The organism is Providencia sp. PROV197 (assembly GCF_028479625.1).
GTDB classification, from domain to species: Bacteria; Pseudomonadota; Gammaproteobacteria; order Enterobacterales; family Enterobacteriaceae; genus Providencia; species Providencia vermicola.
The window spans coordinates 1-57,488 of the sequence record NZ_JAMPNZ010000032.1 but is presented as its reverse complement, the minus strand read 5'-3'; the positions used below and the strand labels follow the sequence as shown (position 1 = coordinate 57,488).

Sequence of the window (57,488 nt, the reverse complement as noted above, 5' to 3'; positions counted from 1 at the left end):
TAGCACCATTAGGTTTAGTCACTGTTGAAAATTATTGGAATGAAAATATCAAAGAACTTGAATTAGTCATTAATACATCTGATTTTATGAAAACCTATAAAGTTTTTAATGATATAAAAGATAAACAAGTTTTAAAGGATGCCTATAGTTTTGTTTTTTCCTATGGAAAACAAATATCTTGGCGAGTCACTTTTATAACAGAAAGCGGTGAAACTTGGGGTAATGGTTCATTTCTTCCTTGTAACTTCGCTACCTCAGATAATGGGAAAGCAATCATAGGTGTTAATGGTGATTCCAAACGCTTGTATGTTGCCTTTCCTTCATCTAGTTCTTGCTCAATGGCTTTAACACGGATGTCATGAAGTTGTTTATGACTTATTCTTAGTAAATATTGATTATATTCTTGCTCATGCAAGATAAAATAATATGTGGAGATGTCTAATAATTATGTTTAGACACCTCCAACTGATTACTAGTTATACAACCACTAAATATTACTATTCAAATAATACGGTTTTTATCCAGTATTTTTTGGCGGGCTTCTTCACGAGCCATACGTTTTTTACGTGCATCGCAAGGCTCAGGGCAATCACACACCTTTTCAACACCAATACTGCTTAACCCGCCACAGCTACCTTGAATACTCTTACGTTTAATAATGTACCCAAGCGACATGCCTAAAAAGGCCAGTAAAAACAGTACAAAGGCAGCAATAAAAACATTCAGCATTCCTTTATCCTCCTGCAACTACTGTTTTTTGGTTAAAAACGGTTCGAATGCCTTAGTATAACGCTCTTCGAAACCTTTATCTGTCTTAACAATCATAAAAACAGGCACATTCATTTTCTCAGCTAAAGCAAAGCCCGCTTCTGGACCTAAAACATTTAGCCCAGTTGATAAGCCATCTGCACTCATACAATTGTCTGCGATCACAGTGATAGACACTAGGTTATGCGTAATTGGCTTCCCTGTTTTGGGATCAATGGTATGAGAGAAACGAATGCCATCTTGTTCAAAATAATTACGATAATCACCTGATGTAGCAATAGAACGGTCACCTGGTTCAATAATTTCTTGTGCTGTTTGGCTCAAACCATCCGTTGATGGTTTTTCAATAGCAATACGCCATGGCGCGTCTTTGCCATTTTTACCTTTCGTGCGCACTTCGCCACCGATATCGACCATATAGTTATTGATACCCTGTGACTCTAAATATTCAGCAACAACATCAACACCATACCCCTTAGCAATAGAAGACAAGTCAACATATAGCTCTGGAATGGTTTTAATCAAGTTGTTATCTTGTACTGAAAGTTTTTCAATCCCGACCCATGCACGGCGTTTGGCGAGTTCTTCATCTGAAGGTGTTTTCGTCACACGACCTTCTGGCCCAAAGCCCCATAAATTCACTAATGGCCCAACAGTCACATCCAAAGAACCATCCGTCAGTTTATTAATTTCAATGGCCTTACTTACCACTTTTGCTGTCGCCGCTGATACAGGAAAAGGGGTATTCACTTCCTTGAATTGGTTAAAACGACTTAATTCAGAATCTGGACGATAGGTTGACATCTGGTCGTTAACTTCCTCCAAACGCTTATCAACTTCAGCTTGAATCGCTTCAGGTTTTTGTTCTGAAGAATCAGTGACATATTTTACAGTATAATAAGTCCCCATTGTTTGCCCCTGCAAATTTTGTTGCTCTGGGCCACCACAAGCGGTCAAGAACAGCGCAGCAACAAACAACAAGACTGAGGTATAAATTTTTTTGTTCAGCATAATTTTCTCCGCGTCAATCATGAGCGCGTATTGTTAGATTCGCTCAGACTATTAACACACTTTACATCGTCACCCATGCAGAGAATGTTCAAGTCAAAATAACTCTCAACCTGTTAATAACCAATAAAATAATTAGCAACTAACGGTATTAATATAAATAATAAAGAGGGAAAATTTTTCCCTCTTTATTTGATTACTGTCCGTACTTTACTTGGTAAGTACAATAAAGCCAATAAAATTAGTTAACCACCGAAATCATCCAGTAAGATATTTTCATCTTCAACGCCCAAATCTTTCAGCATTTTGATCACTGCAGCATTCATCATTGGTGGTCCACACATATAGAACTCACAATCTTCAGGTGCAGGATGGTCTTTCAAATAATTCTCATACAGAACATTATGAATAAAGCCTGTATAGCCATTCCAGTTATCTTCTGGTAATGGATCTGAAAGTGCTACATTCCACGTAAAGTTTTCATGTTCTGCCGCCAACTCATCAAAGTCTTCTGTATAGAACATTTCACGAACAGAACGCGCACCATACCAGAAACTGATTTTACGTTTTGAATCCAAACGGCGTAATTGGTCGAAAATATGGGAACGCATTGGTGCCATACCTGCACCACCACCAATAAAGACCATTTCAGCGTCCGTTTCTTTCGCAAAAAACTCACCAAATGGACCTGAAATTGTCACTTTATCACCGGCTTTTAATGACCAAATATAAGATGACATGATCCCAGGTGGAACGTCAGGATTACGTGGTGGAGGTGTTGCAATACGTACGTTCAGCATAATAATACCGTGCTCTTCAGGGTAGTTAGCCATTGAATATGCACGCACCGTTGGCTCTTTAACCTCAGAGACATAACGGAACAAATTAAATTTATCCCAATCTTCTCGATACTCCTCAGGAACATCAAAATCTTCATATTTTACAATATGTTCTGGGCATTCAATCTGAATATAACCACCAGCACGGAAAGGAACGACTTCGCCTTCTGGAATTTTCAGTTTTAATTCTTTAATGAAAGTCGCTTTATTATCATTAGAGATAACTTCGCACTCCCATTTTTTCACACCAAAAATTTCTTCTGGAAGCTCAATTTTAAGGTCTTGCTTCACGTTAACTTGGCAGGCTAAACGACAGCCATCTTTGGCTTCACGTTTGTTTATGTGCGAAAGTTCAGTGGGTAAAATATCACCACCGCCCTCTTTGATTTTCACACGGCACTGACCACATGAACCACCACCACCACATGCAGAAGAAACAAAAATACCTTGGCTCGATAACATGCCAAGCAATTTGTCACCCGCAGGGGCTTCAAAGCTTTTATCAGGATCGCCATTAACTTCAACTTTGATGTTCCCTGTATTGACCAACTTGGATTTTGCAAACAAGATTAAACCTGTCAGCACCAAGACAATCAGGGTAAACATCACTACACCTAGAATAATAATTTCCATGAATTCTTCTCGCCTTTATAGCTGCACACCGGAGAAGGACATAAAGCCCAATGCCATCAAACCGGTCGTCACAAAGGTGATACCTAACCCTTTTAGACCTGCTGGGATATCAGAGTATTTCATCTTCTCACGGATAGCAGCCATCAATACGATAGCAAGCATCCAGCCGATTCCTGAACCAAACCCATAAACAATGGATTCACTAAAGTTATAATCACGCTGAGCCATGAAAGAAACGCCACCAAAAATTGCACAGTTAACGGTAATCAATGGCAAGAAGATACCTAATGCGTTATACAGCGATGGAAAATAACGGTCCAAAATCATCTCGAGGATCTGAACCAGCGCCGCTATCACCCCAATAAAGGTAATAAAATTTAGGAAGGATAAATCCACTCCTTCGGCTATCGCACCATCACGCAGCACAAGGTTGTACACTAAGTTATTGGCAGGAACAGAAATTCCAAGAACGACCGTAACGGCAATCCCTAAACCAAACGCGGTTTTCACATTCTTCGATACCGCAAGGAATGTACACATCCCCAAGAAGAAGGCTAACGCCATATTCTCAATAAAAATGGATTTAACAAATAGGCTTATATAATGTTCCATTTGATTAATCCTTCTCTACTTGAGCGGGTTTCAGGGTACGTAACCCCCAAATCAGCATGCCGATAATAAAGAATGCGCTTGGAGCCAGTAAGAACAGGCCATTTGGCATGTACCAACCACCGTTTTGCAGTGATTCAAATACGGTGATACCAAACAGTTTACCCGAACCAAAAAGCTCACGCAGGAAACCAACTAAAACAAGGATGACACCGTAGCCAAGGCCATTACCAATACCATCCATAAAGCTTTCAATCGGAGGTGATTTCATGGCATAAGCCTCTGCACGCCCCATGACAATACAGTTAGTAATGATTAAGCCAACAAATACTGAAAGCTGTTTTGATATCTCATAGGCATAAGCACGCAATATTTGGTCCACCACAATAACCAGTGAAGCAATGATGGCCATTTGCACGATAATACGCACACTGCTTGGGATGTAGTTTCGAATCAATGAGATAAAAAAGTTGGAAAATGCAGTAACCAGTGTCACCGCAATGGTCATCACCAACGCTGTTTCTAGTTTTGTCGTGACGGCTAATGCAGAACACACACCCAACACCTGTAAGGCGATTGGGTTATTATCGAATAGCGGCCCAAGTAGGACGCGTTTTACTTCTTTTGAATCAGCCATTATTCAGCGCTCCTTCACGTACTTTTTTCAGGAACGGACCAAAGCCGTTGTCACCTAACCAGAAATCAAACATGTGCTGAATACCGTTTGATGTCAGCGTCGCCCCCGAAAGTCCATCGATACCATAAGGGCTATCGGTTGCACCACTACGCACAATTTTAATTGCTGGGATACCTTGTTCATTAAACAGTTTTTTACCTGGCCATTGCGCTTTCCACTGCGGGTTATCCACTTCCCCACCCAACCCTGGTGTTTCACCATGTGCGTAGTAAGTGATACCTCGAGATGTCACACCATCAACATCAACCGCAATAAAAGCGTACATAACTGACCATAAGCCTGAACCGTAAACAGGTAAAATGATTTGCGAGACTTTGCCAGAATCATCTTTTACCAAGTAGATTTCAGCACTATTCGCACGACGACGAATTTTCGCAATATCTTCCTGCGGTGAAAGTGCAATACTCGTTTCATCACTACGCAGTTCATCATTTAACACAAAACGCCCAGTGCTATCAGATAACTCATTTGTTTTGAAGTTTAAAAGCTTAGGTTCGATACGCTCGCCATACACTTTCTGCACTTCTTCTGCGCTCATTTTCGGCGTTGAAAGCCCCGCAACACTCAAAATATTACGTTGAGTATCTAATTGGATTTGTTCCTGTTGCTGTGGTTTTAACCCAACCGCGGCCCCAGCAACAATAATTGAACACACGAGGCATAGAATAAACACAACAAGAAATGTTCTGCCGACGCCATCGTTATTGATTGTTTTTTCATTAGCCACGAGCTTTTCTCCGCTTAATATTTGCCTGAACGACCAGATAGTCAAACAGAGGAGCAAACAGATTGGCGAACAGGATAGCCAGCATCATCCCTTCTGGGTAAGCTGGGTTAACCACCCTGATAAGAACACACATTACGCCGATCAGAATACCGTAAGCCCATTTACCTTTATCTGTAAATGACGCGGATACAGGGTCTGTCGCCATAAAAATCATACCGAATGCAAAACCACCTAACACCATATGCCACCACCATGGCATCGCAAATAATGGGTTGGTGTCTGAACCGATAAGATTAAACACATAAGACATCGCGATCATGCCTAGCATCACGCCAGCCACAATACGCCATGATGCGATGCGAAAGAACATAATCAGCGCGCCACCGATAAACAGCATCAGTGTCGATACTTCACCGATAGACCCAGGCATGTTACCTAAAAACGCTTGCATCCATGTAATAGGTTCGCCACTCACGGTATTCATCAGTGCGTGCTCACCGCCCGTTGCCCATTGGGACAATGGCGTTGCACCTGAAAAACCATCCGCCGCAGTCCAAACTAAATCGCCCGAAATTTGTGCAGGGTAAGCAAAGAATAAGAATGCACGACCCGCTAATGCAGGGTTTAAGAAGTTACGCCCTGTTCCCCCAAAGATTTCCTTCGCAACAACCACACCAAAGGTAATCCCTAGTGCAGCCTGCCATAGTGGAATTGTAGGTGGAACAATCAATGCAAATAAGATGGATGTGATGAAAAAACCTTCGTTGATTTCATGGCCGCGGATCATGGCAAATAAAACTTCCCAGAACCCGCCAACCAAGAAAACAACTGCATAAATAGGAAGAAAATACACTGCACCTAGCAGCATTTTACTTCCCCATCCCGCGTCCATCGACAATGATGCGCCTAAGAACTGCGCTAAGCTGTAATGCCAATCACTCGCAATAATTTGTTGTAATTCAACACCACTATATAGTTGATGTAATGCAGGGATCGCTTGATTTCCCACATTATACATCCCCCAGAACATCGCTGGAAAAACGGCGAGCCACACCAAGATCATCATACGTTTAAGATCGATAGTATCTCGGACATGAGAACGACCTTTAGTGACTGTACCTGGCGTGTAGAAAACAGTCGAAACTGCTTCATACAGTGCATAGTATTTCGCTAACTTTCCACCGGGCTCAAAATGGTGCTCATATTTTTCAAATAAATGTTTCAGACCCATGGAATTACCCTTCTAGCTCTATCTTGGACAACACATCACGTAGCACCGGACCGTATTCATACTTCGCTGGGCAGACGTAGGTACACAACCCCAAATCTTCTTCATCCAGCTCTAAACAGCCTAGTTCTTGTGATGTATCGGTATCCCCCGCAAGGAGATCGCGCAACAAGTGCGTAATCATAATGTCCAGTGGCATCACACGTTCGTAGTTACCAATTGGTACCATTGAACGTTCACCACCATTCATCGTCGTCGTGAAGTTAAAGCGTTTATTTTTCAAAAAATGCCCAATCGTTGTGCGGGTAATAGTGAATTTATTTACCCCTGGCATAATCCATCCAAATAATTCTTTTTCACGACCTTCTGCGAGAACAGAAACTTGGTTATGAAAACGACCAAGATAGTGATGAGCTTCATCACAGGTAACCCCCCAAAGCACAGAACCCGAAATAATACGGTTTTCACCTGCTTTGAGTTGTCCTTGAGTCAATTCATATAAATCAGCCCCAAGGCGGGTGCGGAGTAAGCGCGGTTTTTCAACTTGAGGCCCTGCAAGGGAAACCACACGGTCAGTGTATAAGTGACCCGTAACAAATAGCTTCCCAATAGCGATAACATCTTGATAATTCAAGCTCCACACTTTTTTCTTGATGCTAACGGGCTCCAAGAAGTGAATGTGAGTACCAGCTAACCCCGCAGGGTGTGGCCCGCCAAACTGGGTATAAGTAATTTGTGATTGGCTGTTAACCTTTGGCAAATCTCCCTCTCCATGACATACATGGATTTTACCTTCCGTTAAGCGGCTAAGAACCAATAAGCCATCATTAAATGCTTGCTCATTTTCGCGAATAATACCAACAGGATCAGCAGCTAATGGGCTGGTATCCATTGCAGTCACAAAAATAGCAATCGGTGAAGAGCCTGGTTGCGGAGAACGGCTAAATGGACGCGTTCTTAAAGAGGTCCACATACCTGATTTAATTAGGTTATCTTCGACTTGCTCACGAGTTAATGCAGGTAGTTCATCACGGGTATATGCAGCAAAAGTGACTTGCTCATCCCCCTCAATTTCGATGACTACAGATTGAAGTACACGACGCTCACCACGATGAATAGCAACAATTTTTCCGCAGGCAGGACTCGTAAATACGACCCCTGGGTTCTTTTTGTCTTCAAAGAGAACCTGCCCTTTTATTACACGCTCACCTTCTTTAACCAGCATCGAAGGACGCATTCCGACATATTCCTCACCTAGCAATGCTACGTGTTGAATTTTCGGGCCGTCTTCTATCACTTGGGCTGGCTCACCTGCGATGGGAAGGTTGAGGCCTTTTTTAATTTTAATCATAAGATCTGCACAAGTTTATCAGTTAAACCCTAAGCTAACGATTCAGCAATGAATGATAGCGACTCAGTCATAAAAACTACTCAAGTCACCTTCGTGACTTGAGCGAGTATTCTCACAAAATTGTTACTAAATTCCTGTCTTCTGCCAGTCGTAATTTTATCAGTTTCAGCTCACGCTGTCCGTCTAGAGAAGTGATATAGTTCAAGCAAATTGCATTATTATTTAATTTTTTCCATTAACAATTCGATATTGCCGAGCAATAAACTCATGTTTATCGATGACTGTTTATTATTTAGCCAATAAAGATTCATTTAAAAACTATTAACAACCTATATTAATTTTTAAACAGCTCGTCTAAAATGTGTAAAATATGTGTTATTTTTAATCAACTCCACCTTCAATATTTGGCTTAAGCATGAAAAAAAGTAAACTACTTTGTGCCATATCTCCATTTGTACTCATGTATACATTGGTTGCTCAGGCAAATAACGCTTCATTTTTGCTAAAGAATGAATCACGAGCAAATCCAGATTCATCGATATTTATACAAATATTTAAGCAAGAAGGTGTACTTGAACTCTACCAAAAAACACCATCAGGCAAATATACCTTGTCGAAAACCTATCCCATTTGTAAGTTTTCTGGTGGGTTAGGGCCAAAGAAAATAGAGGGTGATCTTAAAAGCCCCGAAGGTTTCTATCAAATTACAGCAGAGCAACTCAACCCTAATAGTCGGTATTACCGATCTATCAATATAGGTTTCCCTAATGAGTTCGATAAAGCCCAAGGGTATAGCGGAAGTTACCTGATGATCCACGGCAGCTGCGTGTCGGTGGGTTGTTATGCGATGACCGATAAGTACATGGGCGAAATCTACCAAACGGTAGAAACTGCCTTGCTAAATGGCCAATCGACGATTAGCGTAAATATCTATCCGTTTAAAATGACGAAAGAAAATATGCTGCGCTACCGAAATTCAAGCCATTACACGTTTTGGCAGCAACTACAGCCTGCCTATGAGTATTTCAACCAAACAGGAAGACTCGCACAGGTCTCTGTAAATTCAGGAAAATATGCAGTCATGGGCCTACCTGATACCCCAACAAAATTGTTAGGGATGAAATCACAGTATGCGCTGACCAAGGTGGAATAACACAAAATTACCTGGCTCAATCTTTTGCCAGTCTTCATTGCCTGTCAAAGGTTGAGTTGCAATCACAGAGACGATATCTGTTGGTGTTGTGCACTGTGCAAAATCAATTTCAATATCTTGATCGAGCAACTTAGCCATGCCAAACGGCGCTTTACGCGTGATCCAATGTAATTTCGTTGAGCTAAACGCCATCAAATATTGCCCATCAGACAACAACATATTGAAGACACCTTTACTCCGCAATTGATCAGCTAAAGTTGCAATAAAACGAAAGACACTTTTCCAGTTTGACGGTTTTCGTGGATATTTTTCACTCAGCTGTTGCAAAATCCAACAAAATGCCCATTCACTGTCTGTTTCCCCAATAGGCCAATAACGCCCTGTGTTAAGGGAACGGTATCCCTTAAGTTGTCCATTATGAGCATAAGTCCAATTACGTCCCCATAGCTCTCTGGTGAAAGGGTGAGTGTTCACTAACGATACATCCCCTCGATTAGCTTGGCGGATATGCGCCACAATACTTTCAGACTTGATGGGGTATTCCTGCACAAAACGCGCAACGGGGGATGTAAAACTCGGTTGTGGATCTTTAAATGTGCGACACCCGAGACCTTCGTAAAACGTGATTCCCCAGCCATCTTTGTGTGGCCCAGTTTGACCACCACGAGAAATTAACCCACTCAAACTAAAGGTAATATCGGTTGGAACATTGGCACTCATGCCAAGTAACTCGCACATTTAAAAGCTCCTACAACGGCTAAATCGTTACTTCACCATCTCTTTTTCAATTAATTGAATAAGGATATGGATAACTTTGATATGAATTTCTTGAATACGATCCGCATAACCAAAATGAGGTACACGAATTTCAATATCTGCCGTGCCTGCCATTTTGCCACCATCTTTTCCTGTTAATGTGATGACTTTCATACCTTTTTCACGTGCAGCGGCAATCGCTTTGATAATATTTCCTGAGTTACCTGATGTTGAAATTCCCAGTAACACATCACCTTTCATGCCAACTGCTTCAATAAAACGAGAGAAAACAAACTCATAACCGAAGTCATTACTCACACAGGATAAATGGCTCACATCTGAGATCGCAATAGCAGGGTAACCTGGACGGTTTTCACGATAACGGCCTGTCAATTCTTCAGCAAAATGCATCGCATCGCAGTGAGATCCACCATTGCCACAAGATAAGACTTTGCCGCCGGCTTTAAAAGAATCCGCTAATAACACCGCCGCTTGTTGAATGGCTTCGATATTCGCTTCGTCACTTAGGAAATTTGATAACGTCTCGGCCGCTTCAGTTAATTCACTGCGGATCAAATCTTGGTACATGAGGTTTCCCCTTAATTAAGAATACGTTATTGAGAATATAGCCAACTTACATCCAAAATGATTTACAGTAAATCGATCTCACTAGGACACAAATTCAGATGGATATCAGTCATTAAGCTTTAATACTCAGATTGTTGCACAGGGGGCTTTTTGTTTCTACTTTTGATTGTGCTGTCTTGAGCTCGTCGACAAAAATAACGTTTTGTTATACTTAATAACCTTATTTTATTTAATGGTAATAATTTTAATTTCAACTATCCCCTCCATTATTTGATTTTTTTGTGAACTAAGTTGTAATTAAGATGTAAATATATTGCTAATTCTTTATTGCTAGGTATAGATTGAGTTATCAAACAGGTCAGACCTCTTACAAGTTGACAGGAGATCCACTATGATCCTTCTTAGCATTGTGTTATTTCTCGCCTTAATTGGCGTACTTAGTTATCACAGAACCTCCCTTGTACTCAGTACAGTACTGCTATTAGCCTATACTGTCGTCATGGGCATGTTAAATATTTGGAGTTACTGGATGTTGCTGCCAGTAGCTCTGGTCTTATTCCCATTTGTTTTTTCTCCTGTACGCCAGTCTCTTTTCTCATCACGAGCCATGAAAATGTTTCAAAAAGTCATGCCGCCAATGTCGAGAACTGAAAAAGAGGCTATTGACGCAGGAACAACATGGTGGGAAGGCGACCTTTTCCGTGGTGCACCAGATTGGAACAAACTGCATAATTATCCAAAACCACAGTTAACGGCGGAAGAACAAGCGTTTATTGATGGCCCAGTAGAAACTGTGTGTGGCATGGTAAATGATTTTGAAGTTAGCCATGAGCTTGCTGACTTAACGCCTGAAGTTTGGCAATACCTTCGCGATCACCGCTTTTTCGCCATGATCATCAAAAAAGAATATGGTGGTCTTGAGTTTTCAGCTTACGCGCAATCACAAGTATTACAAAAACTCGCAGGTGTATCAGGTATTTTAGCCATCACGGTGGGTGTACCAAACTCATTAGGCCCAGGTGAATTATTACAACATTATGGCACTGATGAGCAAAAACAACGCTACCTACCAGGCTTAGCAACAGGCGAAGAAATTCCGTGTTTTGCCTTAACCAGCCCTGAAGCAGGCTCCGATGCAGGTGCGATTCCCGATTCTGGTGTTGTCTGTATGGGAGAATGGCAGGGTGAACAAGTGTTAGGTATGCGTTTATCATGGAATAAACGCTATATTACCTTAGCACCTATCGCCACTGTACTTGGCCTTGCGTTTAAATTGTCAGATCCAGACAAACTATTGGGCGGTGAGAAAAACCTCGGCATCACCTGTGCGTTAATTCCAACCAACACGCCAGGCGTTGAAATTGGTCACCGTCACTTCCCACTCAATATTCCATTTATGAATGGCCCGACTCGCGGAAAAGATATTTTTGTCCCTATCGATTACATCATCGGTGGGCCCAAAATGGCTGGTCAAGGCTGGAGAATGTTAGTGGAATGCCTGTCTGTAGGGCGTGGTATTACACTACCATCAAACTCAACAGGTAGCTTGAAAAGTATCGCTATTGCAACAGGTGCCTATTCTTATATTCGCCGCCAATTCAAATTACCGATTGGTAAAATGGAAGGTATCGAAGAACCCTTAGCACGCATCGCAGGTAATACTTACTTGATGGATGCAGCAGCCACATTAATCACCTCAGGTATTATGTTAGGCGAAAAACCCGCAGTACTTTCGGCTATCGTTAAGTACCACTGTACCCACCGCGGTCAGCGCGCCATTATTGATGCGATGGATATCACAGGCGGTAAAGGTATCTGCTTAGGGGACTCCAACTTTGTTGCACGGGCTTACCAAGGTGCGCCTATCGCAATTACGGTTGAAGGTGCTAATATTCTGACTCGCAGTATGATTATCTTCGGTCAAGGTGCAATTCGTTGCCATCCTTTCGTCTTAGACGAAATGGCGGCTGCGCAAGATAACAATCTGCACAAATTTGATAAAGCCGTATTTGGTCACATTGGTCATGTCATTAGTAACCAATTCCGCAGCTTCTGGTTAGGTTTAACTAACGGTCGAGGTAGTCACGCACCAACCAAAGATGAAACACGCCGCTATTATCAGATGTTAAATCGTCATAGTGCTAACTTAGCGTTGTTATCCGATGTCGCAATGGGCGTGTTAGGTGGCAGCTTAAAACGTCGCGAACGTATTTCAGCTCGCTTAGGGGATATCCTCAGCAACCTGTATCTTGCATCTGCAACTTTGAAACGCTATGAAGATGAAGGTCGCCAAAAAGCGGATTTACCACTGGTAAAATGGGCTGTTGAAGATTGCTTATATCAGTCTGAAAAGGCAATTGATGATCTACTGAAAAACTTCCCGAACAAAATGGTGGCAGCGATTATGCGAATAACTTTGTTCCCTACAGGACGTGCGATGTCCATGCCATCAGACAGACTTGATCATAAATTGGCACAGCTGTTGATGGAGCCATCAGAAACTCGTGACAGATTAGGCCGCGGGCAGTATTTAACGCCTACGGAAAACAACCCGCATGGCTTAGTTAACCAAGCATTACTGGATATTATTGCTGCGGAACCCATTTTTGAACGCATCTGCCGCCTGAAAGAGCGTAAACTCAGCTTTACCCGTTTAGACAAACTGGCTGATCAAATGCTGCCTGAAAATGTCATCACGCAGGAAGAAGCCGATATCCTACGTAAAGCAGAAGCGAGCCGATTACGCACAATTAATGTCGATGAGTTTGAATTTGATGACTTAGGAGTGCTTCCGTCAAAAAAGTCTCCTGATGAACCGTCAAACGAAGACGCTAGCAAGAAAAAGAAAGCCGCTTAGTTTATAGATAAGTAATAAAACTCAAGGAGCATCCTACTCCTTGGGTTTTTTGTTAGTGCAAATTATACATCAATTTTCTACGTACTCGGGGGTTCTCGTTGTTTAGCCTCTAATATATAAGGTCGTAATTTAATTTTATTATCCCAATCACTCAGTTTAAATTGACAGATTTCCCCACCTTCATTTGCACAAATTGTTAGATACTCTTTTGCTTTATTAAGCTCATTAAACTCATAAAAATATATTTCAGCTGCTGCATCTAGCGCTAATAAACGGTAATAGCCTTTAGTTTTTATTAACATTTCCCAATATTTCATTGATTGTTCTAAATTAATTTCCATACCAATGCCATAATTATTGAAGTAAGCTAATCGGTATAAACCCAGCTGAAAATTAGGTTCAATCATCACAGTTTTATGTAAATATTCTAATGCAATCAAACAATTTTCATCTGCAATCCGCTTTAAATTGACTAGGCTTTTTTCAGAACAGTTCGAATCATCAAAATATAATAAAAACAAAAGATAATTGGTTTTGGCATCACCTTCACCAGCACTATTTTTAAGTAGATAAAATTTCCCCGCTGTTTTAATTGGTATCATGGCCTGAAAAAGTTTTTTCTCTTCTTCATACTTCATATTATTAGTAGAAAAAGCCAGCATTCTATATGACGGCGGTTTTACGTCACTACTTTTAAAAAAGCTTTCATTGTAGGAATATGACTCATATCCACTGAAAATAAAAGCCAGCACAATTAATAACCACTTCATATTATTCCATTAAATAAACGGGCGTTATTTGATATTAAAAATGGGAATGTACTTGTCATTGAAGTAACTAGTTTGTTATTTAAGCTTATGGATGGCTCATTATTAAATAATGAAATAAACTCAACTAGTTGGTCTTCAGGATGGGATATTTCTTTTTGTTTAAACCACACATCAACAACATCTGTTTTTTTTCCATCAATCCAAGTTACCTCTGATATTAATTTATGTTCATTACTATTTTCATCCACATAGTCAGAAAATGAATAATTTAAGTTTATTGATGAAATACCTATTTCACTTAAACCTAGTAGCTCTTCAGGCTGAGTTTTACCATCACTGTTCTCATCTCGCCATAATTTAAGATATTCCCAGTAAAAGTCATCATTACTAATAAACCCATCATTATTGCTATCAAAATCCAATAAACCATCAAAACCATTTAATGCAAAACAACCATTTTCCTTCAGATAATCATCCCCAAATAACTCACTAGAATCATTAATAATACCATCACTATTTTTATCTATAACTAATAATGCATCACTAGGAGAAACCCATCCGGTTTGTTTTAGTTTTCCATTGAACTCAAATAATACACCAAGATCATATGATAAAGTTTCCACACCATTATTATTTAAATCAATAATTAAAGGTGTTCTATATTCTTTTGCTATCATCTTTATTTTCTTTAAATTTTTCTTTGGCGTCTCTTCTAGTTTTATACCATTGACGCCAGATTTCTCAAGAAAATCACTCACAAAGTCAATACAATTGTTTGATATCAAATTATAATTTTCATTACCATCCAGGTTGTTTTTAATTGAGTTATATGTATTAAACAAATTGTTTAAATCATTGTGGAATATAGGCCCTTGCCCCACAATTGTCACAGATGATGCTTCTGAATATTTATTATGGTCATCGAACGAAATATTATCCGTATTTGTCAAATAGCTATTACCCGCACTAAAGCCTATTGATACACTTTCAAATTGGTTACTTTCCGGATTTGTACCTTTAAGACCAATAAATACATGACCCAAAGAAGAATCCCCTATACTTGTATTATCACCTACAACATCTATATATTGGCTATCTGGCGGAGCAATAAATATAGTAAAACTAGGACCTCCATAGCTAGAGAAACCATTATCATCTAGTTCGATTAACCGACTATCACCTTCATTCACGCTTTGTAAATAATGTTCCGGTATATATTCTTTAACTTCCATCCCCCCGTCTATTATCTTCATTTGTTTTTCATGTAGTAATCTATATCATTGAGATATTTATTACATTTATCGCTACCATTTTTCGAGCCAAGATTTGCATAATATCGTGCTTTATCAATATCTTTTATGTTTCTTTCATCATCAAAAAGAGTAATTTCAACTAAATAATCACAGACTAATACAGAATCTCGTCCTCCTTTTTCTATTATCTTATCTAGAATTAAATTTGCTTTATTTATATTTTCATCTAATACAACCCCTTTATAATGAAGTTTACTCATTTCAAATAACGCTATATTATTATCAGGATTTCTATTAACCGATTCAATTAAGTAATTAACAGCTTTTTTACAAATAAAATTAGGCATGGCAGGTTTAAAATCAAAATACTTACAATTAGAATCTTTAAGAAATAATTTAAACAATAATAAATTACTATTGGAATCTCCTGATGCTGCCTTTTCAACTAACAAGAAAAAATCTTTTTCATTTCTTGGTGGTGGATACTCATCATTAATAGACGGTTCATATATTAAATATTTGCTATCATAATTAAATGACAGCATCCTATATGATGGCATAATGACACCTCTTTTCAAATCTTGAGCTTTACACTCTAAAAAAACGAGGCTAAGTATAAAAAATATCAATTTCATATTATTCACTTTAAATAAAATAAACCATTAGAAATAATAAATTTATTTTTACAGATGGGAAAATATTGTAAATAACCTAAAAGAGTAATTTTAACCTTAATTAAAAACAAAAAAATCCAGCTATTTATTCAATAGCTGGACCCATTAATTTTTTTGAAGAATGATTTAAACTACAGCTCTAATGCCAATAGTTCTTCAATCGTTTGACGACGGCGAATTAATTGCGGTTTCCCCTCAACAAACATCACCTCTGGTAATAATGGTCGGCTATTATAGTTTGAAGACATAGATGCGCCGTAGGCTCCTGTGTCGTGGAAAACCAAATAATCCCCCACGTTGACCTCAGGTAATGCGCGAGTCACCACAAGCCCACCTTCAAGCTGAGTAAACACATCCCCAGATTCACATAAAGGGCCGGCAATAATGGTGTCTTTTAGTTGTGACTCATCCGCAGCACTCCCGTCTGCAGGTAAAACAGAAATATGATGATAACTGCCATACATCGCTGGGCGCATTAAATCATTAAAACCACTGTCGACTAAGACATAATGACGGCTTCCCATATCTTTAACAGCACGCACTTCCGCCAGCAAAACGCCCGATTCAGCCACTAAATAGCGACCTGGTTCGATTTCAAGTTCAATCGCGTGTCCTAGATGCTGCGCTATGCGCTGGCGCGCGTTATCCCATAAACTATAATAATGCTGCACATCGATTAATTCATCGCCTTCACGGTAAGGTGTCGATAACCCACCACCCGCTGAAATAGCATGAAGATCCACGCCAGCAGTTGTCACCAGCGCCACCATCGAATCACATACATCTGCAAGATGTTGATAATCAACGCCTGAGCCAATGTGCATATGAATACCGATTAACGACAAATTATAATGACGAATTTTTTCTAAGGCTAAAGGTAAATCTTCATGCCAAATACCGTGCTTGCTATTTTCACCACCAGTATTGGTTTTTTGGCTATGACCATGACCAAAACCAGGGTTGATACGAAGCCAAACTGGATGCCCTGCTTTTTGCTGACCAATTTGGTCTAGCATATCAATTGACCCCGCATTGACAGGTATATCCAGCTCCGTCACTTTAGCCAGTGTTGCTCTATCAAGCACGTCCGCAGTAAACACGATTTCTGACTTTTCACGACCTGGCTTGAAGCCGGCCACCAGCGCACGTTCGATTTCCCCTAAAGAAACTGAATCGACTTTAACGCCCTGCTCTCTCATAAGGCGCAAAATATGAATATTTGAACTAGCTTTTTGAGCAAAGCGCACCGTATCAAAGATTTGTAATTGCTTAATACGCTCAATGATTACTGCACTGTCATATACCCAAACAGGGGTACCGTATTGTGCAGGTAGCGCACGTAAATGTTCAGGGGTTAAATACTGGCTTGAAGTGGTTGCGAATGAAGTCATTATGTTTCTCGTTTGCAAGTTTTTATTATATTAAAGTCTATTATTCAGAGAAAAGATGGGAAAAAAAATATCCATTTTGCTAAAATCTATTCATATTTGATATAGCTTTGGTTTTGAGGTGAAAAATGCAGGCCATTTCGTGGCGACATATTGAGATATTTCGTGCAGTGATGACCGCACCGAATTTGACGGAAGCCGCTGCATTGTTGAATACTTCACAGCCTACCATCAGCCGTGAACTGGCACGCCTTGAGCATTTACTACAATTTAAGCTTTTTGATCGCGTCAAAGGGCGCTTGCAACCCACCGCGCAAGGGCTGCGATTTTTAGAAGAAGTTGAACGCTCTTACTATGGGTTAGAGCGCATCAAAAACTCAGCAGAAACAATACGCCGTTTTGAACATGCCCAAATTTCTGTCACCTGCTTACCCGCTTTTGCCCAATCCCTTTTACCGTCAGTCTGCCACTCTTTCATGGAAAGCTATCCTGATGTCAGTATCACCGTAATCCCTCAGGAATCTCCTGTGCTCGAAGAATGGCTCTCTGCCCAGCGCTATGATTTTGGTTTAACAGAACATTTGCAAATGCCGCCAGGTACTGAGCAACAAACGCTTGGAAGTTTAAATGAAGTGTGTGTGTTACCTACAGGGCATCCTCTCACTCAAAAAAAGGTCTTAACCCCCAGTGATTTTCAGCATCAACGCTTTATTAGTTTGTCTTTAACTGACAGCTACCGCCAATTAATTGACTCAACCTTTGCGGAGCAGCAAATTGACCGAAAAATGGTGATGGAAACACATTCGGCTTCTTCTATTTGTGCGATGGCTCTAAAAGGTATTGGGATTTCCATTGTTAACCCACTAACAGCGTTGGATTTTCACCAGCAATCATCGGGTAAACTAGCGCTGCGTCCTTTAAGCTTTTCAATACCCTTTACGGTGAGCTTAATTAGACCTATTCACCGCCCATCATCACAACTCACTGATATATTTACCAAACATTTAAAAAAACAATTTAACCAGATTGAACAACATTTAGCGCTGGCCTTGCTGCATCAGTGATAACCAATGGGGTGAGGTAGTAAACCAGTTAGCAAGATAATCGATCACCGCACGTAGTGAGGTTGGCATTTTTTGTCGACTGGCATACACAGCGTAAATACCTAATGGCATTGGTGTGTAATCAGGTAATAATTGGATTAATTCGCCTGAATCCAAATACTTTGCAACTGAATAATAAGGCTGCATAGAAACCCCTGCCCCATTTAAGGTCGCTTCGGCGATAAAAACAGATTCATTAGCACTCAACCTTCCATCCACTAACACTGTGTGCTGTTCGCCTTCTTTTTCAAACACCCATAAACTACGCCCAAAAAAGTTATAAGTTAGACAATCCAGTAATGCTAAATCCTCGGGTTTTGTAGGGTGCTTTTTTCCTTCCAAAAAACGGGGAGATGCACAGATCACGGAATAACAGGTCGAAAGAGGCTTCGCAATCAGACTTGGCTCTAGCTGATTAGTAATACGGATCGCTAAATCAATTCTTTCCTCAATAAGATTCACTGATTTATTCGAGATCTGCATATCAATAGCCATATTAGGGTACTGTTGCATAAACTCGGTCATTGCCATGGAAAGCGCACTTTGGGCAATAGATTGTGAGCAACTAATACGTACCAGCCCTGATAATGCTTGATTATCATGCTCTTGCTGCACAGGAACCGTTTGTGAAATCGCATTTAGTTGTAACGATTGTTGGTAAACCCCTTCCCCTGCAGAGGTTAAACTAAGCCGCCTTGTTGTACGGTTTAATAACCGAACACCCGCCCATTGTTCCATCTCAGATAAATAGCGAGTTACCATCGCACGAGACATATCTAGCTTATCTGCCGCACCGCTTAGGCTGCCACTCTCCACAATGGTGATAAACACTTCTACCGCTTTTAATCTATCCATACCCCACCAATTCGACCGATTTATGCAACAAATAAAGCCTAATTATGCTGTTTTTCCCATCATTATTACAATCTAATATACACGCCAAGCCAAACAACATTTACCTGCATCACTTAATTTTAGGATATAAAAATGAAACTTACCTTATTAGCAGCAACGACATTATTCGCAACAACTATGCACATGGCACAGGCTAAAAAGCTAACATTAGATGTGTATAACCCAGGCCATAACAGTGTTTTCCCTGTTTCATCTGAAATTATTAGCGGCCCAACTGAAGTGGTTTTAATTGATGCTCAATTTCAAAACAACGACGCACAAAAATTAGTCGATAAAATCCAAAAGCTGAATAAGAAATTAACCACCATTTATATTAGCCATTCAGACCCTGATTTTTATTTTGGTTTAGAGACGCTGACAAAAGCTTTCCCTGAAGCCAAAGTGGTTGCAACTGCCGAAACCGTCAACGCCATTAATGCAACTAAAGATGGCAAACTTGCCTATTGGGGCGGTGAATTAAAAAATGAAGCACCAAGCCATGTTATTGTTCCTGAAGTCATTAAAGGGAATAGCTTTACCGTTGATGGTGAAAAATTAGAGATTAAAGGCCTAGATGGTGCCTCACCAGACAGAACTTATCTGTGGGTACCCTCTTTAAAAGCAGTCGTGGGTGGCGTATTAGTTTACGATAATCTCCATGTGTGGATTGCAGATACGCAAACTGAAACCTCACGCCAAAACTGGCAACAAGCTTTAGAGAGTATTAAAGCACTTAAACCCGAAACCGTTGTACCAGGACATTTTACTGGCAATTCTAAGTTTGATATTGGAACCGTTACATTTACTCAGCAATATTTAAATGACTTTGAAACTGCGACAAAAGCAAGCAAAAACGCGGATGAACTGATTAAAAAAGTAGAAACGCAATACCCTAACTTAGATGAAAAATCGAGCTTAGAGCTCAGCGCCAAAGTGATTAAAGGCGAAATGCAGTGGCCTCAGTAAGCCGATAAATTGCCCCCTATTTCATTTGTTTTGGTACTTTTTGTAACTTGTGGATACACATTAAAAACAAAATGATCTAGGGGGATAGTTTATGCTATCACCTTGAGTATCTTAAAAATAATTCAGCGAGACATTATTATGAGCAATATTACCCTACACTATATTTATGACCCTTATTGTGGCTGGTGTTATGCTGCTGCACCGTTAATTGAAGTTGCTGCGAAACACCCAAATATTCATATCGAAATGCATGGTGGTGGCATGCTCGCAGGCAGCTCTCGACTACATTTAGATGATAATTTCCGCCAACACATTATCCAATCAGATAAACGCATAGCGTCAATGACAGAGCAAGTTTTTGGTGATGACTACCTCACAATGTTACATGAACCTAACTTTGTAATGGACTCAGCAATACCGCAAACCGCAATACTGGCAGCAACAAAACAAGGTAAAGGCTTAGAAATGCTAAAAGCGATTCAAAAAGCCCACTATATTGCAGGGCGCCACATTAATGATAGCGCTGTCCTGTTAGATTTAGCACAAAGCATTGGGTTGGATGTCGCTCAATATACGACTGACTACGCACAGAGTGAGCTAAGTGAAACTAAGACCCACATTCAAAACAGTAAAACACTATTAGCGCAATCAGGTGCATCTGGCTTCCCTACATTACTGATTCAGCAACAAGGCCAGTGGCTACGAGTCCCACTACAAAACTACCTTGGCGCGCCAGATAAATGGCAACAATTCTTAGATACCATGGTTAATGCTGCTAAATAACCAAACGAGCAAATCATTTGGCTGTGTTATTCATTTATTATCATTGAATAAGTGATAAATACAGCCAAATACTCGCACTAACCAAAATCGCTGGCCCAAAAGGAATAGTCGGGCCCCCCATATTCATACCTTCTCCACTTTTCAAATACGATTTTCCGCCAACGCCATGGAACTTAGGTAATAGCCAATAACTCGCACTGTAGTGCAAAAGCCCTAGCACTGCTGCTAGACCTAAAAAATGCGGTAAATTCAGTACACCAAGCCATGATGCACACGCAGCAATCAATTTAAAATCTCCCCTTCCCATTTGCGGCTGTTTTTTGATTTTTTCCACCAGTGTTGTGATAAACATAATGGCCAAATAAGCCACGATAATGGCATAGATAGCCGAAATCACATTACCGTTTGGAGAGCTTATTTGATACAACAACCCAGCCCCTAAGAATGGGTAAGTTAATATATTCGGTAAATACCCTGTTTTATAATCAATAATAAACAACAACACAGTGAAGTTTAAAAATACGAATAAAAATAAGATGACAAGCCAATAACTCAACGAATAAAAAACGATAAGACCCAACACTGAATAAATAAAAAACAATGAAAAATAATTAACCTCAATGGAAGGTAATTGAAAATATTTTTCAGGAATAGATTTCAATAGCTTAAAGGTCATTATTACAGATAACACTAAAAGCATTAAAATCAAATAAACTTCCTTATTGACCATAATGTTACTGAATTTAATATAAAAACAGCTCCACTTTGTTTTCAATTTAAATAAAAGATTCATTATTTCATTAAAGATAAAAACGAATTTTTCTAAAACTGCGCACCATAAGTCGAGCATATTAACTCCTTATTCCATTATGGAGAAAAAATAAATATACGCAGAAAAATAACCAACCTAAACACTTTAATTCCGTTCAATACAATCAGTTTATTCGAGCTCAAATTTTTTCTATTTATTTATCAATTGCGTCTAATTTAACGGCGATGGCACAGACGTACTATAAATACGTTTTTTTTCGTTATAAACTAGATAGCAAAGCTTGAGTTTTGCGATTCAATCCCCATATTCACCAAAGCTATCCTATTTATTAATCGAGTCTGTACTAAGGAAACACCATGCGCATTCCACGCATTTATCACCCTGAGCCAATACAAACCAATACAACCATTTCTCTTGGTGATGATGCCGCAAACCATGTGGGCAGAGTCCTCCGTATGGCTCCTGGTCAGAAGCTTGAGCTGTTTGATGGTAGCAACCAAACTTTTAGTGCTGAAATTACGGAAGCTTCGAAAAAGCATGTTTTGGTCTACATTGAAAGTGGCAATCTTGATGATAGAGAGTCCCCCCTCGATCTCCATTTAGGCCAAGTCATGTCACGCGGGGAAAAAATGGAATTCACCATCCAAAAATCTGTTGAATTGGGTGTTAATACCATTACCCCTTTAATTTCAGAGCGTTGTGGTGTGCGTTTAGACCCCGAGCGACTCGAAAAAAAATTACAGCAATGGCAAAAAATTGCGATTGCTGCATGTGAACAATGTGGCCGAAACCGTATCCCTGAAATTCGCCCCGTACAAAGCCTTGAAACTTGGTGTGCGGAGGATGACGGTGCATTCAAGGTAAATCTTCACCCAAGAGCGACAGAAAGCATCAATACCCTGCCGACTCAATTGAAAAAAGTAAGACTGTTGATTGGCCCAGAAGGCGGGCTTTCAGCGGATGAAATCGCCATGACAGCCAATTATCAATTTACCGATATACTGTTAGGCCCTAGAGTACTTAGAACAGAAACGACTGCGCTAACCGCTATCACTGCACTGCAAGTGCGCTTAGGTGATCTGGGTTAAGGAGAAAAAATGATCAAGCTCGGTATAGTGATGGATCCTATTTCATCCATCAAAATCAAGAAAGACACCAGTTTTGCAATGATGTTGGAAGCTCAGCGTCGTGGTTACGAAATCCATTATATGGAAATGAATGACCTTTATTTGCACCAAGGTGAGGCTCGCGCACAGACTAAAATTGTCACCGTCGAAGAAAATCCTGCGAAATGGTACGAATTCCATGGTGAACAAGATATCGCCCTCGGTTCCCTTGATGCGATTTTGATGCGCAAAGATCCGCCATTCGATACCGAGTTCATTTACGCAACCTATATCTTAGAACGCGCAGAACAAGCAGGTTCCTTGATTGTGAATAAACCGCAAAGCCTGCGTGACTGTAATGAAAAATTATTCACTGCTTGGTTCCCTGAATTAACGCCAGATACGCTAGTGACTCGCAGCCCGCAAAAATTAAGAGAATTCCATCAAAAACATGGGGATGTGATCTTCAAACCCCTTGATGGCATGGGCGGTGCATCGATTTTCCGTTTAAAGCAAGATGACCCTAACGTAGGCGTGATCATCGAAACATTGACAGAACATAGCTCCCGCTATTGTATGGCTCAAAACTTTTTACCTGCCATTAAAGAGGGTGATAAGCGTGTGTTAGTGGTTGATGGTGAGCCAGTGCCGTACTGTTTAGCGCGTATTCCAGCGCAAGGTGAAACCCGTGGTAATTTGGCCGCAGGTGGCCGTGGCGAAGCGCGTCCTTTAACAGAAAGTGATTGGGCAATTGCGCGTGCCGTCGCGCCAACATTGAAAGAAAAAGGCTTAGTGTTCGTTGGGTTAGACATTATAGGTGATCGCCTGACTGAAATTAACGTCACAAGCCCAACCTGCGCTCGTGAAATCGAAGCGGCTTTTGATATTTCTATCACAGGTATGTTGATGGATGCCATTGAACGTCGCTTGAAAAAATAAGCAATAAAACAGGCTAAAAAGGCGATTTCTGCCTTTTTAGCCAACGAATTCAATAAAAATGAATGGAGTTTAAGTTTGAATCTACAAAACCATTTTCTTATTGCCATGCCATCCCTCACAGATCCTTATTTTGAGCAATCTGTAGTGTATGTGTGTGAGCACAACGAAAAAGGCGCAATGGGTTTAGTCATTAATAAACCCATTGATGACTTTTCAGTTGATACCATGTTAAGAAAGCTTGAAATTACGGTATCCGATAAAGTCAATAAACGTAACCTACAACGCCCCGTGATTGCTGGTGGCCCGGTTGCAGAAGAACATGGTTTTATCTTACATACACCAATTAGCGGCTTTTTATCTAGCTTGCATCTTAATGATGAAGTGATGGTCACTACGTCGAAAGATATTTTAGAAACTCTTGGTAGCGATCACTCGCCAGAAAACTCTTTAGTCGCCTTAGGTTATTCCAGTTGGGAGCCAGGTCAACTAGAGCGAGAAATCATGGAAAATAGCTGGTTGACAGTTGAAGCATCCCCTAAACTCATTTTTGATACGCCAATTAACGAACGTTGGGCTGCGGCTGCCAATTTAATTGGTGTCAATATTCATACGATTTCCATGCAAGCGGGGCATGCATAATGTCAGGAAGAACGCTATTAGCCTTTGATTTCGGAACAAAAAGTATTGGTGTTGCTATTGGACAAGAGATCACAGGTACAGCACGCCCATTAACATCACTTAAAGCCAGTGATGGTCGCCCTGATTGGCAACAAATCGAAAAGTTACTTAAAGAATGGCTTCCTCAGTTGGTTATTGTCGGCCTACCCCTTAATATGGATGGCACCGAGCAACTGGTCACCAGTCAAGCGCGTAATTTTGCCAATCGTATTCATGGCCGTTTTGGTGTTAAAGTCGAATTGCACGATGAACGACTTTCCACGGTTGAAGCAAAAGCAGGCTTATTTGAGCAAGGTGGCTACCGCGCATTAAGCAAAGGAAAAGTGGATTCGGCTTCCGCTGTGGTGATCCTTGAAAGCTGGTTTGAGCAACATAGTTAATTTTGCACAGTTTTGAGGTTATTTTTCACGGAAATCTCATGCAAAGGTGCCGTTCTAACGCGAATTGCTTTACACTATGGTCAACAGTCACTATTCATGCACTCTGTGAATAAAATAGTTTTGAATTAAACCATAATGAATAAATACATGACCATTCAAAATAATATCTCTGATGTTACCGCACGTATTCAAACTGCTGCCGAAGAATGTCATCGTTCACCCCAAGACATTACGCTGCTGGCTGTCAGTAAAACCAAGCCTTGTGAGGCCATTTTAGAAGCCATCGAAGCAGGCCAGCGCCAATTTGGTGAAAATTACGTCCAAGAAGGCGTTGAGAAAATCCAATATTTCGCAAATAGAACTGACCTTATTTGGCATTTTATCGGCCCATTACAATCCAATAAAAGCCGTTTAGTCGCTGAACACTTTGATTGGTTCCACACGCTTGACAGAGCTAAAATTGCTCAGCGTCTGAATGACCAGCGCCCTAGCAATAAAACGCCACTAAATGTACTCATCCAAATTAATATTAGCGATGAAAACAGCAAATCGGGCATAACATTAGGTGAGGTTGCTAAGCTTGCTGCTGAAGTCGCAACTATGCCAAACCTTGTATTACGAGGTTTGATGACGATCCCCGCCCCTGAATCAGACTATGACCGTCAATGTGAAGCGTTTCGTCAAATGGACAACGCATTTAAACAGTTACAAACTACTTACCCAACAGTCGATACCCTATCGATGGGAATGACTGACGATATGCGCGCCGCTATTCACTGCGGTTCAACCCTTGTTCGCATAGGAACCGCGATTTTTGGTGCGCGCCAATATCATCAATAATAAGGAGAACAGAATGCAACACCGTAAAATTGCTTTCATCGGCGCTGGAAATATGGCTCACGCTATCATCGCAGGGCTTGTTAGCAATGGTTACCCCGCATCAATGATCACCGTTTGTTCTCCAACCCCCGTGCGCCGCGATAAAATTGCCGCACAATATGGCATTATTAGCAGTGATGATAACCTTGCTGCCGTTAAACAGGCCGATGTCATTGTATTAGCAGTAAAACCACAAATGATGAAAGAAGTCTGCGAACCCCTGCAAAATGCCACTGATTTTGATAACAAACTGGTGTTAACCATTGCCGCAGGCATCCCAGCAGAGCGCTATAACGATTACTTTGCACATCAACTGAATTTAGTGCGCATCATGCCAAATACCCCATCCTTGGTTGGTAAAGGCGTAAGCGGGTTATTTGCGCAAGCCAAAGTGACTGAGCAAGACAAACAATTTGCGCAGGAATTAATGCAAAGTGTCGGTTCAACGATTTGGTGCCAGAAAGAGCAAGAAATCAATAATATTATTGCAATTACAGGTAGCTCCCCCGCTTATTTCTTCTTATTTATGGAAGCGATGCAACAAAAAGCAGAGCAACTCGGTTATGATGCAGAACAAGCACGTGAATTAGTGTTGAATGCCATTGAAGGCTCCGTTGAACTGGCGAAATCCCAGCACGACACGGCTTTTTCAACCTTACGTGAACAAGTCACCTCTAAAGGCGGTACCACCGCGATGGCTTTAGAGCAATTTTACAACGAAAACCTTCCGCAAACTGTTGCTAACGCGATGCAAAGCGCCATCAACAGAGCAGAAGAAATGGAAAAACTTTTTTAATTAATCGCGGAACTTGCCATGCAGACTTTAGTATTTGTCGTTACCACTCTGATCCAGCTGTATATTTTTGTGTTATTGCTCCGCGTTTGGATGCAGTGCGTTCGTGCGGATTTCTATAACCCATTTTCCAAATTTGTGGTCAAAGCCACACAACCGATTGTCGCGCCGCTACGCCGTGTGATCCCTGCGATTGGTTCACTTGATACGGCGTCTGTTGTTGTTGCTTTTGTTTTAGCCATTGCCGCAATTATTTTTGGCATGTGGGCAACTAACTTACTGCCTATCTTAGGCGTAACGATTCTCCCAATGGGGATCATTTTATTACTAACGTATGCAGGTAAATTGATCTTCTGGATGATCTTGATCCGCGCCATCCTCAGCTGGGTAAGCCAAGGCCGTAATCCTGTTGATTATTTATTATACCAATTAACTGAACCGCTAATGGCGCCAATTCGCCGTATTATCCCAGCAATGGGTGGGTTAGATTTCTCAGCAATGATTGTGATGTTTATCTTAATCGCCCTGAATTATTTGCGTGTGGATATTTCCCTGATGATTGACCCATCATTGACCGCAATGATGTATTCCATTGGTATTATGTAAAAACGAGTTTTAAACGATGCAAAAAGTTGTTTTAGCGACCGGGAATCCGGGCAAAGTAAATGAATTAGCCGACTTACTTCGCGATTTCGGTATGGATATCGTTGCACAAACTTCATTGGGTGTTGAATCTGCAGAAGAAACAGGTTTAACCTTTATTGAAAATGCCATCCTGAAAGCTCGACACGCGTCGGCACAAACGGGTTTACCCGCTATTGCTGACGACTCAGGAATTTCGGTTGATGCCCTTGGTGGCGCGCCAGGGATCTACTCTGCCCGCTACGCTGGTGAGGAAGCAACTGACGAGCAAAACCTCGTTAAGCTATTGGATGCAATGAAAAATGTGCCTGATGACCAACGTCAGGCGCAATTTAACTGTGTGCTGGTGTATTTGCGCCACGCCGAAGACCCTACGCCATTAGTATTCCATGGCCGTTGGCACGGAATTATTACCCGCGAACGCAAAGGCCAAGGCGGTTTTGGGTACGATCCTATCTTTTACGTACCAGAGCTTGGCTGTACCTCTGCAGAGTTAAGCAAAGCAGAAAAACAAGCTGTTTCCCATCGTGGTAAAGCCTTAGCAATGATGCTGGATGCTCTGAAGAATGCATAAGTTGCCACCACTGAGCTTGTATATCCATATTCCTTGGTGTGTGCAAAAGTGCCCTTATTGTGATTTCAATTCGCATACTCTAAAAGGAGAGATCCCACAAAAAGAGTATGTTGAGCACTTATTAGCGGACTTAGATATTGATGCCAAATTAATTGCTGATCGCCCTGTTAAAACGATTTTTATTGGAGGGGGAACACCGAGTTTGCTGACGGCTGAAGCCATGCAAGCATTGATGGATGGTGTCCGCGCACGAGTTCAATTAGACCCAAACGCAGAAGTCACCATGGAAGCCAACCCTGGAACCGTAGAAGCAGACCGGTTTGCAGGCTACCAGGCTGCGGGAATCAACCGTATTTCAATCGGCGTACAAAGCTTTGGTAACGATAAGCTGATCACTTTAGGCCGTATTCATGGCCCTGATGAGGCGAAACGTGCAGCAAAATTGGCCACTCACCTCAACTTACGCAGCTTCAATCTCGATTTAATGCATGGCTTACCCGCACAAACGCGCGATGAAGGCTTGTCAGATTTAAAACAAGCGATTGAACTTGCGCCGCCACATTTGTCTTGGTATCAGCTAACTATCGAGCCCAATACACAATTTGGTTCAAGGCCACCAACGCTGCCTGATGACGATACCCTGTGGGACATTTATACCGAGGGTCACAAGCTACTCAGTGCAGCGGGTTATGTACAGTATGAAACCTCTGCCTACGCAAAATCGGGTTATCAGTGTGAACACAACCTCAATTACTGGCGCTTTGGTGATTATCTCGGTATTGGCTGTGGTGCTCATGGCAAAATTACCTTTGAAGATGGGCGGATTTTACGTACGGTAAAAACCAAACATCCTCGAGGTTATATGGAAGGTCGGTATCTTCAGCAGTCTTATGATGTAGAAGCCGAAGATAAACCATTTGAATATTTCATGAACCGCTTTCGGTTACTTGAGGCCATGCCCCGTCAAGAATTTACCCAATACACAGGTTTGCCCGAATCAACTGTAAGGCCTGCTCTTAATGAAGCCTTAGCCAAAGGGTATATCACAGAAACTGATGATGAATGGCAAATTACAGAACATGGAAAGTTATTCTTAAACTCGCTGTTGGAGCTATTTTTAGGCGAGGAATAATAACCAAATCAGTGAACTAATGAAAGCCCGCGAGAGATAACATTCTGCGGGCTTTTTATTAGAGATAAAAATGAGATCGACAAAAATAACAATAAGGGTATTTCATATTGCCGCTATCGCTAGGACAACGGCAGATATTCATTAAAGCGCGTTAACAACAGCATTAACTTGTTCTGTTAAGCTGACAAAGCCACCACCTGATAAATACCAAAGGTCAGATTGCAGGTAAGTGATCTTACCGTCTTTGTATGCTTTGGTTTCTTGGATATTGCTGTCTTCAAAGACCGTTTTTTCTAATTTCCCAGCACCGATAGCTTCACTGCGGTCAACAATTAAGATGACATCAGGATTTGCTTGCGCAATGGTTTTGGTATCGACAACACGGCGTTTTGATTTATCCGCATTTTCATCAATCTGCAATTCTGCACGCTGTGCTTTTACCACGTCATAAACCACGGCTTGGTTATTTGGGATTAATTTGCCGTCATTGTGCATCAGTACTAAGACTTTTTTCTTAGAATCAGCCGCTTTTTTCTGAGCATCTGCAATGGTTTTGTCTAACTGAACGAGCTGTTCATCAACGGCTTTTTGATTACCGTATAAATCACCAAGTACGGCTAAGTTTGCTTTTACTGATTCAATATAATGTTTGCTGTCAGAACCTAAATTAATGGTCGGTGCAATTTTGGATAAGGCTTCGTATGATTTCCCCTGACGCCCCGTGATGACGATTAAATCAGGTTTTAATTGCTCAATTTTAGCCAAATCAGGCTGTTTCATGCCACCTGCATTTTCCATTGATGCTGGAATACTGCCTTTCACATAAGCAGGCGCATTTGCCGTCGGTAAAGCCACCACGTTATCGCCTAAACCCAGTTTTTGCATTGAGTCGTATACACCGAAGTCAAATAAAACCACTTTTTTAGGTTTTTTAATAACTTCTGTTTCACCCGATAAATGCTTAATTGTCACTTTTTCGACGCCTTGCGCAGTGACAGCATTTGGAGCGAAAGCAGCAGATTCAGCACCAAGCGCTAAAGGAGCAGAGAGTGACAATACAGAAACAAGTAAAGCAGGAATGAACTTTTTCATTTAAACGATCCCAATTAAGTCATTAAGCCAAACTCGCATTGTAAAGAGAGAGGCCTACATGTCAATCAAATAAGAATCAATTTCATTTTCATTCCCATTAATGGAACTAAAATCACATTTATAAATCCACATAATAACCATCATAAATAAAAAAACAGCCATGCAGTTAATACAGGGCTGTTTTTAAGAAATATAGATAAATGGATTATTTGGCTTTTAAGGAATTCAATAAAGAAACCCGTTGTTGCTCAATGCCAGTGACTTTTGAACACACTTGAACACCAAACAATTGGAAGCTTTTCTCTTGTTTTTTCCATTCTGTTTCAAGCTCTTGCTGCAAACCACCTAGATTGCCCAGCATGCCTTGTAGCGCTTGGTTAGCATCACCACCTGATAACAGTTGCTTGCGCCCCATTTCGTTGATGCTATCTTGTAAAATACCGCCCAAGCTTTCATTCACCAACTGCTTGCCTTTTGTTTCCGCATTTTTCATCGCTTCATGATGAAAAGCATAGCCATTCGGACGGGTTTCAATAATTTGGTTGATTTGGCTATTCAGGTCTTTTTCTAGCTTAGTCAAACGTTTACGTACATTACTGTCGCTGCCAATGACCTTAACAACGACTTTATCTACCGTTTCACGTGACGTTGCCAGTTTTTTCTCAGACTCTTGTTTTATCCAAGGTAAATCATTACGAATTGCCGATTGATAACGGATCGCTTGCTGTTTTTGAGCCTCAGTCGCCGCAATATTTTTGCCGTTTAACGTGATCTCACCATTAGGTGTAATCACTAAATCGCCACTGCGACCAACCACTCGCACGCTTTCTGGCGTCATGAAAATATCATCGTTCGGTGTCACTGAGCAGTTATAATCCGCAGCTTGGCTCGCTGCACTCGCTAACAGTGAAAATGCAATTAATGTACGGCGTAACATAACATCTCCTAGAAGGCGTTGAATTAATTAGAAAACAGAACGCCCAATTCGTTTCGATAATAGCTCTAAAGCAGCGCAACCCACCAGAGAATTCCCTGCTGCATCGAGTTCAGGTGACCATACCGCCACAGTAAATTGGTTAGGGACAACACAAACAATACCGCCGCCAACACCTGATTTCCCTGGCATTCCAATACGAAATGCAAATTCACCAGAGCCATCATACATTCCACATGTCATCATCAATGCATTGATTTGCCTTGATTGTAATGGGGTAATAATGGGGTCTATGGAGCAAGATGACATTCCTTGCGATGTTAAATAGGAGAAACATCTCGCTAATTCAACACAGTTCATACTTAGAGAGCAATAATGAAAATAAGTTTCGAGCACCGTCAAAACATCATTTTCAAAATTACCAAATGATTTCATTAAATAGCCGATTGCTGCATTACGGCTTGCATGTTCCATTTCAGAGCGAGCAACGGTTGTATCGTAGGTAATATCAGGCTCACACGATAATTTTCGAACAAACTCTAGCATACGTTGTTTTGGCGCACTTAAACGCGACTGCAACATATCTGCAATCACAATCGCACCTGCATTAATAAACGGGTTTCGTGGGATACCTTTTTCCATTTCAATTTGAATTAATGAGTTAAATGGTAGCCCTGATGGCTCTTTGCCAACACGGCTCCAAATTTCATTTTCTTCGTAGCGCGTCATCGCCAATGTCAGGCTCAACACTTTTGAAATAGACTGAATGGAAAAACGTTGATAGGCATCCCCTGCGGTGAAAACCTCACCGTCAATGGTGGAAACGGCGATACCAAGATGATGAGAAGGCACACAACCTAGCGCAGGAATATAGTTGGCAACACAACCTTGGCCTATTAGCGGCCGAACTTGGTCTAGAATGTCGTTAAGTAGCTGGTTAGAAAACATAGCACTCAAAACTTTTACTCCAGAAAATAAAGGCACCCAAAACTTGGATGCCTCTTCAAACACTGAGAAACTCAGCCTATTTATTTAGTGTGATTTAATCAACCAAAAAGTGATTATTCCCACCAAACATCAAACAGTTCAGAAACAACAACGTCGTTCATCCCTTTTGCTTTTAACCAATTTTCAACGATTTGACGGTGTTCTTCGGTACATTTACCAATTTGCTGTAGGCAAACAATCCCTTCCCAGCTCAAGTAGCCGCTTGCTTCGAATGCTAAACCGTTTGGTTCAATAGCTTCAGCAATCAGTTGGTCAACGGTAGTGTCAACTTCTTCGATCGGTGTACCTTCTTTAAAACTCCATTTAACCGTAAAACCTAACTCTTGGAATTCATCCAAACGCATTTTTTTACGTAAACGACGACTACGTGGTTGTTTAGCCATTATTTGGTCCTCTCAAACATTAAATCCCATACACCGTGCCCTAACCGCTGGCCGCGCTTTTCAAATTTTGTTTCTGGTCTTGATTCTGGACGAGGAACATAATCACCTGTTGGTGATAAATTTTTATACCCTTCGACACTCTTCATGACATCAAGCATATGTTCTGCATACGGCTCCCAGTCGGTCGCCATATGGAAAACACCACCAACCGCTAATTTACTGCGAATTTTTTCAGCAAATGGCACTTGAACAATACGGCGTTTATTGTGTTTTGCTTTATGCCATGGGTCAGGGAAAAATAACTGAACCATCGCAAGGCTTCCATTGGGCACCATGCAATCCAAGACTTCAATCGCATCATGGCACATCACACGGACATTACTGACGTTTTCTTCTTTTGCCGATGCTAAGCATGCGCCCACACCTGGCGCATGAACTTCAATGCCTAAAAAGTTTTGCTGTGGATTTTGCGATGCCATAGTCACCAATGAGGCGCCCATACCAAACCCAATTTCCAGCGTCACTGGGTTTGAGTTACTAAATACTTTGGCGAAATCAAAGGGTTCATTGATAAAATCAATCCCCATTTCAGCCCATTCTTTTTCTAATGCGTCTTCCTGACGTTTTGTCAGACGCCCTTGACGGCGGACAAAACTACGGACACGGCGCATAACCCGCCCTTCTTCATTATATTCGGGGGAGATAACATTATTGATCATAATAAAGGTTCTAAAAAATAGTTGCCCAATTAAGTTAATGTGCCAACGATCAAGTTCTATAAGGCTAGTAAATAGCAATTATGTTTAAATTACCCTTGCTAATTCAAACCATTAGATTAATTACCTAACAGTAATCGCAGGGTAAGAGTAGGAGTTTAGCAAAACTTCAACAAGGATGCAGTTGATAATTGGCTAACTTTACACTAAACCACACAATAAGCGGTTTACAGCCTACCGCGTCTATGTTGCAATCCTTAGCATTATTAAAAAATCGATAAAAAAATAAAGTGTTCAATGGAAGCTCAACAATTTTCTCATGCAGTGCTCGACTGGTATCACAAATATGGACGCAAAACATTACCGTGGCAGCAGGAAAAGTCCTCTTACCACGTATGGCTGTCTGAGGTGATGCTGCAACAAACCCAAGTCAGTACCGTTATCCCATATTTTGAGAAATTTATTTCTCGTTTTGAAGATATTACCGCCCTTGCCAACGCGCCATTGGATGAGGTTTTACATTTATGGACAGGCCTTGGCTATTATGCCCGTGCCCGCAATTTGCACAAGGCAGCAAAAGTCGTTGCTGATCAGTATGGTGGGAAATTCCCAACCACTTTTGATGAAGTGTTGGCTTTGCCCGGGGTTGGTCGCTCTACGGCTGGCGCAATTTTATCTCTGTCCCAACAGCAACATTACCCTATTTTAGATGGCAACGTAAAACGCGTGCTGGCTCGTGCTTATGCCGTTGATGGCTGGCCCGGGAAAAAAGAGGTAGAAAACCGCCTGTGGGAAATTAGCACCGATGTCACGCCCAATGATGGCGTAGAATATTTTAACCAAGCAATGATGGATTTAGGCGCGATGGTTTGCACCCGCAGTAAACCAAAATGCGAGCTTTGCCCACTTAACTTTGGCTGTGTTGCCTATGCCAACCATTCATGGCAAAACTACCCAGGGAAAAAACCGAAACAAAAAATCCCTGAAAAAACCGCCTGGTTTTTAATTATGCAACATGAAGACAATGTCTGGTTAGAGCAGCGTCCCCCTTCTGGTATTTGGGGTGGGTTATTCGCCTTTCCACAGTTTGAGTCTTCAGAACAATTAACAGCATGGTTAGCGGAATCAGGCCTTTCTTATGACTCTCCTGAGCAGTTAATTGCCTTTCGCCACACGTTTAGCCATTTCCATTTAGATATTATCCCTGTAAAAGTTAAGATTCAGGCATTTAATTCTGCCATGGATGAAGGCAAAGGACTCTGGTATAACTTACACCTAGGCGCAACTATCGGCCTTGCCGCCCCAGTTGAAAGTTTATTAAAACAGCTCGCCTTACTACCTGATATTTGAGGAAATTTTAATGAGTAGAACGATTTTTTGTACATTCTTACAACGTGACGCAGATGGGCAAGATTTTCAACTTTACCCAGGTGAGTTAGGGAAACGTATTTTTAATGAGATTTCTAAAGAAGCATGGAGCCAGTGGATGACGAAGCAAACTATGCTAATTAATGAAAAGAAACTCAATACAATGAATCCAGACGATCGTAAGATGTTAGAACAAGAAATGGTCAAGTTCTTATTTGAAGGCCATGATATTCACATTGACGGCTATACACCTGAAAAATAATCTGTCTGTCTACCTACTCTGTAGGTAGACTTTTGCACCAATACTGTGAATCGTATGAAAAAACTATTTGCGCTGAGTTTATTGATCCCGCTACTTGTTTCGTGTTCCAGCAACCAAAAAACGGACTTCAACCCTGATTATGTCAAAGACACCAATGGATTTGATATTTTAATGGGCCAATTTGCCCATAATATCGAAAATATTTGGGGAATTAAGGAAGTCCTCATTGCGGGGCCAAAAGATTACGTTAAATATACAGATGAATACCGTACACGTAGTCATATTAATTTCGATGCAGGGACGATTACAGTTGAAACCATTTCCGCTGTAGAGCCATCGCAACACCTCAAAAAAGCGATTGTCACCACCTTATTGATGGGCGATGACCCTAACTCCATCGACCTCTATTCTGATATTAACGATATCCCCTACAGTAAAGAACCATTTTTATTTGGCCAAGTACTCGATAACACAGGGGAAGCGATTCGTTGGGAGTGGCGAGCAACAAAATTTGCAGATTATCTGATAGAAAACAAAATACAGCGCCGCCAATCTGGCATGAATATCGTTTGGTCAGTCACGATGCAATTAGTGCCTAACCACCTAGACAAACGCGCCCACAAATATTTGCCGTATATTAAAAAGTCATCAGCAAAATATGGCGTTGATGAGTCATTAATCCTTGCAATTATGCAAATTGAATCGAGCTTTAACCCTTATGCCGTAAGCCGCTCAGATGCACTTGGTTTGATGCAGATAATGCCAAACACGGCAGGTAAAGACGTTTTCCGCTCACAAGGAAAGTCCGGTGTGCCTAGTCGCAGCTATTTGTTCGATCCAGAAAAGAACATTGATACGGGGACTGCCTATTTGGCTATCTTGCAAAACAGCTATTTAGGCGATATTCGCAATCAAACCTCTCGCCGTTATGCTGTTATTACCGCATACAATGGCGGCGCAGGCAGTGTTCTACGAGTGTTCCATAGTGATAAAAAGCAGGCAGCTCAGCGTATTAACAATTTAGAACCAGGTGAAGTGTATGAAACATTGTCCACTAAGCACCCAGCTGCTGAGTCACGTAATTACCTCATTAAAGTGAACAAGGCACAGAAAAAATATTTGCGCTAACATTGGCGAACAGATGAAAATCACCCGTTAAACAGCGGGTGTTCTTCATTACCCAGATATTTTTAGGGCATTTCGTTTAAAAAGTAGCTAAGGTGTTGAAAAAAAGCGCATACGGTCGAAAGTTTTTATAATGCGCCTTGACTCAACTGATGGAATCAGGTTTAATACGTTCCGTTGCCCGGATAGCTCAGTCGGTAGAGCAGGGGATTGAAAATCCCCGTGTCCTTGGTTCGATTCCGAGTCCGGGCACCACTATTTAAAGAAACCAGCCTAAAGGCTGGTTTTTTGCTTTGTAACGCTTATCAAAATTAACAATGCAACTTTTACCACATTGCGCTCACCAATCTCCCCACTCTATCGTTCCCCTTGGGTATCCACTAATAAACGCTGATTAATGTATTCAATGGTTTCTTCTATTGTCATGATCTTATTCACCACATTAGTAATCCCTTGACCAATGATCACTTCAGCTTGGCGCAAATTAAATAACTTACCGTTTGGAATGGAGGATTCGCGGATCCCGCGGTTAATCTCTTGATAAGCCAGTGGCATCCAAGGGTAGCGATGGCAGATTTCTTGGTTATGGCTGAAATCTTGGTGGTTACTATTCCCACCCAATAAAATAAGATGATCCATCACGATAGGTGAATAGAGCCAACGATAAAATTGCTCTGCATAATGTGATTTTTGGCTATAACGAGATACTCCGAGCGCGCCTCCCCCGAGTTGTGGAAGCCCACCTGGCACAGAGGCATAACCAATTTTTGGAAAAATATCGCTATGAGCCACATCATTAAACAGATTCATATAGGCAATTAACATAGCAAGTTCACCTTGCTCGAATTGCCTAACGGATTCGCTCCACCACTTTTCATGGATATTTTCAGTGACAGAAACTTGGTGTAGATAATCGCTTAACACTTTGCCCGCCAAAGGCATTTCTAATCGAGGGATACCATCACCCTCAATTAACCGCCCACCTTCTGCATAGTAGCGCAGCAAATATTCACTTGCTATTAAGCCAGCACTTCCCAATGTTGTTGATGCACCAATTGGGCGAGAAAATTGCCCTTTTTCATGCTGCTCTGTAAAAAACTGTGTGACTTGGTCGTATTCGTGAAAACTCGTCGGCACAGCCAATTCATTGCCTGTTTTCTCGTAATACCTACGCCTTAGGATCGGGTCTTCAAACAAATCTTTTCGATAAAACAACAACTGGGCACTAGCATCAAATGGCATAGCATAAGCAGTGTCCCCGACTAAACTAAATTTTTGTTGGGTTGGTTTGGAAAAGCTGCTTAATAAATCCGTTAAGCCGTTCCCGACATTATCTAGTGGCTGTAATATTCGCTCTGCAAACCAAGGAAAACAGGCCATATCAATCCGCAATAAATCATAATAAGGATGTAAATGGAGCTGTCCCAATATTTGGTAGACTTCGTCATAAGGATGTATGGCTAAATTAACCTTAATGCCCGTTTGGCGATAAAAGTGGGGTAAGAGCTTTTTGAGTGCATTTGTCGAAGGACTTGGCAAAATAAGGAGATTCAAACTCGGCTCATCTTTATTAACAGTACTAAGTGCTGGTGTTGCAGTATAAAGGTTGCCACTTTGGTTACGCACATAAACAGTGTTTGCCCACAGATTCTCGCTTTCCAGTTCATCCTCTTTCATTAGCTCATCAACAACCTCTAACCCTAGCTGCGCATAATTCATCGGAAAACAGTGTAGCCCTTTTAATATTGGGGGAATATTGCCACTTAAGGCAAAAATAGCAGGGCAATCACTGTTGCTACCAAAAAAACTGGCTTGAGTTAAAAAACTTGCCTTTTCAATATCTTCAGCAACAAACAAGTCTGGTGTTTGGTCTAAGGTGAAAAAATCAAATGCAGCTTTATAGGATTCATCATTCGATGCTCGGATCACAATATATTTTTTATTTGGTGCACACTGCTTGAGGCTTTTTTGTAACTCACTCACAAACGTTGAATGTTCTAACTCACCATGTTCATCGCTGAAAATCCCCACCAGTTGACTGCGGCTGGTCGCAATTTGTTGGCAAATCGCCTCTGCTGCTTGAGAAAAATCTAACGTGAAAAAATGATGGGCATTGGCTGGTTGGCGATAAATAAACACAATCTGAGAAGCAGGTAATTTTAATGTATCAAAATAAGTGTTCGCGTCTTGCAAACAACTCACAGCAACCACCTGTTTATATCCACCCGCTGCAATTTTTTGTAATGCATCTAACTCTGTTGTTTCAAGATCATCCGTCAAAAATAGATCATAGGTTATCTCGGGGTACAAAGAGATTGATTGCCTAAATGAATTAAAAAAGATTGCGTATTTATCGGACACTAACTGCGGTAATAGTATTGCGATTTTGTGGCTTTTATTGGTTCTCAACAATTGCGCTTGTGTATTGAGCTGGTACCCCATTTGCTTTGCTGCTTTATAGACAGCCTCAATTTTCTCTACACTCACATTTCCACGTTTATTCAAAACGTTAGAAACCGTTCCATGAGAAACACCCGCCAATTTTGCAATGTCTTTAATTGTTGCCATTTGTCTTTTCACCTTAATTGCTTCTCGCAATAGCATACCTGAATTATTTATCACGACCACCGATAATTAATTTGAACGTTCCAAAATAAATATGCAGATAAAACAATCAAATAATGGAAAGTATTAACATTCGATACACACAAAGCAAAAAATAAAAAATATAACTATTAATCAAATAGATAATTATTTTAATTTGAATGAGATCACTGATCTGAATATCTGTCATTGGCAAACTAATCTCACCAAATTATCATTGGAACGTTCAAATAATAGTTTTATCGATTTAACACCAGCACCAGGGATTTAATAACCCAAAATAAAACAATAAGATAAAGGAAATTATCATGAAAATTCATTTTTTAGGTACTGCGGCTTCAGAGGGTATACCAAACCCTTTTTGCCGTTGTGAGCACTGCCAAAAAGCAAGGCAACTTGGTGGTAAAGATATCAGAACTCACTCCTCGGCTATTGTGGATGAGCTCATGTTGATCGACGTGTCTCCCACATTTAGTTATCAACTCATGCGTGATGGAATGGATGCAACCCATTTTGAAAGCCTGCTATTCACTCACACTCACCCTGACCATTTTAATGTGGGCGATCTGTTCAGTAGAATGGAAGGTTATGGCTTTGAAATTCACCATCCACTTCATATATTTGGCAACGATCGTGCAATCAATGGCTGCCTTGAAGTGCTACCGGGGTACAGCAAAGAGCGTTTCGCTTTTCATTGTTTAATCCCTTTTGTCACCGTTGAAAGAAATGGATATAAAATTACCCCATTACTAGCAAACCATGCGAAATGGGAGCTCTGTTATGTCTATCATATTGAAAAAGATGGCAAAGCGATTTTCTATGGCCACGACTCAGGCTGGTTCCCAGAACTGACTTGGCAATGGCTTGAAAACAAACCGCTAGATATTGTTGTATTCGAATGCACTTATGGACTAAATGGCAATAACCGTACCGATAACCATATGAGCCTAGAAACCGTCTTTGCAGCACAAGAAAGGCTGCAACAACAAGGTTGTTTGCATTCTAATACTCAAATTGCCGTTTCTCATATTTCACACAGTGGTAAATTACTGCATGAAGAATTAGTGGCGGTTTGTGCTCCTTATAATATCCGTGTCGCGTATGACGGACTAACGTTAGAAACACATTAAGAGGGAAATAAAATGGATATGAAAATCACTTCCCGCTTGCTGATCATGATGTTTGTGCAATATTTCATGCAAGGTGCGTGGAATATGACGATGGGACTGGTATTAAGCACCTATGGTATGGCACATATTATTGGTAATGCTTATGCGTTATTAGGTGTCGCGACCATTATTTCACCGTTATTTATTGGTATGGTTGCTGACCGTTTCTTTGCATCACAAAAAGTGATGGGGATCCTTCACTTAATTAATGCCGCCGTCATTTTATGTGTTCCTCAATTTATTGAGGCACAAAACAGTGGCATGACCCTATTTTTGATCTTTATTATTGGCCTGCTGTTTTACCCAACAACCGCACTTTCTAATAGCATCAGCTTCTCCCATATTAATGGTGTGAAATATTTCCCTATCATTCGTGTATTCGGTACGTTTGGTTTTATGGCTATCGGATTTATTTTAGGGGAAATGGGCTTCTCGGGCAGTACCATGACATGGTATATCGCATCTGCAGTTGCAGTCGTATTAGGCTTTTACTGTTTTACACTGCCAAATACGCCACCAAAAGCTAAAGGCAAACCCTTCTCCACACGCGATATTTTATGCTTAGACGCATTGTCATTATTTAAAGACCGCTATTTCGCTATTTTAATGTTTAGCATCTTTGTATTAATGATTCCAAAAACAGCTTATTCCGCCTATATCCCTGTGTTTATTAAAACGCTTGGGTTTGATAATGCCGCTTCTATTATGCAGATTGGTATTGCCTGTGAAGTGCTGTTTATGTTCTTCCTATCGTTCTTCTTGATGAAGTTCGGTTTTAAAATCACTTTATTATTAGGTGCTATTAGCTGGATTATTCGCTCAACATTATTTGCCTATGCTGCGGTCGATACCAGTTTATATTTTATTGTCTTTGGGTTGATGCTTCAGGGATTATGTTGGGACTTCTTCTTTACCGCTGGCGATATTTATGTCGACCGTAAAGCAAAACCAGAAATCCGCGCACAAGCTCAAGGGTTACGCTTTATTGTTTCAAACGGCTTCGGTTTATTATTTGCCTCCACGATTTGCGGGCAAATATTTAACTCAACAGTCACGGAAAAAGGTAGCGAGTCCTTACCACAATGGGAAACCTTCTGGCATTACCCTGCTATCGTCGCTGCCGTTGTCAGTGTGTTCTTTATCTTCTTCTTTAAAGATGATGTTTCTAAAAAGAAAAATAACGACGATAAAAAAGCACCTGAGGGCGCTGTAGCACCGTAATTCGAAATATACAGAGGTAAGCCATGGATGCTCTTATGCAGTTTGTCGACACCATTGGCCCTTTGTCACTATCAAGTATTGCTAAATTACTCGCCGCCTTTATTTTAGGCGGCTTTATTGGCTTAGAACGTGAATCAAAGGGAAAACCTGTCGGCTTTAAAACCTGTGTCATTATTGCTGTTGCTAGCTGTTTATTAACTATCGTTTCTATTCAGTCTGCCGAATATTACGCCAATATTTCAGATAATATTCGCAGTGACCCAATGAGATTAGCGGCGCAAATAATCAGCGGAGTGGGCTTTTTAGGCGCGGGCGTTATTTTACATCGTCGTGATGATGCGATTTCAGGACTGACAACCGCAGCGATTGTTTGGGCTTCAGCTGGCGTTGGAATTGCGTGTGGTTCTGGCTTTTATTGGCACGCATTAATTGTCACCATTCTTTTTTTCTTGGCGATTCAACTGAGCCCACAAGTGGCATTGTTTCAGATGAAAAATCAAAAATTAGGCAAGATTAAAGTTCGAATGTTGTTTACCCATGAAGATGGCGTCCCCTTACTCATTGAGTATTTAAAACAACATAAAGACATTATTGAAAACCTAACAATACGTGACATAAAAAAAGAGCGAGTAGAAGTCAATTTAAAACTGGTGGTTCGCCAAAAAACCACATTGCCTGAATTTTATTGCTCGTTAAAACAGCTATCTTATGTTCATTCTGTTTCTTTAGATCACTAATATTCAATGACTATATGGTACAAAACCCGCGACTAAAGCGGGTTTTCTCGTTATAGGATTTCTATTAAGTTTTACAAATGCTTTAAATCCTCTGGAATATTTTTCTTCAAAATACGCCAAAAATCCTCTGCGGTTTTATTTAAGCGAGTGTCCATACGGTAAATGTAAGCTTGAATTGGAATCGTCAATTCTGGGGTATCAAGACAAACCAATTTCTTTTCTTTCAGCTCATTGACCACAGAGTAAATCGGCAGCCATGCGATGCCATGACCATCCAATGCCATATTTTTCAATAATTCACTCATGGAAGACATAAACAACGTTTTTGAACTAATTGCACCGAACTCGCTTAACCTGCGATTAACTAACCGCCCCATATAAGAAGCACTCGTATAATTCAACAAGGGAACTTGGGGTTGGTAAATATCGAATAACGGTTTACCAAATTCATCTGCGGCACAGATAGGGTAAAGCTCAGACTCAAAAACATTCAAGCAGGAAAATGGCGATTGCATTAAATCCTCATCATAAAATGAGATGATAAAATCACTTTTCCCTTCTCTTAGTGCATTAACCACCTGTACCACGTCAATGGCTTCAACATGATAGACAAATTCTTCCCCGAAACCAGACAATGCGTGAACTAGTTTGGGTAGCAGTGTTAATGATAAAGAATGTGCCGCCGCAATTTTAATATTAGGTAAACTTAAAATATTATGCCCAGAGAGTTCATTTAAATTACACTCTAATTGCTGCAACAAGCTACGGGCTTGAGAATGAAAAACTTTGCCTTCTTCAGACAACTGCAAGGGGGACGTGGTTCTATCAAACAATTCGACACCGATCGCCTCCTCTAACGCTTTAATACGCCGACTAAAAGCGGGTTGAGAAATATTTCTCTGCTCAGCAGCATGGGAGAAATGTCGACAAGATTCCAAGGTTAAAAAATCGTACAACCACTTTGTTTCTATATTTTTCATGTTATTAAGCCTTAAGCAGACTCGCTGTTAAAATATATACGCTAAATCATTCGAGTTGCATGTAGGCGACAAGTGAAGATAGACCGATGAGCATACAAAAGTATGTGATTCGGCTATCTGAATGCAGTCAACAGCCATGCAGCTTGAAGGATGACGCGTATAAAATAATAATGATATTCTTATTGGTATATTTAGTTAACTGTCAGTTAAATTATCATTCATGGATTGTATGTCTATTATTTGTATTATGCATAAGGTTATCGTTTTAAACATTAATAAAAATCAAAATTTATTTTCTATTAACTAGAGCATTATCGTCAAAGCCAATTATATTCAGGCTTTGCCTTTCATTTCATTGAGCTCCTTCGAGTTAACATTAAAATCTTAATGCATATCTTGCATCATCCCATACTTACTTGCATTTCTCTTACCTAAAAAACATTGCTAAAAATTAGACACCGATTAATTAGAAGTAATCGTTAATAATTAATTAAATAATGTATCTCATGTTAAATAAGTTAAGCAATATCGCGTTTAATTTATCTTAAATCAAAAAAGATAAAAATCGCAGGAGCGTAATAATGAAAGGTTTAATTGGTGTATTAGGTGGAATGGGTCCAGCAGCAACCGTCGATTTATTTAATAAATTTGTAACATATACTATTGCTAATAAAGACCAAGAACATATTCCATTAATTATTTCATCTATTCCTGATATTCCAGATCGTACAGAAGCATTGCTAAATCACGGAGTTTCACCACTCCCTTTAATGACTAATTACTTAAAGAAACTTGAAGATGCAGGGGCAGAATGCATTGTTATCCCTTGTAATACTGCACATTTTTGGTTCGATGAACTAAAAAATACTTGCCATGTGGATATGCTGAGTATTGTTGAAACCACCATGCAAGAGGTTCTACTAACTAAGAAAAAAAATATTGGCTTATTAGCAACTAACGCAACTATGTATATGGGGCTTTATCAAAAAAGTATTGAACAAAAAAAATTAAACTGCATCACTCCCGATGAAGAAAGCCAGAAATTAGTCATGAAAAGCATTTATTTATTAAAATCTGGAAATAAAGATGCAGCAGAAGAAATTATGAAGTCGCAAGCTGAATTATTATTTTCACGTGGAGCTGAAGTCATTATTTTAGGTTGTACTGAAGTCCCTGTTATTTTAGCCAATGAAGTTAAAAAACACCCTAATAATTATATAGATTCAACAGGTTCTTTAGTTAGGGCTAGTATTCATTGGTATGAAAATAGAGTTGGAAAATCGCATTTAATAATAACCGAAAATTTAAAGTAAATATTTAATCATTATTAAAAACAATCAATTTTAGAAATTTTATTACTAATGACAATATATTGTCTATTGGAGACGATTATGGTTTGGCTAGAGATCATTGTTGTACTAGGTGCTATTTTCTTCGGTATACGCATGGGCGGAATTGGTATTGGCTTATGCGGAGGATTGGGGTTGGCAGTATTAACCATTGGATTTGGTTTGCCAATAGGTTCTCCCCCTGTTGATGTTATTTTAATTATTATGACCGTTGTTGTCGCTGCATCAGCATTACAAGCGGCTGGAGGAATGGACTATTTAGTGCGCCTCGCCAGTACATTTATGCGTAAAAATCCGAAGTACCTAAACATTATTGCGCCAATCACCACGTGGGTGATGACCATTATGGCTGGTACGGGATTTATCGTATTTTCAATGCTTCCCGTCATTGCTGAAATAGCCAAAGACTCGGGTATCCGCCCTTCTCGTACACTGGCAGGCTCCGTTGTTGCTTCACAAATAGCCATTTCAGGTTCTCCGATAAGTGCCGCAATGGCGGCAATGTTAACCATTATGGAAGGTAATGGCGTTACCTTTATTGTTGTTATGTCAGTGTGTTTACCTGCATCCTTTGTGGCTGCAATGGTTGCTGCATTTATTGCGTCACGCCAAGGTTGTGAATTGGAAGATGATGAAGTTTATTTAGACCGCTTACAAAAAGGGTTAGTCCATAAATACGAAGAGAAAAAAGGCGAAAGTACTACCCGTGAGAAATTTTCAGTTGTCGTTTTTCTTATTGCAACCGTTGCGATTGTGATATTGGCAGCTTTCCCTCAATTACGCCCAGGTTTTGATATCGGCAAACCGATGGGTACCCGTGATATCATCATCATCTGCATGCTCAGTGCAGCCTGCTTGATGGTTATTTTCTGTAAAACATCACCAAACTCTATCGTTTTAGCACCAACGTTCCGTTCAGGAATGAGCTCTCTTGCTGTCATATTGGGAATTGTGACATTAGGCACCACTTTTGTTGATGCCCACATGGATCAAATCAAAGCTATCGCAGGGGATGTATTATCTGCCTACCCTATATTGTTAGCTGTCGTACTGTTTTTTACCTGTGCATTGCTCTACTCCCAAGGGGCAACAACACCACTAATCATTCCACTGGCCATTGCTTTGGATGTACCAACATGGGCTATTTTAGCGTCGTTCGTTGCTGTCACTGGCGTGTTTGTTTTACCCACTTACCCAACGTCATTAGCAGCAATAGAATTTGACTCCACAGGTTCAACCCGTGTCGGAAAATATATTCTAAACCATCCCTTCATGCTACCAGGGTTAGGTGGAATTATTGCTGGGGTTGCCTTTGGATTTATTATCGCACCGATGATTGTTTAACTTGATGAGTTAGGTCTAATCCCTCACTCATTACTATAAATAAAAACACCTATTTCCTTACAAAATGAAGTTATTAATTGGTATTTTTTTGGCTTTATTCTTAGTTGAATTTATTAAATACTCTACAGAATAGAGCCTTTTTTCTTTCAAATCTTATTTATTCATACTCAATCTTGATAAAAATTTAATTTGCAGCACTTATTACTTTCATGTCTAACCATAAAATAATTTTTAATAAATAAAATTTATACTGATTTTCGATTTTTAATCACCTTATTCAATGAAAATGAAATTAACTTTCATATAAAAATGTGAGCTGAAATGTTTTTGCATGAATTATCCACTTCTGAAAACAGTTAAAATAATTATACTCGGCTTCATATTCATTTCTTAATAACCCTAACACGAGGAATGAATTTTATTTTATTACTTATTTTTCATCGTGTTAGATACCTATGATTGACGTTTTTCACCCCTTTGACGGTGCTCTAAAAGCAATTAAAATTAAGAGTTAAATCACAAATCTTAGTTTTTCTTCTCTACACCTTCAAAAATGACGACGTCGTCATATTAAAAATAAATTATTTTATCTATAACATTAAAGAACCATTTTTCTTACATTCGTATCCAAATTTATCGTTAAGCGTAAAAATTAAAGCCATTTAGAGATAAAAAAACGCTTAATGTTGACGTCAACATTAGGGCTAACAACTAGAAAGAGGTTTTAGAACATGAGTAACCTACCTGAAAAAATGAAAGCCGTTGTTTGTCATGGTCCCCATGACTATCGTTTTGAAAATATTAGAAGACCTACAGCTGGCTTTCGAGAAGTTGTCATTAAAGTCGATGGCTGTGGGATCTGTGCGGGTGACTGCAAAGCCAATGATGGCGCACAAATGTTCTGGGGGGATGACCCATGGATCAAAGCCCCTGTCGTACCTGGTCACGAATTCTATGGCAGAGTCGCAGAATTGGGCGAAGGGTCCGCTGAAAAATACAAATTAAAAGTGGGTGACCGTATCCTCGCAGAACAAATCGTCCCTTGCTGGGAATGTCGTTTCTGTAAATCAGGTAAATACTGGATGTGTGAAACCCATGATATCTACGGTTTCCAAAAAGAAGTTGCCGATGGTGGGATGGCTGAGTATATGCGTTTTTCTGAGCGCGCTATCATTCACAAGATCCCAGATGAACTTTCCGATAAAGACGCCGCATTAATTGAACCAATGGCCTGTGCCATCCACACCGTTCGCCGTGGTGATATTGATTTAAATGACGTCGTCGTCATTGCAGGTGCTGGCCCGCTTGGTCTGTGTATGATCCAAGTTGCAAAACTCAAAACACCAAAAAAATTAGTCGTGATCGATGCTATCGACGAACGCCTTGAATTAGCGAAAAAATTTGGTGCTGACGTGGTGATCAACCCACTGAAAGAAGATGCCATCAAGTTAGTCAAAGAGATGACGGAAGGTTACGGCTGCGACGTTTATATCGAAGCGACAGGTGCCCCTGTTGGCGTAACCCAAGGATTAGAAATGATCCGTAAACTTGGCCGTTTCGTTGAATTTAGCGTATTTGGTAAAGAAACCACAGTTGACTGGTCAATTATTGGTGACCGTAAAGAACTTGATATCCGCGGTGCGCACTTAGGCCCATATAGCTATGAGGTTGCTATCGATCTCTTTAGCCGTGGCTTAGTCAATGCTGATGATATCGTTACCCACTTCTACTCCATCGATGATTGGGAAGAAGCCTTTGTCATGGCGAAATCTGCCGACTCAATTAAAGTCGTCATCAAGCCATAGACATGCACTAACTGTTTGTAATAATTAATAATTTAAATAAATACTAGACGAGTAAGACCCTACATATAATTAAACGCTCTTTAGGAGAACATCTTATGTTGAGTAAATTCAAAAAGTTAGCTGTAGCAGCTAGTGTCCTGACTTTAGGTATGGCGTTCAACGCTACGGCAAAACCTGTTTCAGTTGGCATGTCGTTTCAAGAATTAAACAACGAATATTTCGTCACGATGAAAGAAGCTCTGGAGAGCGCAACTGGCGATATGGGTGCTCAGCTGTATATTTCCGATGCGGCGCATGATGTCTCGAAACAAACCAGTGATATCGAAGATATGTTACAGAAAAAAATCGATATCCTGCTAATCAACCCAGCGGATAGTGTTGGTGCAGAAACGGCAGTACTGGCAGCGAAAAAAGCGGGGGTTGTGGTTATCGCTATCGACGCACAAGCGAATGGCCCAATTGACTCCTTCGTCGGTTCTAAAAACTACGATGCTGGCTTAATGGCGGGTAAACGCTTAGGTGAAGCACTGGGTGGAAAAGGTGAAGTCGCCATTTTAGATGGTATTCCAGTTGTGCCAATCCTCGAACGTGTTCGTGGCTTTGAAGCGGCAATGAAAGAATATCCAAATATTAAAATTGTTACTAAGCTGAATGGTAAGCAAGAGCGTGATACTGCGATGAATGTCACAGAAAACATGCTGCAAGCTAACCCAACTTTGAATGGTATTTTCAGCGTTAACGATGTGGGCTCACTTGGTGCATTAGCGGCTATCGAATCTTCAGGCCGTGACGTAAAACTTGTCAGTGTTGATGGTTCGCCTGAAGCCGTTGCTGAAATTGCGAAAGGTAACTCACCGTTTATCGCAACTTCTGCACAGTTCCCACGTGACCAAGTTCGTATCGGCTTAGCAATGGGTTTGGCAAAATATTGGGGTGCTAACGTACCGAAAGAAGTTCCGATTGATGTTAAATTAATCGACAAAACAAATGCGAAAGATTTCCACTGGTAATCGAATATTGACTCATTAATTGTATTGCACCTGTACCTATGTATTGGGTGCAATACCTTCTCATAACAATTAATAATTAAATGCATATTGGAATCACTTTATTCCAGATGACTTTGTTACCCATTTTTAAGCGGTTAAGAAATATAGGGAAGCAATATGATGCAATTATTAGCATTACAAGATGTCAGCAAAACTTTCCCTGGAGTTAAGGCGTTGGATAATATTAATCTCTCCCTTGAAAAGGGTGAGGTTCACGCGTTATTAGGTGAAAATGGCGCAGGTAAATCTACGCTAATGAAAGTTTTATGTGGGATTCATAAACCTGATAGTGGAAAAATTCTGATAGAAGGCAAAGAACATATTTTTCATAACTACAGAGATGCTATCAAAGCTGGTGTAGGTATTATTTTCCAAGAATTCTCTCTAATTCCTTATTTAAATGCGTTTGAAAATATCTTTTTAAATCGTGAATTAAAAAATAAATTTGGTTTATTAGATAGAAAACTTATGCGCCAAAAATCTCAAGCTTTACTCACAGAGCTTGGTGTTAATATTGATATTGATGAACCCATTATCCATTTAAGTATTGCAGAGCAGCAATTTGTTGAAATTGCCAAAGCACTTTCTTTAGACGCTAAAATTTTGGTATTAGATGAGCCGACTGCAACATTAACACCTAATGAAGCAAATCATTTATTCGATGTTATGCGCGATCTAAAAGCTAAAGGTGTTGGCATGTTTTTTATTTCTCATCACTTAGAAGAGATTTATGAAATATGCGATACCATCAGCGTGTTACGTGACGGGCAATATATTGGATCACGCAAAGTCGATGAAACAGACTTAGATGTCATTATTGAAATGATGGTTGGCCGAGAAGTAGAAAATATTTATCCACATAAGCGCGAATTCTCCCAACAGGAAATTATTCTTGACGCTGAAATTCAACGTTTCTCAAATAGCCCTGTTAACCATCTTCAATTGAAAAAAGGTGAAATTTTAGGGCTAGCAGGCCTTGTTGGTTCAGGGAGAACTGAAACTATTCTCGCCATGATTGGCGCGGATAAAGCGTATAAGAAAAAAGTCACTTTAGAAGGCAAAGAGGTCAAAATTAAATCTGCGGCGGCGGCACTGCAATTAGGTATCGGCTTATTACCTGAAAGCCGTAAAACCCAAGGTTTAGTTTTACCTTTCTCAGTCAATGAAAATATTTGGTTAAATAACCATGCGCAAAAATTGTTTTTAATCCAAAATAAAAAAGAACTCACTTTATCTATTGATTTAATTTCTCAAGTAAAAGTTAAAACACCAGAACCTCACACTGCGGTTTCCACATTAAGTGGTGGTAATCAGCAAAAAGTTGTTATTGCTCGCTGGCTAAATAAACAAGCCAAAATTCTCATTTTCGATGAACCCACTCGAGGTATTGATGTTGGGGCAAAATCAGAAATTTATCAGCTAATGCGCTCACTCACTGAAAAAGGGATCTCCATTATTATGATCTCCTCTGAATTACCCGAAGTTATTGGTGTAAGTGATAGAGTTTTGGTCTTTCGTGATGGTGAAATTGCTGCTGAGTTAAGTGGAGAAGATATTAACTCAACTCAGATTATGGTACATGCAGCTGGCAATATTATATAGGATAATGACTATGTCTAATCAAAGTGCAATTCCACTAACTAAAACTAAATTTAGTTTTTCTAAATTAACAAAAATACCTGCATTCTTACCACTTGTTGGTTTAATTCTTTTATTTACCTGCATGTCCATTTTTAATGAGCATTTTTTAACGGTAAATAACCTTTCCACCATTGCACGACAAGTTTCAATTAATGCCATTATTGCTATTGGTATGACGTTTGCCATTTTAACTGGCGGAATTGATTTATCTGTTGGTGCCGTTATGGCTTTATCGGGCACCTTGATGGCTGGCCTAATGAAATATTATGGTATGGATCCATATGCAGCCATTGCTCTGGGTTTATTATCAGGGATTGCATTTGGTTTTATTAATGGAATTTTAGCCGCTTACGGTAAAATGCCTCCCATTATCGTCACATTAGGCGCGATGATTATTGCGAAAGGTTTAGCGTTAATTTATACCGGTGGCTATCCAATATCAGGATTACCCAAAGAATTTGCCTTCTGGGGCCGTGAAGAGTTAATGGGCATTCAAGTGCCAATTTTATTAATGCTTGGCCTTTATCTTATTTTTTACGTCGTCTTAAACCACGTCTCATTTGGTCGTTATATTTACGCTATTGGTGGTAATGAAGAAGCCGCTCGCTTAAGTGGTATCCGCGTTGAACGCTACAAAATGTTGGTGTATGTAATAAGTGGTTTTACTGCTGCATTTGCGGGTTTAATTTTTACATCACGCGTCATGAGTGGGCAACCTAATGCAGGAGTCGGCTTTGAACTAGATGCGATTGCCGCAGTGGTTTTGGGTGGCGCTTCCATTGCGGGTGGACGTGGCATGATCATCGGTACATTAATTGGAGCCATGATCCTCGGCGTATTAAATAATGGGTTGAATTTACTAGGTATTTCCCCTTACGTTCAATACATTGTGAAAGGCTTAATTATCTGGGGTGCAACATTTATTAGCTCAATGAAACGCTAGATTTTTCATAATTCAACCTTATCGGTTAATTGCCTGTAGATTATGACTGTCAATTAACCGATTTTTTTAATCACAAATTAAAATGAAATATAAAATAGTAAAGGTATTATGAAGGAAAGATAATCGGATAAAAGAGCCCCTTAACGAGGCAATTATATATTATTAATAAATAACAAGCTTACCATCAACAAAAATTTGTTTCGTTTCATGGCCTTTATTTGTATCACGCTCTATTTCTGAGAATAATAATTCTGTGGTTAATTCCCCAAGGTAAACGGAATCATGATGAACACCAGAAATAGATAAATGATAGGTATCTGCATAAGGTGGTAAATCGACTGAAAAATAACGGCAAGATAGCCCTAATTCCGCAATGATTTTATACATTCCCGCGGTAATAATTCCATTTAGCCCAACAATATACATGCCTGGAGTGTATAGATCTTGAACTTTTTGTCTTAAATACGCTTCATCTTTTTTATTAAACATATAACTACTATATAAGACATTAAGGTTTTTTCTATTTGGAAAGCTTGCATATATTCCTGACAAACGAGACAGGCTGATTTCTGAATTTTTAGGGCCAGAAATAATTAACGTATTTTCGCTATTTTGTTCATTAAGGAATTTTCCTGTCAATGCACCAATTTCAAAGTTCTTCAAAAATAACCCAGAATATTTTTTCTCATAGCCATAAATCGCACGGTCGACAAATACTAACGGAACATTATGTTGGTCGATTAATGAAAGATAACTAGGCTGGTAGTCTTTATCATCACGCACTGGTGATAGTAAAATGCCACTCGCCTTATAGCTAACGAGTGTTTCGATTGCCGTTTTCTCCGCTTTTTCATCACTATCTGAATCAAAAATCATCACTTGATACCCTTTCTCTTTTGCTAAACGAGAAACGGTTTGAATGAGAACAACATAGAAAGGGTTAAATGTACTGTCAGTAACCACACCAATTATGCGGCTATTTTTATTTTTCAGATTTCGTGCAAAAAGATTGGGAACATAGTTGAGTTCTTGAGCAATCGCTAATATTTTATCCCTTGTTTCTTTCTTTACCATTTCGGGATGATTAAATGCACGTGAAACGGTAATATCAGTAACATTTGCACGTTTAGCTATATCAATTATTGTTGTTGAGCTATCTTGTTTTGTCATAATTATATTAGTCAACCTTTAGTGCCCCCCTGATTGATATAATCAAAAATCCTTTTAAGCTATTATCAGAGAAGATGAAATGCGATTGTTCATTATACCGCATTGAAGGTGAAGATAAATCGTTTTATTCACTAACAATACAATAATCCGTCAATATGAAAATCATGTTATACACTATAGAATATAAAAACAGTTAAATTGCTAGTTGAATAATCTAATTTGTTAACATTTACCTTTAAAGCACAATTTCATAAAACATTTAACTCATCTAAGACTGAGTAGATTAAGCTAAAAGAAACAATAATAATTAGGCTTGCAAATATATTTTTAACTAATTTTATTGAAATATAATTTATGATGACTCTCCCTATTAGTAAACCAATGACACAGGATGTGATAAATATTAAGCTAATTTCCTTAGGGTATTGAAATCCATTTAAAATATTGATTAAAACACTCACACTACCGATACAAAAAATCACCATCAATGATGTTGCAATAATACTTTTTATATTTAAATTGGATACCTTTCGTAACGCAGGAACAATCACAAAGCCACCACCAACACCTAATACCCCTGTTAAAAGCCCTGCAATAATTCCTATACCACCTAATATCGACGCTGTTTTTATATTCCAAATAAACTTCCCCGTCTCTTGGCTAATTTGGCACGGCGCATCATTTAATTCAGCCATTTGAGCAAAAAAAGTACGATATGCAACATAAAGCATCACTAAGCTAAAGATTAAAGTCAGCCAAACAGGCGTAATTATTTGAGCAAGAAAAATACCATATTTAGCAAAAGGAATGCTGACTATCGCTATCCATATAGCGGCTTTATATCGTATTGTTTTGTTAATAAGCCCTTGAATAACACCAATAAAAGCAGCTAATGTTATTGCTAGAAGTCCAACAGGTGCAGCAAGCGCCACCGTCCAATTTTGGCTTGCCATCAACGCAGGAACCGCTAAAATACCACCGCCCGCCCCTGTTAACCCAAGCAAGCATCCAATCAGTAAACCTTCAAAAATCAATAGCAGCATAACGATGAGCTTATTATTGTTATAAAGAGGAAAAAGCCACTTTAAACCGAACGCCTAATTAACACAAAATATTTGGTTTAACGTTTCTACGGCTTGAGTGAAAGAAACCTCTCCCGCAATCACTTTTATCAATCGAGACTCTTTAAAAATAGCGATTGTTGGGACAGATTTAATTCCATATTTAGGCGCTAATATGGGGGACTGAGCGATGTCAACCATACCGAATTTAACCGCACTTTTTTCAAAATGATTCGCCAATTGTTCAAAAACAGGCTTCATCTTTTTGCAAGGGATACACCATGACGCTGAAAAATAGACAACAACAACGGGTGAGTCTTGCTCTTGCGGGTTATACAATGTGCGTGAGAAACTTTCGCTATCTAACAATAAAATATTAGGCATCTAAACCGCCTTGGCTAGTATTGGAATCCTATTAATTGCTTAAACTGTATCATAGGTAGCAGCATGATTAATGACTTAAAAGGCCATTCAATTCAATCTTATTATGTTGTTCATTATTCTATTTTTTACAGATAAACTGCACATAATACGTTCTATTAAAGTGAGGAAGGCGATGCTACACCAACATTCCAACTCTGAGTTTGAACTCAATCTGGATTCAAGCTGTCGAGAAGAAATTGATACGCTTATTTTAGCGCCTTTTGATTACAGCTTGGTAAGCGCCTATAACAATAATCTCAGTGCATTTCCCTACCGAGTAACTCACTGTGAAAACCTAAAAGTGCTTAATCTTTCTTGTAATCAAATTCAATCGATCCCCGCAGAAATAGCAAAGTTAACGCGGCTCAAAATGTTAGATTTAGGGCACAACCATATTGTTGAAATTTCCGATGAAGTGGGTAACCTGCATCAATTACAATTCCTCTATTTGAGCGATAATGGCATTCACACTTTACCAAATTCATTATCTCAGTTAAAAAATCTGGTTTATTTCAATGCAACGGATAACTTGTTAACGCAGATACCCTCTTGGTTTTCTCAGTTAAAAAATCTTAAGGAACTGCGTCTGTATAATAACCAAATAGAGCGTTTTTCCAGCTCACTTTCTCAATTATCCAATGTGCATGAAATACACTTGATGAATAACTGTATTTCAGAGCTTACGGATAATATTTCGGGCCTATCTTCTCTTCGTATTTTGGATCTAAATCAAAATAAAATTCACACTATCTCCCCTGCAATATCTGCACTTAAGAAATTGCATACTTTAAATTTAAGGTTTAATCAGTTAACTCAACTACCTGAATCAATAGGTGAAATGCTATCTCTCCAATACTTGGATTTACGTGCCAATAAACTTCAAACATTACCCGACAGTTTAATAAATTTAACTGACCTCATTAAACTCGATTTGCGGTGGAATAGCTTTACAGAGGAACCAAGAGTGATTAAAGCGCTAAGAAATAAAGGCTGTACTATTTTTATTTAATGGTGACTTTAAGCGTGCCGTAGTCAAAACGCTACGGCACCACTGAGACTTATTTTTTGAGTTGATTCACGAGCTCATTCACATTACCACCCGCTTGCTCTAACTGCTTAATCACTTCTTTAATTAACCATACATTCATGGTTGCAGTATCACTTGTATCACCTTGATAACCTAGCTCTGCAGCAAGCTTTTTCCGCGCCGTTAAGCTATTATCCAAACCTAATAATGTTAACAAATCAACAATAGACACTTTCCAATTAAGTTTTTGCGGGTAACTTTTTGCCAAGCCTTCTAACACAGCTATGGCATCAATTTTATTATCTGAAATAGCATCATTACTGATATTAATATTGGCTCTAATCGCTTCCGTCATTGCAGCAACAGGGTCTGCACTATTTTCTATTTTGGCATCCGCGGGTTTAAAGACCTTAGTTAAAATCTCTTGGAAAAAGCTCATAAGTCCCTCTCTCATATTGTGCTAAAGGATAATATTCTTCACATAAACTATAGCACCCTACGCTGATAAATCTATTTTTCTACTTATACGCTAATGTGGATATTTTTAGGTAATCAAAGTTGGATGACAGTATTAGCTACAGACTAAATCGCTCACTAGAAGGTTAAAATAAATTAATTATTTTTTATAAAAATTTATAATAACGTTGCTTAATTCTTAGCATTGATTTCTCAACTGATATTTTATCCATAGGATTATCAATGACATAATTGTCTGATATATATTGCATTAACTCTATAAAAATAGACACTGTCATTTCGGTACTTTCCAGCCCACCAACGTAAAACTCAACAGAATTAAAGTCATTTGGATCATCATAATCACCATCCAATGCAAAATCGAATCCTTCACCTTCACCATTACTAATGCCATGAGATGCATCATAAAGAAATTGTCTATATGTTATTTTTTCCCTTTTAATCAATGATTCAACCAAATAATAGAGATCTCCACCCTCATGACTTATTAAATAGTTTTTTGTTTTTTCCAGCCAACTAAGGTCCATAAACTTTTACTCCAAAAACTATTAATTCAGCGTTTATTTCTCACATATCTTTTTAAAATTAGCCAGTATCACTGTGATATCAACTAGCTGTAAAAACCTGTAATGCCAATCATATCGTCAATCTCAGACAATGTCTTTTCTTGCAATAATTCAAAATAAAAATGAGTTTACCTACAAACGGCGCGACTTCATATATACCCACCGTAATATCAAAACCGCCTTTGCCTGCATTGATACCCGTTTGTTTATCCACCGATTGATAATCACTGTGCATCTCGGTTTTATTCACATTCACCGATGCCGTGGTATTCAACCCTGTGCCAATACTGCCCGACAAGCTGCCACCTTTTTGCTTCGAATCGTATTTGTCGGTGGTTTGTTCGGTGTTTTTGAACAAAAAAAGAAAGGGAAATAACACGATAGGCTTGCAATATTTGGATGGGTGATTAAAGAAGAAGTGGTCAAAACCAGACAGTATACAGTGGGTTACGCCCCTAACCGCGGTAAACCCAACCCCAGCCCACAACTCAGCTTAAGCGGTAAGTGACTGAAAGAGATGGAATTTGAGATAGGCAGTCACTATACCCTCACTCGCCAAGCCGGACAGTTGATCATCCGGCTGGCTGAGGGGGATTGAGGCGGCTAAAGAGATCCCAGTGTGGGGCTGGGATCTTTTTATTAAAATTAAATTAATAAATGATTTTGTACATTACCAGTATTAAAAAATTCATACACAACTTGAATAATAAATGAAAAGTCAGTTGTTATTTGATTTTTAGGCCAGTAGTCACCTAATATACAAATTGCTTCTTTAGTACTTTTTTCATCATAGTATGTTCTAACTTCATAATCATCATTGATTATCTCACCTAACATTACTAAATAATTACCTAGCTCAGCCCTTACTTGTAACATTTGTGAGCCGATATCATTATCATGAATATCTAGTGTTAAGGTTCCATATCCACTTTTTAATAATGTAAGTTTTTTTTCAATATCATCCCATATAGGATTTTCACTATTCCCTCCAGTACCGTTTAGTGTCCAGCTCAATGAAAATAACATTATTTTTTCTCCTTTAATGATTTCATACCAGGATTCCAATACAATGTTTTTCCAGTACTTTCCTCATAAACGGTTAGAGATTTCAATCCTGCTTTATCTGCCATTGCTGCAATATCTCCACGACAGTATCCACATACAGGTTCTTTTGTAACTTTCATATTCATATCTCGACCAACTGTAATACCATCTTCGAACGCTTGCTGAATAGTACCAACTTCAGCATGAGCAGAAGCTATATTTCCATTTGGTAAATATTTGCTAGGATTTTTTTCTACTTTCGCTTCTATTCTATCGTTAATTAAAGTTGGTCGACTTTTATCACCTAAAAAATAATCAGGTCTGTTTCCTTGGTTAGTATCTTTAAATATCTTTCCAGTTTCTTTATCTAGTAATTCTGCTTCTACCTTAGGAATGGATGTATGAGTTTTTTTATCTAAAACCTTACTGCTTTCCTGAACTATTGTAGTTTCAGGTGAAATAATACCACCCGTAGGTTTTTCAACCACTTTATTGCCAGCAATTCCACCAAATACTGCTAACGAACCAAGTCCAATATTAATTCCACCGTCAGTATAATTACCTTCAATGACTTGACCAATCCCTGTCCCTGCTTGATATGGCCCGCCTGAAATCAAAGCCAATCGCATTATTTGACTAGCTCTACCCAGACCCGCCAATAAAGCATCCGTACCTATCGCTGCTTGCCATGCATGCTTTTCTTCCGCACTCAGTTGACCTAAGGCTTCATAATAAGCGGAGCGATCATTTTTAAACTCACCAGGATACTTTAAGATAATTTCTATCTGTTTTTTCGCATCGCTTTCGCTCATGCCTCTTAACTGTAGCTGTATCCCAATGGCATCAAGGTACTCGGTTAATTCAAGTTGCCCTTTACTGTCTAATTCTCCCTTACGATAGAGGTCGACTAACTTATCGGTATGAGCATCTTTGTCTGATAAATAAATAATATCTTGAGAGGCTTTCTTTAAGTTTCTTCCAGCCTTTTGATCTTCGAGCGCTTTGTCTCTTGCGTCTCTATCATCAGGACTCAAAAAGTTATTCTCAACC

At 39.7% G+C, this 57,488-nt stretch carries 59 protein-coding genes and 1 tRNA gene (1 of these 60 running past the window's edge); 29 read left to right on the top strand and 31 right to left on the bottom strand.

The window, feature by feature from the left end; all coding sequences use genetic code 11:
- Positions 1 to 362: the 3' portion of a hypothetical protein gene (locus PR808_RS17890; RefSeq protein WP_272539828.1), read on the top strand. Its footprint begins 4 nt before the window's first position; the window shows 362 of its 366 coding nt (coding positions 5-366); its start codon lies beyond the left edge, outside the window; its stop codon occupies positions 360 to 362.
- A 139-nt stretch (positions 363 to 501) separates the two neighbouring features.
- On the opposite strand, the gene nqrM is transcribed toward PR808_RS17890, so the two are convergent.
- From nqrM to PR808_RS17850, 8 genes are all read right to left on the bottom strand, one after another.
- On the bottom strand, positions 502 to 729 hold the full coding sequence (gene nqrM / locus PR808_RS17885; RefSeq protein WP_206084756.1) for a (Na+)-NQR maturation NqrM: 228 nt from the start codon (positions 727 to 729) through the stop codon (positions 502 to 504).
- Between the two features lie 18 nt (positions 730 to 747).
- The gene (locus PR808_RS17880) at positions 748 to 1,779 is read right to left on the bottom strand and encodes an FAD:protein FMN transferase (RefSeq protein WP_272539827.1); all 1,032 of its coding nucleotides are present in this window, start codon (positions 1,777 to 1,779) and stop codon (positions 748 to 750) included.
- A 242-nt stretch (positions 1,780 to 2,021) separates the two neighbouring features.
- Positions 2,022 to 3,248, bottom strand: a complete 1,227-nt coding sequence (nqrF, locus tag PR808_RS17875) for an NADH:ubiquinone reductase (Na(+)-transporting) subunit F (RefSeq protein WP_206084754.1) — start codon at positions 3,246 to 3,248, stop codon at positions 2,022 to 2,024.
- A gap of 15 nt (positions 3,249 to 3,263) precedes the next feature.
- The gene (nqrE, locus tag PR808_RS17870; protein WP_206084753.1) at positions 3,264 to 3,860 is read right to left on the bottom strand and encodes an NADH:ubiquinone reductase (Na(+)-transporting) subunit E; all 597 of its coding nucleotides are present in this window, start codon (positions 3,858 to 3,860) and stop codon (positions 3,264 to 3,266) included.
- Between the two features lie 4 nt (positions 3,861 to 3,864).
- On the bottom strand, positions 3,865 to 4,494 hold the full coding sequence (locus PR808_RS17865; protein ID WP_047756757.1) for an NADH:ubiquinone reductase (Na(+)-transporting) subunit D: 630 nt from the start codon (positions 4,492 to 4,494) through the stop codon (positions 3,865 to 3,867).
- Entirely contained in the window at positions 4,487 to 5,281 is a 795-nt protein-coding gene (locus PR808_RS17860; RefSeq protein ID WP_206084752.1) for a Na(+)-translocating NADH-quinone reductase subunit C, read from the bottom strand. The genes PR808_RS17865 and PR808_RS17860 overlap by 8 nt, the downstream gene beginning before the upstream one ends.
- Positions 5,274 to 6,512 carry an NADH:ubiquinone reductase (Na(+)-transporting) subunit B gene (locus tag PR808_RS17855; RefSeq protein ID WP_206084751.1) on the bottom strand — a complete coding sequence of 413 codons (1,239 nt, stop codon included), beginning with the start codon at positions 6,510 to 6,512 and terminating at the stop codon, positions 5,274 to 5,276. The genes PR808_RS17860 and PR808_RS17855 overlap by 8 nt, the downstream gene beginning before the upstream one ends.
- A 4-nt stretch (positions 6,513 to 6,516) precedes the next feature.
- On the bottom strand, positions 6,517 to 7,860 hold the full coding sequence (locus PR808_RS17850; protein WP_206084750.1) for a Na(+)-translocating NADH-quinone reductase subunit A: 1,344 nt from the start codon (positions 7,858 to 7,860) through the stop codon (positions 6,517 to 6,519).
- A gap of 415 nt (positions 7,861 to 8,275) precedes the next feature.
- Here PR808_RS17850 and PR808_RS17845 point away from each other — a divergent pair, with 415 nt between their 5' ends.
- Positions 8,276 to 9,013, top strand: coding sequence for a L,D-transpeptidase family protein (locus tag PR808_RS17845; protein ID WP_206084749.1), 738 nt, complete (start codon positions 8,276 to 8,278; stop codon positions 9,011 to 9,013).
- On the opposite strand, the gene PR808_RS17840 is transcribed toward PR808_RS17845, so the two are convergent.
- On the bottom strand, positions 8,984 to 9,751 hold the full coding sequence (locus PR808_RS17840) for a class II glutamine amidotransferase (protein WP_206084748.1): 768 nt from the start codon (positions 9,749 to 9,751) through the stop codon (positions 8,984 to 8,986). The two genes, PR808_RS17845 and PR808_RS17840, sit on opposite strands and share 30 nt — an antisense overlap.
- 27 nt (positions 9,752 to 9,778) lie before the next feature.
- Positions 9,779 to 10,357, bottom strand: coding sequence for a D-sedoheptulose 7-phosphate isomerase (gene lpcA / locus PR808_RS17835; RefSeq protein WP_206084747.1), 579 nt, complete (start codon positions 10,355 to 10,357; stop codon positions 9,779 to 9,781).
- Positions 10,358 to 10,748: 391 nt separating this feature from the next.
- On the opposite strand from lpcA, the gene fadE reads away from it, so the two are divergent.
- Positions 10,749 to 13,214: an acyl-CoA dehydrogenase FadE gene (gene fadE / locus PR808_RS17830; protein WP_206084746.1), complete on the top strand. Its 2,466-nt coding sequence runs from the start codon at positions 10,749 to 10,751 to the stop codon at positions 13,212 to 13,214.
- A gap of 77 nt (positions 13,215 to 13,291) precedes the next feature.
- On the opposite strand, the gene PR808_RS17825 is transcribed toward fadE, so the two are convergent.
- From PR808_RS17825 to lysA, 4 genes are all read right to left on the bottom strand, one after another.
- On the bottom strand, positions 13,292 to 13,984 hold the full coding sequence (locus PR808_RS17825; protein ID WP_206084745.1) for a hypothetical protein: 693 nt from the start codon (positions 13,982 to 13,984) through the stop codon (positions 13,292 to 13,294).
- Complete coding sequence (locus tag PR808_RS17820; protein ID WP_272539826.1) at positions 13,981 to 15,237, bottom strand: hypothetical protein; 1,257 nt, start codon at positions 15,235 to 15,237, stop codon at positions 13,981 to 13,983. The genes PR808_RS17825 and PR808_RS17820 overlap by 4 nt, the downstream gene beginning before the upstream one ends.
- Positions 15,234 to 15,797 carry a sel1 repeat family protein gene (locus PR808_RS17815; protein ID WP_272539825.1) on the bottom strand — a complete coding sequence of 188 codons (564 nt, stop codon included), beginning with the start codon at positions 15,795 to 15,797 and terminating at the stop codon, positions 15,234 to 15,236. The genes PR808_RS17820 and PR808_RS17815 overlap by 4 nt, the downstream gene beginning before the upstream one ends.
- Positions 15,798 to 16,042: 245 nt before the next feature.
- Positions 16,043 to 17,302 carry a diaminopimelate decarboxylase gene (gene lysA, locus PR808_RS17810; RefSeq protein ID WP_272539824.1) on the bottom strand — a complete coding sequence of 420 codons (1,260 nt, stop codon included), beginning with the start codon at positions 17,300 to 17,302 and terminating at the stop codon, positions 16,043 to 16,045.
- 125 nt (positions 17,303 to 17,427) lie between these two features.
- Between lysA and PR808_RS17805 the strand changes: the two genes are divergently transcribed.
- A complete protein-coding gene (locus PR808_RS17805; RefSeq protein ID WP_206084740.1) occupies positions 17,428 to 18,363 on the top strand; it encodes a LysR family transcriptional regulator in 936 nt (311 codons plus the stop codon).
- Here the strand turns inward: PR808_RS17805 and PR808_RS17800 are convergent.
- Positions 18,337 to 19,257, bottom strand: coding sequence for a LysR family transcriptional regulator (locus PR808_RS17800; protein ID WP_206084739.1), 921 nt, complete (start codon positions 19,255 to 19,257; stop codon positions 18,337 to 18,339). The two genes, PR808_RS17805 and PR808_RS17800, sit on opposite strands and share 27 nt — an antisense overlap.
- Positions 19,258 to 19,389: 132 nt before the next feature.
- Between PR808_RS17800 and PR808_RS17795 the strand changes: the two genes are divergently transcribed.
- Positions 19,390 to 20,262, top strand: a complete 873-nt coding sequence (locus PR808_RS17795) for an MBL fold metallo-hydrolase (protein WP_272539823.1) — start codon at positions 19,390 to 19,392, stop codon at positions 20,260 to 20,262.
- A 138-nt stretch (positions 20,263 to 20,400) separates the two neighbouring features.
- Positions 20,401 to 21,045: a DsbA family protein gene (locus PR808_RS17790; RefSeq protein ID WP_206084737.1), complete on the top strand. Its 645-nt coding sequence runs from the start codon at positions 20,401 to 20,403 to the stop codon at positions 21,043 to 21,045.
- Between the two features lie 40 nt (positions 21,046 to 21,085).
- On the opposite strand, the gene PR808_RS17785 is transcribed toward PR808_RS17790, so the two are convergent.
- Complete coding sequence (locus PR808_RS17785) at positions 21,086 to 21,745, bottom strand: prepilin peptidase (protein WP_241016856.1); 660 nt, start codon at positions 21,743 to 21,745, stop codon at positions 21,086 to 21,088.
- A 428-nt stretch (positions 21,746 to 22,173) separates the two neighbouring features.
- On the opposite strand from PR808_RS17785, the gene rsmE reads away from it, so the two are divergent.
- The 9 genes from rsmE to hemW all read left to right on the top strand — a co-directional run bounded on the left by rsmE (position 22,174) and on the right by hemW (position 28,940).
- On the top strand, positions 22,174 to 22,905 hold the full coding sequence (gene rsmE, locus PR808_RS17780) for a 16S rRNA (uracil(1498)-N(3))-methyltransferase (protein WP_206084736.1): 732 nt from the start codon (positions 22,174 to 22,176) through the stop codon (positions 22,903 to 22,905).
- Positions 22,906 to 22,914: 9 nt separating this feature from the next.
- Positions 22,915 to 23,862 carry a glutathione synthase gene (gshB, locus tag PR808_RS17775; protein WP_206084735.1) on the top strand — a complete coding sequence of 316 codons (948 nt, stop codon included), beginning with the start codon at positions 22,915 to 22,917 and terminating at the stop codon, positions 23,860 to 23,862.
- A gap of 75 nt (positions 23,863 to 23,937) precedes the next feature.
- The gene (locus PR808_RS17770) at positions 23,938 to 24,501 is read left to right on the top strand and encodes a YqgE/AlgH family protein (RefSeq protein ID WP_206084734.1); all 564 of its coding nucleotides are present in this window, start codon (positions 23,938 to 23,940) and stop codon (positions 24,499 to 24,501) included.
- Positions 24,501 to 24,920: a Holliday junction resolvase RuvX gene (gene ruvX, locus PR808_RS17765; RefSeq protein WP_206084733.1), complete on the top strand. Its 420-nt coding sequence runs from the start codon at positions 24,501 to 24,503 to the stop codon at positions 24,918 to 24,920. Before PR808_RS17770 ends, ruvX begins: the two co-directional genes overlap by 1 nt.
- Positions 24,921 to 25,067: 147 nt before the next feature.
- Positions 25,068 to 25,760: a YggS family pyridoxal phosphate-dependent enzyme gene (locus PR808_RS17760; protein ID WP_272539822.1), complete on the top strand. Its 693-nt coding sequence runs from the start codon at positions 25,068 to 25,070 to the stop codon at positions 25,758 to 25,760.
- A gap of 13 nt (positions 25,761 to 25,773) precedes the next feature.
- On the top strand, positions 25,774 to 26,595 hold the full coding sequence (gene proC, locus PR808_RS17755) for a pyrroline-5-carboxylate reductase (RefSeq protein ID WP_272539821.1): 822 nt from the start codon (positions 25,774 to 25,776) through the stop codon (positions 26,593 to 26,595).
- Positions 26,596 to 26,613: 18 nt separating this feature from the next.
- Positions 26,614 to 27,198: a YggT family protein gene (locus tag PR808_RS17750; RefSeq protein WP_272539820.1), complete on the top strand. Its 585-nt coding sequence runs from the start codon at positions 26,614 to 26,616 to the stop codon at positions 27,196 to 27,198.
- Between the two features lie 16 nt (positions 27,199 to 27,214).
- Positions 27,215 to 27,808, top strand: a complete 594-nt coding sequence (gene rdgB / locus PR808_RS17745) for an RdgB/HAM1 family non-canonical purine NTP pyrophosphatase (protein ID WP_206084729.1) — start codon at positions 27,215 to 27,217, stop codon at positions 27,806 to 27,808.
- A complete protein-coding gene (hemW, locus tag PR808_RS17740) occupies positions 27,801 to 28,940 on the top strand; it encodes a radical SAM family heme chaperone HemW (protein ID WP_206084728.1) in 1,140 nt (379 codons plus the stop codon). The genes rdgB and hemW overlap by 8 nt, the downstream gene beginning before the upstream one ends.
- Before the next feature lie 141 nt (positions 28,941 to 29,081).
- Here hemW and PR808_RS17735 read toward each other — a convergent pair whose 3' ends face one another.
- The 5 genes from PR808_RS17735 to trmB all read right to left on the bottom strand — a co-directional run bounded on the left by PR808_RS17735 (position 29,082) and on the right by trmB (position 33,076).
- Positions 29,082 to 30,032: a siderophore ABC transporter substrate-binding protein gene (locus PR808_RS17735; RefSeq protein WP_206084727.1), complete on the bottom strand. Its 951-nt coding sequence runs from the start codon at positions 30,030 to 30,032 to the stop codon at positions 29,082 to 29,084.
- A 205-nt stretch (positions 30,033 to 30,237) separates the two neighbouring features.
- Positions 30,238 to 30,969 carry a DUF2884 family protein gene (locus PR808_RS17730; protein WP_272539819.1) on the bottom strand — a complete coding sequence of 244 codons (732 nt, stop codon included), beginning with the start codon at positions 30,967 to 30,969 and terminating at the stop codon, positions 30,238 to 30,240.
- 27 nt (positions 30,970 to 30,996) lie between these two features.
- The gene (glsB, locus tag PR808_RS17725; RefSeq protein ID WP_272539818.1) at positions 30,997 to 31,923 is read right to left on the bottom strand and encodes a glutaminase B; all 927 of its coding nucleotides are present in this window, start codon (positions 31,921 to 31,923) and stop codon (positions 30,997 to 30,999) included.
- Between the two features lie 104 nt (positions 31,924 to 32,027).
- Positions 32,028 to 32,357, bottom strand: coding sequence for a YggL family protein (locus PR808_RS17720; RefSeq protein WP_206084724.1), 330 nt, complete (start codon positions 32,355 to 32,357; stop codon positions 32,028 to 32,030).
- Positions 32,357 to 33,076, bottom strand: coding sequence for a tRNA (guanosine(46)-N7)-methyltransferase TrmB (trmB, locus tag PR808_RS17715; RefSeq protein WP_206084723.1), 720 nt, complete (start codon positions 33,074 to 33,076; stop codon positions 32,357 to 32,359). The genes PR808_RS17720 and trmB overlap by 1 nt, the downstream gene beginning before the upstream one ends.
- Positions 33,077 to 33,370: 294 nt before the next feature.
- Between trmB and mutY the strand changes: the two genes are divergently transcribed.
- The 4 genes from mutY (at position 33,371) to PR808_RS17695 (ending at position 36,083) form a co-directional block, all read left to right on the top strand.
- Complete coding sequence (gene mutY / locus PR808_RS17710) at positions 33,371 to 34,423, top strand: A/G-specific adenine glycosylase (RefSeq protein WP_272539817.1); 1,053 nt, start codon at positions 33,371 to 33,373, stop codon at positions 34,421 to 34,423.
- 10 nt (positions 34,424 to 34,433) lie between these two features.
- The gene (locus PR808_RS17705) at positions 34,434 to 34,703 is read left to right on the top strand and encodes an oxidative damage protection protein (protein WP_206084721.1); all 270 of its coding nucleotides are present in this window, start codon (positions 34,434 to 34,436) and stop codon (positions 34,701 to 34,703) included.
- A 54-nt stretch (positions 34,704 to 34,757) separates the two neighbouring features.
- Entirely contained in the window at positions 34,758 to 35,831 is a 1,074-nt protein-coding gene (gene mltC / locus PR808_RS17700; RefSeq protein WP_206084720.1) for a membrane-bound lytic murein transglycosylase MltC, read from the top strand.
- Between the two features lie 176 nt (positions 35,832 to 36,007).
- Positions 36,008 to 36,083 (top strand) — tRNA-Phe (locus PR808_RS17695).
- A 102-nt stretch (positions 36,084 to 36,185) separates the two neighbouring features.
- Here the strand turns inward: PR808_RS17695 and PR808_RS17690 are convergent.
- Entirely contained in the window at positions 36,186 to 38,396 is a 2,211-nt protein-coding gene (locus PR808_RS17690; protein WP_272539816.1) for an extracellular solute-binding protein, read from the bottom strand.
- A 344-nt stretch (positions 38,397 to 38,740) separates the two neighbouring features.
- Between PR808_RS17690 and PR808_RS17685 the strand changes: the two genes are divergently transcribed.
- From PR808_RS17685 to PR808_RS17675, 3 genes are read left to right on the top strand one after another with little or no spacing between them, the layout of a single operon-like run.
- Entirely contained in the window at positions 38,741 to 39,562 is an 822-nt protein-coding gene (locus tag PR808_RS17685; protein WP_272539815.1) for an MBL fold metallo-hydrolase, read from the top strand.
- 12 nt (positions 39,563 to 39,574) lie between these two features.
- On the top strand, positions 39,575 to 40,822 hold the full coding sequence (locus tag PR808_RS17680) for an MFS transporter (protein ID WP_206084717.1): 1,248 nt from the start codon (positions 39,575 to 39,577) through the stop codon (positions 40,820 to 40,822).
- 23 nt (positions 40,823 to 40,845) lie between these two features.
- The gene (locus PR808_RS17675) at positions 40,846 to 41,559 is read left to right on the top strand and encodes an MgtC/SapB family protein (protein WP_206084716.1); all 714 of its coding nucleotides are present in this window, start codon (positions 40,846 to 40,848) and stop codon (positions 41,557 to 41,559) included.
- Positions 41,560 to 41,630: 71 nt separating this feature from the next.
- Here PR808_RS17675 and hypT read toward each other — a convergent pair whose 3' ends face one another.
- Entirely contained in the window at positions 41,631 to 42,539 is a 909-nt protein-coding gene (hypT, locus tag PR808_RS17670) for a hypochlorite stress DNA-binding transcriptional regulator HypT (RefSeq protein ID WP_206084715.1), read from the bottom strand.
- Between the two features lie 581 nt (positions 42,540 to 43,120).
- Between hypT and PR808_RS17665 the strand changes: the two genes are divergently transcribed.
- From PR808_RS17665 to PR808_RS17640, 6 genes are all read left to right on the top strand, one after another.
- Positions 43,121 to 43,852 (top strand): aspartate/glutamate racemase family protein, encoded by a 732-nt coding sequence (locus PR808_RS17665; RefSeq protein ID WP_272539814.1) that lies wholly within the window; start codon positions 43,121 to 43,123, stop codon positions 43,850 to 43,852.
- Between the two features lie 78 nt (positions 43,853 to 43,930).
- On the top strand, positions 43,931 to 45,232 hold the full coding sequence (locus PR808_RS17660; protein ID WP_206084713.1) for an anaerobic C4-dicarboxylate transporter: 1,302 nt from the start codon (positions 43,931 to 43,933) through the stop codon (positions 45,230 to 45,232).
- Positions 45,233 to 45,963: 731 nt separating this feature from the next.
- Positions 45,964 to 47,037, top strand: a complete 1,074-nt coding sequence (locus tag PR808_RS17655) for a zinc-binding dehydrogenase (protein ID WP_206084712.1) — start codon at positions 45,964 to 45,966, stop codon at positions 47,035 to 47,037.
- A gap of 149 nt (positions 47,038 to 47,186) precedes the next feature.
- Positions 47,187 to 48,047 (top strand): ABC transporter substrate-binding protein, encoded by an 861-nt coding sequence (locus PR808_RS17650; protein ID WP_370661211.1) that lies wholly within the window; start codon positions 47,187 to 47,189, stop codon positions 48,045 to 48,047.
- 156 nt (positions 48,048 to 48,203) lie between these two features.
- Entirely contained in the window at positions 48,204 to 49,688 is a 1,485-nt protein-coding gene (locus PR808_RS17645; RefSeq protein ID WP_272539813.1) for a sugar ABC transporter ATP-binding protein, read from the top strand.
- Between the two features lie 4 nt (positions 49,689 to 49,692).
- Positions 49,693 to 50,670 (top strand): ABC transporter permease, encoded by a 978-nt coding sequence (locus PR808_RS17640; RefSeq protein WP_375084037.1) that lies wholly within the window; start codon positions 49,693 to 49,695, stop codon positions 50,668 to 50,670.
- Between the two features lie 162 nt (positions 50,671 to 50,832).
- Here the strand turns inward: PR808_RS17640 and PR808_RS17635 are convergent, their stop codons facing one another.
- The 3 genes from PR808_RS17635 to PR808_RS17625 form a co-directional block, all read right to left on the bottom strand.
- The gene (locus PR808_RS17635) at positions 50,833 to 51,840 is read right to left on the bottom strand and encodes a LacI family DNA-binding transcriptional regulator (RefSeq protein WP_206084709.1); all 1,008 of its coding nucleotides are present in this window, start codon (positions 51,838 to 51,840) and stop codon (positions 50,833 to 50,835) included.
- 248 nt (positions 51,841 to 52,088) lie between these two features.
- A complete protein-coding gene (locus PR808_RS17630) occupies positions 52,089 to 52,883 on the bottom strand; it encodes a sulfite exporter TauE/SafE family protein (RefSeq protein WP_272539812.1) in 795 nt (264 codons plus the stop codon).
- A 54-nt stretch (positions 52,884 to 52,937) separates the two neighbouring features.
- Positions 52,938 to 53,285 carry a thioredoxin family protein gene (locus tag PR808_RS17625; RefSeq protein ID WP_272539811.1) on the bottom strand — a complete coding sequence of 116 codons (348 nt, stop codon included), beginning with the start codon at positions 53,283 to 53,285 and terminating at the stop codon, positions 52,938 to 52,940.
- Positions 53,286 to 53,457: 172 nt separating this feature from the next.
- Here PR808_RS17625 and PR808_RS17620 point away from each other — a divergent pair, with 172 nt between their 5' ends.
- Positions 53,458 to 54,333, top strand: a complete 876-nt coding sequence (locus PR808_RS17620) for a leucine-rich repeat domain-containing protein (protein WP_272539810.1) — start codon at positions 53,458 to 53,460, stop codon at positions 54,331 to 54,333.
- Positions 54,334 to 54,382: 49 nt separating this feature from the next.
- On the opposite strand, the gene PR808_RS17615 is transcribed toward PR808_RS17620, so the two are convergent.
- From PR808_RS17615 to PR808_RS17595, 5 genes are all read right to left on the bottom strand, one after another.
- Complete coding sequence (locus tag PR808_RS17615) at positions 54,383 to 54,790, bottom strand: DUF3597 domain-containing protein (protein WP_206084705.1); 408 nt, start codon at positions 54,788 to 54,790, stop codon at positions 54,383 to 54,385.
- Between the two features lie 184 nt (positions 54,791 to 54,974).
- Positions 54,975 to 55,355, bottom strand: a complete 381-nt coding sequence (locus PR808_RS17610; RefSeq protein ID WP_272539809.1) for a hypothetical protein — start codon at positions 55,353 to 55,355, stop codon at positions 54,975 to 54,977.
- 109 nt (positions 55,356 to 55,464) lie between these two features.
- Positions 55,465 to 55,692 carry a hypothetical protein gene (locus tag PR808_RS17605; RefSeq protein ID WP_272539808.1) on the bottom strand — a complete coding sequence of 76 codons (228 nt, stop codon included), beginning with the start codon at positions 55,690 to 55,692 and terminating at the stop codon, positions 55,465 to 55,467.
- A 347-nt stretch (positions 55,693 to 56,039) separates the two neighbouring features.
- The gene (locus PR808_RS17600) at positions 56,040 to 56,420 is read right to left on the bottom strand and encodes a DUF6911 family protein (RefSeq protein WP_272539807.1); all 381 of its coding nucleotides are present in this window, start codon (positions 56,418 to 56,420) and stop codon (positions 56,040 to 56,042) included.
- Positions 56,420 to 57,488 (bottom strand): cytidine deaminase-like fold-containing protein (locus PR808_RS17595; RefSeq protein ID WP_272539806.1); only part of this gene is annotated, 1,069 nt, incomplete at its 5' end. The genes PR808_RS17595 and PR808_RS17600, both read right to left, overlap by 1 nt.

What these genes read in the sequence shown, in the direction of transcription:
- nqrM (WP_206084756.1), bottom strand. Translation starts at nt 729, where the DNA reads ATGCTGAATGTTTTTATTGCTGCCTTTGTACTGTTTTTACTGGCCTTT.
- PR808_RS17880 (WP_272539827.1), bottom strand. Translation starts at nt 1,779, where the DNA reads ATGCTGAACAAAAAAATTTATACCTCAGTCTTGTTGTTTGTTGCTGCG.
- nqrF (WP_206084754.1), bottom strand. Translation starts at nt 3,248, where the DNA reads ATGGAAATTATTATTCTAGGTGTAGTGATGTTTACCCTGATTGTCTTG.
- nqrE (WP_206084753.1), bottom strand. Translation starts at nt 3,860, where the DNA reads ATGGAACATTATATAAGCCTATTTGTTAAATCCATTTTTATTGAGAAT.
- PR808_RS17865 (WP_047756757.1), bottom strand. Translation starts at nt 4,494, where the DNA reads ATGGCTGATTCAAAAGAAGTAAAACGCGTCCTACTTGGGCCGCTATTC.
- PR808_RS17855 (WP_206084751.1), bottom strand. Translation starts at nt 6,512, where the DNA reads ATGGGTCTGAAACATTTATTTGAAAAATATGAGCACCATTTTGAGCCC.
- PR808_RS17850 (WP_206084750.1), bottom strand. Translation starts at nt 7,860, where the DNA reads ATGATTAAAATTAAAAAAGGCCTCAACCTTCCCATCGCAGGTGAGCCA.
- PR808_RS17845 (WP_206084749.1), top strand. Translation starts at nt 8,276, where the DNA reads ATGAAAAAAAGTAAACTACTTTGTGCCATATCTCCATTTGTACTCATG.
- PR808_RS17840 (WP_206084748.1), bottom strand. Translation starts at nt 9,751, where the DNA reads ATGTGCGAGTTACTTGGCATGAGTGCCAATGTTCCAACCGATATTACC.
- lpcA (WP_206084747.1), bottom strand. Translation starts at nt 10,357, where the DNA reads ATGTACCAAGATTTGATCCGCAGTGAATTAACTGAAGCGGCCGAGACG.
- fadE (WP_206084746.1), top strand. Translation starts at nt 10,749, where the DNA reads ATGATCCTTCTTAGCATTGTGTTATTTCTCGCCTTAATTGGCGTACTT.
- PR808_RS17825 (WP_206084745.1), bottom strand. Translation starts at nt 13,984, where the DNA reads ATGAAGTGGTTATTAATTGTGCTGGCTTTTATTTTCAGTGGATATGAG.
- PR808_RS17820 (WP_272539826.1), bottom strand. Translation starts at nt 15,237, where the DNA reads ATGAAGATAATAGACGGGGGGATGGAAGTTAAAGAATATATACCGGAA.
- PR808_RS17815 (WP_272539825.1), bottom strand. Translation starts at nt 15,797, where the DNA reads ATGCCATCATATAGGATGCTGTCATTTAATTATGATAGCAAATATTTA.
- lysA (WP_272539824.1), bottom strand. Translation starts at nt 17,302, where the DNA reads ATGACTTCATTCGCAACCACTTCAAGCCAGTATTTAACCCCTGAACAT.
- PR808_RS17805 (WP_206084740.1), top strand. Translation starts at nt 17,428, where the DNA reads ATGCAGGCCATTTCGTGGCGACATATTGAGATATTTCGTGCAGTGATG.
- PR808_RS17800 (WP_206084739.1), bottom strand. Translation starts at nt 19,257, where the DNA reads ATGGATAGATTAAAAGCGGTAGAAGTGTTTATCACCATTGTGGAGAGT.
- PR808_RS17795 (WP_272539823.1), top strand. Translation starts at nt 19,390, where the DNA reads ATGAAACTTACCTTATTAGCAGCAACGACATTATTCGCAACAACTATG.
- PR808_RS17790 (WP_206084737.1), top strand. Translation starts at nt 20,401, where the DNA reads ATGAGCAATATTACCCTACACTATATTTATGACCCTTATTGTGGCTGG.
- PR808_RS17785 (WP_241016856.1), bottom strand. Translation starts at nt 21,745, where the DNA reads ATGCTTTTAGTGTTATCTGTAATAATGACCTTTAAGCTATTGAAATCT.
- rsmE (WP_206084736.1), top strand. Translation starts at nt 22,174, where the DNA reads ATGCGCATTCCACGCATTTATCACCCTGAGCCAATACAAACCAATACA.
- gshB (WP_206084735.1), top strand. Translation starts at nt 22,915, where the DNA reads ATGATCAAGCTCGGTATAGTGATGGATCCTATTTCATCCATCAAAATC.
- ruvX (WP_206084733.1), top strand. Translation starts at nt 24,501, where the DNA reads ATGTCAGGAAGAACGCTATTAGCCTTTGATTTCGGAACAAAAAGTATT.
- PR808_RS17760 (WP_272539822.1), top strand. Translation starts at nt 25,068, where the DNA reads ATGACCATTCAAAATAATATCTCTGATGTTACCGCACGTATTCAAACT.
- proC (WP_272539821.1), top strand. Translation starts at nt 25,774, where the DNA reads ATGCAACACCGTAAAATTGCTTTCATCGGCGCTGGAAATATGGCTCAC.
- PR808_RS17750 (WP_272539820.1), top strand. Translation starts at nt 26,614, where the DNA reads ATGCAGACTTTAGTATTTGTCGTTACCACTCTGATCCAGCTGTATATT.
- rdgB (WP_206084729.1), top strand. Translation starts at nt 27,215, where the DNA reads ATGCAAAAAGTTGTTTTAGCGACCGGGAATCCGGGCAAAGTAAATGAA.
- hemW (WP_206084728.1), top strand. Translation starts at nt 27,801, where the DNA reads ATGCATAAGTTGCCACCACTGAGCTTGTATATCCATATTCCTTGGTGT.
- PR808_RS17735 (WP_206084727.1), bottom strand. Translation starts at nt 30,032, where the DNA reads ATGAAAAAGTTCATTCCTGCTTTACTTGTTTCTGTATTGTCACTCTCT.
- PR808_RS17730 (WP_272539819.1), bottom strand. Translation starts at nt 30,969, where the DNA reads ATGTTACGCCGTACATTAATTGCATTTTCACTGTTAGCGAGTGCAGCG.
- PR808_RS17720 (WP_206084724.1), bottom strand. Translation starts at nt 32,357, where the DNA reads ATGGCTAAACAACCACGTAGTCGTCGTTTACGTAAAAAAATGCGTTTG.
- trmB (WP_206084723.1), bottom strand. Translation starts at nt 33,076, where the DNA reads ATGATCAATAATGTTATCTCCCCCGAATATAATGAAGAAGGGCGGGTT.
- mutY (WP_272539817.1), top strand. Translation starts at nt 33,371, where the DNA reads ATGGAAGCTCAACAATTTTCTCATGCAGTGCTCGACTGGTATCACAAA.
- PR808_RS17705 (WP_206084721.1), top strand. Translation starts at nt 34,434, where the DNA reads ATGAGTAGAACGATTTTTTGTACATTCTTACAACGTGACGCAGATGGG.
- mltC (WP_206084720.1), top strand. Translation starts at nt 34,758, where the DNA reads ATGAAAAAACTATTTGCGCTGAGTTTATTGATCCCGCTACTTGTTTCG.
- PR808_RS17690 (WP_272539816.1), bottom strand. Translation starts at nt 38,396, where the DNA reads ATGGCAACAATTAAAGACATTGCAAAATTGGCGGGTGTTTCTCATGGA.
- PR808_RS17685 (WP_272539815.1), top strand. Translation starts at nt 38,741, where the DNA reads ATGAAAATTCATTTTTTAGGTACTGCGGCTTCAGAGGGTATACCAAAC.
- PR808_RS17680 (WP_206084717.1), top strand. Translation starts at nt 39,575, where the DNA reads ATGGATATGAAAATCACTTCCCGCTTGCTGATCATGATGTTTGTGCAA.
- PR808_RS17675 (WP_206084716.1), top strand. Translation starts at nt 40,846, where the DNA reads ATGGATGCTCTTATGCAGTTTGTCGACACCATTGGCCCTTTGTCACTA.
- hypT (WP_206084715.1), bottom strand. Translation starts at nt 42,539, where the DNA reads ATGAAAAATATAGAAACAAAGTGGTTGTACGATTTTTTAACCTTGGAA.
- PR808_RS17665 (WP_272539814.1), top strand. Translation starts at nt 43,121, where the DNA reads ATGAAAGGTTTAATTGGTGTATTAGGTGGAATGGGTCCAGCAGCAACC.
- PR808_RS17660 (WP_206084713.1), top strand. Translation starts at nt 43,931, where the DNA reads ATGGTTTGGCTAGAGATCATTGTTGTACTAGGTGCTATTTTCTTCGGT.
- PR808_RS17655 (WP_206084712.1), top strand. Translation starts at nt 45,964, where the DNA reads ATGAGTAACCTACCTGAAAAAATGAAAGCCGTTGTTTGTCATGGTCCC.
- PR808_RS17650 (WP_370661211.1), top strand. Translation starts at nt 47,187, where the DNA reads ATGGCGTTCAACGCTACGGCAAAACCTGTTTCAGTTGGCATGTCGTTT.
- PR808_RS17645 (WP_272539813.1), top strand. Translation starts at nt 48,204, where the DNA reads ATGATGCAATTATTAGCATTACAAGATGTCAGCAAAACTTTCCCTGGA.
- PR808_RS17640 (WP_375084037.1), top strand. Translation starts at nt 49,693, where the DNA reads ATGACTATGTCTAATCAAAGTGCAATTCCACTAACTAAAACTAAATTT.
- PR808_RS17635 (WP_206084709.1), bottom strand. Translation starts at nt 51,840, where the DNA reads ATGACAAAACAAGATAGCTCAACAACAATAATTGATATAGCTAAACGT.
- PR808_RS17630 (WP_272539812.1), bottom strand. Translation starts at nt 52,883, where the DNA reads ATGCTGCTATTGATTTTTGAAGGTTTACTGATTGGATGCTTGCTTGGG.
- PR808_RS17625 (WP_272539811.1), bottom strand. Translation starts at nt 53,285, where the DNA reads ATGCCTAATATTTTATTGTTAGATAGCGAAAGTTTCTCACGCACATTG.
- PR808_RS17620 (WP_272539810.1), top strand. Translation starts at nt 53,458, where the DNA reads ATGCTACACCAACATTCCAACTCTGAGTTTGAACTCAATCTGGATTCA.
- PR808_RS17615 (WP_206084705.1), bottom strand. Translation starts at nt 54,790, where the DNA reads ATGAGCTTTTTCCAAGAGATTTTAACTAAGGTCTTTAAACCCGCGGAT.
- PR808_RS17610 (WP_272539809.1), bottom strand. Translation starts at nt 55,355, where the DNA reads ATGGACCTTAGTTGGCTGGAAAAAACAAAAAACTATTTAATAAGTCAT.
- PR808_RS17600 (WP_272539807.1), bottom strand. Translation starts at nt 56,420, where the DNA reads ATGTTATTTTCATTGAGCTGGACACTAAACGGTACTGGAGGGAATAGT.